This is a genomic window from Fuerstiella sp., assembly GCA_022447225.1.
Lineage (GTDB): Bacteria > Planctomycetota > Planctomycetia > Planctomycetales > Planctomycetaceae > S139-18.
Genome location: JAKVAZ010000010.1, coordinates 230,685 through 288,355, shown reverse-complemented (window position 1 = coordinate 288,355; position 57,671 = coordinate 230,685). Strand labels below are relative to the sequence as shown.

Here is a 57,671-nt window from a genome sequence, read left to right as displayed (position 1 = left end):
AATTCAATAATGACCGGAACCACAGACAGCAGATGGAATCACACCGATTGAAAACAAAGAGTGCGGTCAATTCCGGCATCACGTTTCAGCAGTGCGAGAGGCACACGGTTACAACAGCCGATCAATTTCTTTGAGTACCACCGAGGTGAGTTCCTTTTGCTTGATCTCATCCAGGCTTCCCTGCAGTTCTTCGACCGTTCGTTCCAAAAAAGCAATGACCGTGTTTCCTGAGTTTCGCTTCAACAGTACTTTGGCAGCGTCTTTGGATTTTGTATGAGTGATCAGGAAACGCAGGTCGTCTTCAGAAAGACTTTCTGCATTCTTCAGCGCCGCCTTGATCGCTGCACCGCGTGCCTTCGGGACGTGCTGCACGATCTCCTTGAGTTCGTCGATGTTCAGCTTGCGTGTAAACAAAGTCTTAATGGCGGCGGCAGAGAGTACGGGAACGAATCTTGCCAGATACAACAGATCCCTGTTGTTCGGTCCGGGACGACTGTTCGCCAGACGCTCCCAAAGCTCGCGCGCCTTTGCTTTGGTTTGCGGATCAATTTTCTCGGAAAGAATTACCGAAGCATCATCTGACACAAAAGCCCTTTCTGTCACGGAATTGATTACTCACATCGCAGATGCCGGACTCCAGGTTACAGAAGGAATGCTGCCGGATCTGACCTGTCGAATGAATTTCCGAAAGTTCCGGAAACCGGAATTCTCATAGAATTCAGCAGGTCGTCAACCATTATCAGTAATTGTTTGAACAGAGTGTGTCACGGCAGGATCGTTACCGGATGCCGGCCGGAACTGCGGCTCTCGCGGCAAATTGACGATACAGCTGCGAAATGGAACTTGTAGCGACAACCGGAATCGTGGAGACTGAATTTTAAAATGGTCACCACACTCTCAACTCGATGGTTTCATTCCAGTGTCAAAGTTCCGTCAGGATCCGTTGTGAACTTGGTGGCCGACAGGAAACCTGAGTACCGTAACGGCGCGCAGCGTTGTCATACATCATTTTTGTGCTGCGTAATATGTCTTTGCCTGACTGTCGAAACGACTCTGGCTCAAAAAATTGACTACGAGAACCAGATCAAACCTATTCTGGCCGAGCATTGTTTCAGCTGCCATGGAGCACTAAGACAGCAGTCGGGCCTTCGTCTGGACGCCTTTCAGCTGATCCGGCAGGGTGGTGATCGCGGGCCGGCCATCGAACCCGGCAGAAGCAGTCAGAGCCTGCTGATGGATGCAGTTCTGGGCACCGGCGATGTCGAACAAATGCCCCCGGAGGATCAGGGTTTACTGCTGACCGAAGAACAGGTGCTGCTGCTGAGGACCTGGATTGATCAGGGTGCTGAGGCATCGGACGAGCCGGTGCCGCCGGATCCGCGAAGTCACTGGGCGTATCAAGTGCCGGTCCGCCCTCCAGTGCCTGCCGTGAGCGATTCACTGTGGCAAAACAACCCCATCGACGCGTTCCTCGCCGCCACTTATGAACGCCAGGGACTTGTTCATGCGTCACCGGCCCATAGGGAAGTGTTGCTGCGACGTGTTTTCTTCAACTTGACTGGTCTGCCGCCAACACGTGAGGAGCTCCATGGATTTCTTACGGATTCCAGCGAGCAGGCCTGGGAGACAGTCGTGGATCGACTGTTGATGAACCCCCGTTACGGAGAACGCTGGGGAAGGCACTGGATGGACATCTGGCGATATACCGACTGGTCCGGCCTGGAAAACAAAATGCGTCACAGCCAGAAGCATATTTGGCGCTGGCGAGACTGGATCATTGAATCTCTCAACGAAGACAAGGGTTATGACTCCATGATTCTGGAAATGCTGGCAGGGGATGAACTGGATCCGGCTAATCCGGATACGGTTCGCGCTACCGGATTCCTCGCACGCAATTGGTATCGCTACAACCGCAATTTCTGGCTCAACGACATTATTGAACATACAGGCAAAGGCTTTCTGGGAATTACATTTAATTGTGCCCGCTGTCACGAACACAAATACGATCCGATATCCCATGAAGATTACTATCGCTTTCGTGCATTTTTTGAACCACACGAAGTACGGCTCGATCCGGTTGGACTGGAAACAGATCTGGAAAAAGACGGTTTACCGCGAGTCTACGATGCACAACCGGAGGCCATGACTTATCTGTTCGTCCGCGGTGAAGAAACGCGGCCGGACAGAGATCACCCCCACTCACCTGCTGTTCCGCCTGTACTTGGATCCATTGACGGATCAATTCAGTCGGTTCCCCTGCCGCTGGATGCGTATTTCCCCGCACTCAGATCGCAGTCTCGACAGGCAGTCATCGCTGCTGCAGATTTGGAAGTCAAAACAGCTGCTGGTCAGCTGGAAGAAACACAGTCTGTTGTGATGAAGATGCGTACCCGTCAGCGTGCACTCACAAGACAGGTTGAGTCGACTGCGGCGAAAAACATTTCGAAAAATTCCGACCAATTCTCTGACGGTAAAGTCATCACACTGGCCCATGCTGAACGGGAACTGACTGCTGCCCGGAAGAACCTGGAAATGAAGCAGGCGAGTCGAACCGCATTGCTGGCCGTTCTGTCAGCTGATTTAGCAACGTTCGTTGAGACATCCCGCTCCGGTTCAGAGCTCAACAGACTGAAACAGGATGCGCTGACTGCAAAACAAAAAACAGCGAGTCTTGAAGCTGAACTGGAATTGCTGATGGCAAAAAACGAAGTCGCAGCGGCGGTGGAACAGCACAATTCAAACGATGAAAACTTCCAAAACACGGTCAATGCTGCACGGGACAAAGTTAAGGCGGCCGCTGATAAACTAAAAGCTGTTCAGGCAGATTCCAGTTCTGCTGCATCCGAAGACATACACGCCGGAGTGATATATCCTTCAACTTCGACAGGTCGGCGACTGGCACTCGCCCGCTGGATCGTTCGCAACAACAACCCTCTCACGGCTCGAGTCGCGGTCAATCATATCTGGACCCGGCATTTTGGTACGCCTCTGGTTGACTCTATGTTTGACTTTGGATTGAGAACGAAGCGTCCGGTACATCATGAATTACTGGACTGGCTTGCCGTTGAGTTCATGGAACACAAGTGGAGCATGAAACACCTGCATCGGCTCATCCTTACTTCAAGAGCCTACCGCATGCAGTCCGGATCAACTGACTTGACACGTGGTAACACTGGAATCGATCCGGACAACCGTTTGTTGTGGAAGATGAATCCACGACGAATGGAAGGCGAATTAGTACGAGATACGCTGATCTGTCTGACAGGACAACTGGATGCAACAATGGGTGGACCGGACCTGCCGATTACTCCGGAAGACAACGGCAGACGCAGAACCATCTACTATCGATATTCCCGTGATTATCAGATCAAACTCCTGTCTGTATTCAATCCGGCCAGTGTCGAAGAGTGCTACCGCCGTCTGCACAGTATTGTCCCGCAGCAGGCGCTGGCGATGACCAACAGTAAAATTGTGCTGGAACGAGGACGACAGCTGGCGGCACTGGTATCTGCTGAAGTTGGCACCGAAAATTCCGATGAAGTCAACAGTGCTTTCATCGAATCTGCCTTTGAACGTACACTGGGACGGGGTGCAACGTCTGCCGAACGAACCGCCTGTGCCGAAGCTCTCAGAGAATTCGGGGATTCAGCGTCTGCCGACGGAATGTCGACAGATGCGGCACACCAGCGGGCTCGCGAGAACGTCGTCCATGTTCTTCTGAATCACAACGACTTCATCACAATCCGGTGATCACGCGATGCGGGAACGAAAAACTGACAGATTTACGAGGCAACAAACTGCTGTTGGCCGCCGTCAGTCTCTGACTGAAGGATTGAGCCTGGCAGGAGTCGCTCTGTCGGCCATGCTTCAGCGAGACGGGTTCGCCCGTTCAGCTGGTCATCCGGTTGCTGCAGCCGGAACTCCACAGTTTGCCCCCAGTGCAAAACGGGTCATCTGGCTTATGATGCGAGGAGGTGTCAGTCACTTCGAGAGCTTTGATCCCAAGCCGAAACTAGCCAGATACGCCGGAAAAACCATCAGTGAGACACCGTATGCCGATCAGATCATTCATTCACCGTTCAGTCGAAATGTTCGTGAGCAGCAGGCTAACAACGTCATCAAGACTGATCAGGCAAAGATCTGGCCAATGCAGGTCGGGTACCGTAAATGCGGCCGGAGTGGAGCCGAAGTCAGTGATTGGTGGCCTCATGTCCGACGTTATGTTGACGATATTGCCATCATCCGTTCAATGTGGACCACAGACAATAATCACGGTGCCCAGATGCAGTTCCTGTCCGGGCGTCACGTTCTGGATGGATGTTTTCCCACGATCGGATCCTGGATCCGATACGGACTCAGTTCACTGAATGACAACCTGCCGCAATTCATTTCAATCGGACCAACACTTCACCGCCAGTGTTTCGAGGGACTTGGTTCAGCTTATCTGGGCCCCGAGCATTCCGGCGTCCGGCTCAAAGTGGATTCAGAAGAACCACTTCCGTACGCAAGACCTGAACTCGACGTGACACCACAGGAACAGGCGATCGGTGCAAGGCTGCTGGGCAGGTTGAATCGGATGGTGCACGAACAGCAACCTGATGACATCGAACTGAGCGCCCGAATCAAGTCCTACGAACTGGCATTTCGAATGCAGAAAACCGTACCTGACCTGATGCGGTCCGGGCAGGAAACTCAGGCAACACAAAAGATGTATGGACTTGATCGGGACGTGACTCGTCCCTTTGGAGAACAACTGCTCGCAACTCGTCGCCTGATTGAACAGGGTGTTCGATTCGTTCAGGTATTTCACGGTGAGGGTTCCTCGGGATCTTGGGATGCACATCACAAACTCGTCGAGCAACATTCGAATACCAGTGAACAGGTCGATCAGCCGATCGCAGCATTACTTCAGGATCTGAAGCAGCGAGGTCTGCTAAGTGACACGGTCGTCGTATGGTGTACGGAATTTGGAAGAACGCCCGGCGTACAGGGTGCTGATGGCCGTGACCATCATAATTATGGGTTCTCAGTCTGGATGGCAGGTGGAGGAATCAAATCGGGAGTAATCCATGGCGCCACAGACGAACTCGGCTTCCATGCCGTTGAAAACCGTCACTACGTAACCGACATTCACGCGACCATCTACCGGTTGCTGGGGTTGAATCCTCGTGAACTGGACGTTCCCGGACGAAAACGACTTGAGATCGATTACGGACACCCGATCACTGACATCATCGCTTAAGAAGTGTGACCGGTCCTGTTGTCGTTGAGATGGGACTCCACATCTGCCAGATTCGGGCCGAATTCGCGACTCGACGGAGCAGACACGATCCGGACGACGCTTGATTTTTCTGCAGCGACCGTCATGGAGACGCCATGCGAACTCAGTCATTCTGCGAGCCCTGTCGGCCGCATGTTAAACTCTGACAGAATCGAAAGTGGATTTGATCCGCCTGTCAGGGAGAGATCGTCGCTGCAGCGAATAACGACATTATTGAAAAAAAGTTTGCAGGTCCGGCCGGGACGTCATGATCAGTTCGTGTAAGAATGTGTTTATGTTTTTATCACGTCGGTTTCTTCTTCCGGTCGTCGCTGGCTTGGGTGCAGCCTGCTCGGTTGCTCACGGGCAGAAGGAAGTATCGTCACCCTCCGAGCATCATGCTGCCTACGGGCAGGTGAAAGCCCTCCTCGCGGCAAAGTGCTGTTCCTGTCACGGCGTGCTCAAACAGCAGGCGGAGTTGCGACTCGATACGCGTAACCTCATGCTGAAAGGGGAAGTCATCGTTCCCGGGCAGGCGGCAGAAAGCCTGCTTATCGAACGTGTGGAGGATATGGGCGAAGACCGGATGCCACCTCCCGAAGACGGGGAAGCCCTGAAGCCCGCGGAAATCGCTCTCCTGCGCAGCTGGATAGACGCCGGGGCCAGAGCACCGACCGGGGAACCCGTTCCACAGAGCCCGAGCGAGCACTGGGCATTCCAAAGGCCGCGTCGCACGTCATTGCCAGGCAATGCGGGCAACCCCGTCGACATCATGCTGAATGACCGACAGGCGACACGGGGACTGAAGGCACAGCCACCCGCGGAACGCTCGATTCTCATTCGCCGACTGTACCTCGACCTCACGGGTCTGCCCCCCGTACCCGGGCAGCTCGATGATGCCCGACCGTGGGAGTCCATCGTGGACGAGCTCCTCGACAGCCCGCAGTACGGTGAACGCTGGGCCCGGCACTGGATGGACGTTTGGCGTTACTCGGACTGGTATGGCCTGGGCATGGAGGTGCGTGACAGTCAAAAGAACCTCTGGCGTTGGCGTGACTGGATCGTCACATCACTCAACGACAACAAAGGCTACGACAAAATGGTTCGCGAGATGCTCGCGGGTGACGAAATCGCTCCGAACGATCAAAAGGTCATTGCAGCCACCGGCTTTCTGGCAAGGAGCTACTACAAATTCAATCGCACAACCTGGCTTGACAACACGATTGAACACACAGGCAAAGCCTTCATGGGACTGACTCTGAACTGTGCCAAGTGTCACGATCACAAATACGACCCTATCAGCCATGTCGACTACTACAGATTTCGAGCTATTTTTGAGCCGCATCAGGTCCGCGTCGATGTCATGCCGGGAAAATTGGATCTGGTAAAAAATGGTATAACACGTGTTTATGACGGCAACCCTGCCGCCGCCACCTACCTGCACAGACGCGGCGAAGAAAGTCAGCCGGATAAGAGCAGGAATATCAGCGCGGGGCCTCCCTCCTTCCTGGCAGACGCGTGGGAGCCTCCCAGGCCGGTCGAGCTTCCACTGGAAGCCTGGCGCCCCGACATGCAACCATTTGCTCAGGAGGGTTTTATCACTCAGACGCTGACAAAGATCACCGCAGCGGAAGCCCGTCTGGAAAAGTTAAAATTCCAAAAGTCCGCTCAGGATACAAAACGGGCGAAAAGTAAAAATGAGAATTCCTTCAGCAAACCTGAAACGAGGACCAACGACAGAACGCCGGACAAAAAAGCAAAGGCACCCGTCGACGAGGTACCGGTGATCACGTCCGGTGACATCGAACTGGAAAAAGCCAAACTGAACCTGGCCAAAGCGGAATACGAGTTTGCAAAATCGCGTATCGATGCAGACAACGCTGTTTACAGAAAAACAGGAAAAGGCTCGGCGGAAACGGCCGGTCGCAGGCAGCTTGAAGTAAAGCTGGCCAGGGCAAACGTCGATCTGCTCGATTCGAAAAAAGATGCCGCCAAAGCTGCAGCGACGATCAGGAATCTGGAAGCAGATCTTAAAGCCGGAAAGTTCCCTGAGCACAAACCGTTGCCCCTTAGTCAGGTGTCTCCTGTCAGGACATCCAATAAAGACGCCCTGCCTTCTTCCGGAGGCTATCCAAAGACCAGCAGCGGTCGAAGAACGGCCCTGGCGAACTGGCTGACACACCGTGATCATCCCCTGACTGCGCGGGTGGCAGTCAACCACATCTGGATGCGACATTTCGGAACACCATTGGTCGAGACAATCAGTGATTTTGGTTTAAGGGCTCCCAAGCCACTGCATCAGGACGTGCTGGATTACCTGGCCGTTGAGTTCATTGAGTCCGGATGGGATATGAAGCACCTGCATCGCCTGATGCTCTTATCAAAAACCTGGCAGCGCAGCTCTTCCAATCTTGCGGCAGACAGGACGACTGTCTCTGCCGATCCTGGCAATCGGCATTACTGGCGCATGAACAGTCGGCGGATGGAAGCTCAGGTCGTTCGGGACAGCCTGCTTTATCTGTCGGGCACGCTTGATTTAACTCGGGGAGGTCCTCCGATCACCCCGTCTTCCGGTGCCCGGCGCCGCAGTCTCTATTTCTTTCATTCCAGAGACGGACGATCGAAGTTCCTGGCGACCTTCGACGACGCCGATGTGTTTGCCTGTTACCGGCGCAGTGAAAGCATTGTTCCGCAGCAGGCCCTGGCAATGATGAACAGTCAAACAGCAACCGCCGCAGTGAAACAGATCGCGGCAACATTCAAACAGGACATGAGTTCCGAAGCATTTGTTCGGGCTGCTTTTGAGAAGATTCTGGGCCGCCGGCCGGTAGCCGCTGAATTGGCTGAAAGTCTGGCATTCCTGAAAGAACAGAAAAAACGCGATCATTTCATTCATGTCATGATCAACCATAACGACTTCCTGGTGATTCGATGAACGACGACAGCGCATATTCGATTTCACGACGGAGTGTTCTACAGTCGGCCCCGGGCATGGGAGCCCTCGCAATCAACAGCATCGCGGCCGCTGAAAAACATGTCCGGCCAACGCCCCGCCCCCACTTCACACCCAGGGCAAAACGTGTGATCTGGCTGTTCATGCGCGGGGGTGTCAGTCATATGGAAAGCTTTGATCCCAAACCCGCGCTCAATAAATTTGCCGGAAACTCAATCGGTGAAACACCATACAAGAGTGTCCTGGACCCTTCAAAAATAAGAAAATTACGTATCCCCATCAAAGACGACGGCAACGGGCATACCCGTACAAAGATCTTCCCCATGCAGACCGGCTTTAAGAAGTATGGCCAGTCGGGAATTGAGATCAGTGACTGGTTTCCAAATATCGGAAGCTGTGCCGATGACATCGCCTTCATTCGCTCCATGTGGACCAGTGATAACAATCATGGTGCCCAGGTACAGTTTCACTCCGGCCGTCACTTTCTGGACCCGCGTGTTCCGACCATCGGTGCGTGGATCAACTACGGCCTGGGCTCACTAAGTGATAACCTGCCACAGTTCATTAACATCGGACCGCGCTTCTTCGACAGGAAGGACGGCCACTACCTCGGCCCGGCTTATGACGCGGTCAACCTTAAAATCGACGTCGGAAATCCTCTCGATTACGCGAGTCCGGGAAATGGCATGACGGCCGAAGATCAACTGAAGAATCTCAACTTGACCAACAGGCTCAATCGTCTTGCCGCCGAACAATACCCGCTCGATCCGGTCATCGAAGCCAGAATGAAGTCCTATGAACTGGCCTATCGCATGCAGTTCGCCGTTCCGGAAGTTTTGGACTTCAAACAGGAATCGAGTGAAACACAAAAACTCTACGGTCTGGATCAGCCGGAAACCAAAGACTTCGGACAGCAGTTGCTGGCAGCACGACGATTTTCTGAACGCGGCGTTCGTTTCATTCAGATCATGCATGGCGACGGCGCCGCAGGTGCATGGGACAATCATTCTAAGTTAAAGAAGGGTCACACGAAGCTGTCCGGACAGGTCGATCTGCCCACGGCCGGCTTACTGAAGGATTTGAAGCAGCGAGGTCTGCTCGAAGACACCATTGTTGTGTTCGCCACGGAATTCGGCCGCACTCCGGGGTCTCAGAGTACCGATGGCCGTGACCATCATTCGTTTGGCTTCAGTGTCTGGATGGCGGGTGGGGGCATCAGAGGTGGTGTGGCCCACGGAAGAACGGACGAACTGGGCTACCACGCGGTTGAGGATCCGCACTACGTCACGGACGTGCATGCCACCCTCCTGCACCAACTGGGCCTCGACCCCCACACCATGGAAGTTCCGGGCCACAAACGCCTCGAAAGGGACTTTGGGCAACCCATCTGGGACATCATCGCCTGAACCGAAAGGGCCATAAGAGCTGCGCTCAAACCTGCCTGGATGCACGACAGGGAACTCGCTTGGTTGGATACGGAGGCACCCATCGCCTACGTCTGCCACAACAGTATGGGCGTGATAACACACCGACTTTCCGTGTCCTCACACTGTCAGCCTGCATTCCTGTGATGCCGGATCGTTTCGACTGATGACTTCGGTTGGCGAGCCGGATTCGTCACGTACCAAAGTTGTTTGTAAATCAATTCTTAGCCCGACGGCCCGATCGCGTACAGATGATTCTCCCCTCGGATGTAGATCCGTCCCCCACTGATTGCGGGGGATGCAGAGCATCGTTCTCCCAGTCGGTTGGTCGTGATGATGTCCAACTCAGGTCCGGGTCGAATCACTGTCGTCAGACCTTTATCCGAAAGCACGTATACCTTCCCCTCAGCTGAAACCATCGAGGCACTGTGTCCGCCGCCAATTCGCTCCATCCACAGCCGTTTCCCATTTGCCGCCTCGAAGCAACTGCCGACACCTGCATCGGAAACCACCAGTAGCCAGGGACCTTCGATGATAGGTGAAGGTACATAAGCTGCACCACGCTTCGTCCGCCATTCAATATGAGTATCTGTCACATCACCGAGACCGTCCGGACGAATCGCCAGAATGTGCTTCTCGGGGTATCCGGCGGTCAGGTAAAGCATGCGATCATCAGAAACCACCGAAGCAACGAACTGTTCCGTTGGCCCCTGAATATTCCAGTGAGCCTGGCCGGTCGCAGGATCGTAGCTGAATACGGACAGACTGCCGCCAAGAACCATTTGGATTCGACCACCCAGCGTGCGAATAATGGGGGTGACGTAACTGCGGGTGTTGTTCGGTCGATCGGTTTTCCAGCGGATGTCACCAGTGAGTCGGTCCAGTGCGACAATGTAACCGTCACCGTCGTGGTCACCGTTGACAATGACAAGATCACCGTAAACGATCGGATTGCTTGAGAACCCGTGGGCACTCACGAATTCACCAGGTTTCACCTTCCACTGTTCATTGCCGTCGAAGTCATACGAGGCAACCACCATGACCCCGGGGGTGATCGGACGAGGTGTGCCGACATTTGGAGCCGGAACTGTCTGGCCATCAACTTCCAGAAAGACCACAAATACTGACTGTCCGTCCGTCGCCGGTGTGCTGGACGCCCGACTGTTGAGACGGTGCAGGGTTTCGAGGGGCGCTCTGATGACAGTCTGCTGCCAGATTGTGCGGCCCGTATCACAATCAAGGCACAGCAGGACTCGTTCCCCCGTGTCTTCAACACATGTTACGAGAAATATTCGCCCCTCCCAGACAATCGGCGATGCATGCCCTTTGCCAGGTACTTCAACCTTCCAGGCAACATTGTGACCGGATTCGCCATCCCAGCGAACTGGAACCCCGGTTTCACTGCTCGTACCGTCACCGCGCGGACCGCGCCACCCATTCCAGTTTTCGGCGAGGGTCACCGGAAGCCTCGTCATCAACAGGACCACCAAAAACACAAACATTTTTTTCATCATTGACTTTTCTCTGACGGGGACTGCATCGAGGTTACTCACCCTGAGAGTTGAAATGACGTATGACAGGCTAACTAAACAGCTTCTTCACGACACCCCTGCCGACATCAGTCAGACGAAAATCACGCATGTGGTAAGGCAGATCGGGTGTTCATGGTTGAGACCCGGCAGGCGGAGGATCGTTGCCTGCAGATCATGGAAATGGACCGAATCCTCACGGTATTTCGAAAGCTCAGGACCCGCGGAACGATCATTAATTTCAGCCGGCCGGCAGCGCAGAAGCAACGACCGCACGATCGACAATCAGCGTTTTCTCCAGAGGATCACTTACCTGACTGACCGGTTCAACGTACTCTCTGCTTTCAGAGGCACATTCTTCCGTGTCACATGTTTTGTGATCGTAGGCCGGCATACTGGACAACCACCATTCTTCAGCGTCCTTCCAGGTCCATTCCTGGTTCAGCGAACATTCTTCAAGGGCAACCAGTAAATCACGCGGGTTTTCGAATCGTTTTTCCGGCTTCTTTTCAAGACACTTCATAATTACGGACGCCAGATCCTTCGGAACCGACACATCTGTTACCGAAAAATCGGGAACGGTGGCAGTGGCATGCGCAACCACCAGCATTACAGGATTTTCATCCTGAAACGGGGGATGACCGGTCAACATAAACCAGGCAACAGCACCCAGCGAATAGATGTCCCCCCGACAGTCCGGCACAAGACCGGAGGCCTGTTCCGGACACATAAAGGCGGGTGAACCCTGAATTGTCGTCTGAACCCGCCGGAGCCCCACTCGTTGGCTCAATGCAGCCTGAACCAGACCGAAGTCGAGTAACTTGGCAACATCAAACATGTGACCTCGCTCCGAAAGGAATATGTTGCTGGGTTTGATATCCCGGTGAACCAGACCTTCACACCAGGCTTCGTGCAACGCTCCACAGATCTGCTTGAGTACATAGACAACCCGCCCCGCCGGCATACGGCCAAATTGTTTGACATACTGATCCAGATTCAGGCCCTCGAGAAACTCCATGGCATAAAAGAATCGCCCGTCCAGTGACGTACCATAGTCGTACACCTGCACGGTATTGGGATGTGTCAGTGCGGCAGTTGCCTTGACTTCCTGTTCAAATCTATCCCTCACCCGAGAATCACCCGCTTTGTCCGGGTGAATCAGCTTAACAGCACAAAGCCGCTTCAGCAGCCGATGTTCAGCCAGATACACATCCCCCATTCCACCGGAACCAAGTGGTGCTTTCAGAACGTATGCCCCCAATTCTTCGATATTAATGCTGCGATCGCGGATTCGCTCACTCACACCGGCACCCACTGCGGCACAACAGATAGCCGCAATCAGCGGGATTACGGATTCGACAGCAAACTGAAGCCGGAGGGCTCCGGAAAACTCCGGAAAGGCAGAAGTATGCAGAACCAGGCTGGCAGCCACCGTTGCCATCGGAACAGCAGCCAGAGCCGAAGCTATCAACAGTGACCGTCGGCTGGTATTGGGAATGATGACACCGTAAATCGTCACCAGTACCAGCGAAATTAAAATCGATTCACGAATCGTCAGTACATAATCATAAAACTGTCCTGACTGACTGGTCGCTTCGAGGTCGGCCAGCGTCAGACTGGCCAGAGCGGCAAAGCTGCAACCAAATACAAGTGCTTCGGTACGTCGCAATCCGGATTCTGTATGACCGTGCCGGGATTTGAACAACCATCGTGTCACACTCCAGCACAAAACCAGCAGAACACCGGCAATACCCATCCATATCGATGGCCAGACTCCTGCAATTAACTTCAGCAGCAGCAGGACAGTGAGCGTAACAACCATCATCCGGGAACTAAAACGCAGACGTTGCGCAAGAAATTTTTGCATGCGGTCGCGGCTGAGCGCATCCAGCTGCCGTTTGGCCGTTGGCCGTATATGCAGGCGGGCGGGTCGTCCGGGAACAGCGTTCTCGATTGCTGACAGACCTGAGTGCATCAGTGATCCGGTTTCCTCAATTTAGACTGGGCATCCCACCGGACAGCACCAGGTTGAACTTGACCGCACATGAGTCAGCGAATGGGAAATACATGCGGGGGAAACATAGCTCGTGTTCAGTCGCAACCGAAACAGTTGTCGCAGAACTCCACAATGAATCGAATCAGCATTTTCGACGCGAACGGAATTGAATAAACAAACCGGTGTTGCAACTTACAACGGTTGTTCAGGTGGTATGCCCGCAGCTGTCGTTATGGTCCGGATTTCGTGCGCAACCGGTCACAAACGGAGAGTAAATTCACCGGGGGTTCGATGTTTTGCAGCATCATCCACGCTCTGTGGTGCCGAGTTCACATACAAATTTTTTTCGATCGACCTTCCACATGCACCAGGCCATGTCAACATCAGTTCCTGGTGGACACGCCGTTCGTCTGGATACCAGACATACGATACAGGATTCGTTGTCAGACGCTGTTTGCCGCATCAACAGAGATATTCGCGTGCGATTCAAACGACAACGTGTTCATTTGGCAGGATCTGCCGGCAGGTGGCACGAAAAACAACTCACCCTCGGTCACTGCGTTCGGTCAGTCGTTCCGTTCTGATTCAAAACGACATCAACGCTGCCGCCTGAAATTGAAGAACCTCATTATTTCTGTTTACTTCCGAACTCACGGAAACTGATACTGCCGTCGAGCACCCGTGCCTTTATCAATCTGTCCCGTTGCGGATTCCCGGCAGAGAACAACACTCCGATGGCAGATCGCTGAACATCCGTTATCCGGATCCACCGTTTGAATGATTTCGGCAGCAGCGTGGACAAACCGACGTTTCATTCCGGCCTCAGGATACTGCAGGCCCGAACCGGCAACTTCTGCTGCTGAATACCGGTGAGCATCAGACCCGGACACAAAGTGAGCCAATCTGCCCGACAGGCGGCAGCAAAAAAACGGGAGAAAAACTGACCGCGCAGCAAAAACGGCTGCCAGAACCTGCCTGCCAGCCGTCTGTAAAATTTGGCGGTTATCGCCTTCTTTTCGCAGCTTTTTTCTTCGTCGCCTTCTTCTTGGCTACCTTCTTCTTGGCAACTTTCTTCTTGGCGACTTTCTTCTTGGCGACTTTCTTTTTAGCGGCCTTTTTCTTAGCTACTTTTTTCTTTGGCGCTTTCTTCTTGGCTACCTTCTTCTTGGCAACTTTTTTCTTGGCTGCCTTCTTCTTAGGTGCCTTTTTCTTCACCGCTTTGCGGACAGCTTTTTTCTTCGCCGCCTTTTTCTTGGTTGCTTTCTTCTTGGCCACAGAGAACCTCCTTAGAGTGTCATTGAGTGGCCGCCTGCCGCAAATACCGGGCTTCATAAATCAAACCGGGCAAGGAAGACCACGACTAAAAACCAGACCATCACACCTACCTGGTGATGGCAACACAAAATCCGTCTTGTCCTAATTCATCGTCGTGAAGTTTGCAGTGATGGCAAATCCGTCGCCACGATGTCTCAACGCAACAGACTCTGCGTGAATAACGGCGAAATCGTATTTAATAACTCAGAATGTGCAAGACTGTTACGCACCAATCATTGCGGATGTTACAGAACTTTTAAAATTATTCACACATTGATTTGACGCGCTTGCGCGACATTTTTTTGACATGGACCACACACAATGTCAAATCAACGTAAGAAATCTGCTGCGGCGTTTCACTCAATACCATCAACATCACGGGTGCGATGAACAACGTCGGTTACGCTGAGTGCGCACCAGTGAAGCACAAAAAAACAACGTGCGGACTTAACAACACAAAGTTCCGCAACCAGTTCGAACAACGCATGTGTCTCAAATATTTCGGAACGTTTTACCCGATAAAATCAAAGCGAGACCATAATTTCCTGCATGCACTGTATGCTCTCGCGCGTGATCTTTTCTGCCCCGGGTGCATAGTCAAACACTTCAACGGATACCCATCCGTCATACCCGGTATCGTGGAGCGCCTTGAGGATAGGAGTGAAATCAGTTTCCCCCATTCCGGGTCCCAGCAGGTTCGTATCATTGACGTGAAAGTGCCCGCAGATGTCTCGATACTGATAGATCAGTGACATCACTGTTTCCGATTCCGCTCCCAGCATCGCTTTCACATCCTGATGTAAACGAAATGACGGATGATCGATTTGCTCAATCAAATCGACCGCCTGAGCGCATGTGTTGACAAAATCGGTCTCTCTGCGTGTCAGCGGTTCCATACACAGCACCACATTGCTGGACTCGAATTCTGCGGCTGCCTGCCGGAACACATTCGCCGCTATTTCCGTCGCCTGCCTGGTACTCACCCCCGGCAGCAGGTTTCGTTGCTGTGGCGAACCAAAGACAAGTACATGCCCGCCTAATTTCGCACAAGTGCGAGCCAGCAGGCGGAGGTATTCGACTGTTGCCGCCTGGACACCCCGGTCGGGCGACGTCAGGTAAAACCCTTCTGTTTTCGCCAGTAACCAGTGGAGCCCGATAATGCTGAGTCCGTAATCCGCGGCAATTGATTTCATATCCGTCAGCTGACTGTCCGGAACAGATGACAGATCATCCGCTATGGAAAAAGGGGCTACTTCGATTCCCGTGTAGCCGGCATCGGCAATGATACGACACTGCTCCTGCCACGGAGTTGATTCGAACAGTTCCTGGCAAATGGCAAACTTCATAAGTAATTCTCAGCTCGAATAAGTCCGCGTCTGCGGAGTAATCATTTTCCGTCTCAGCGACTTGTCCTGTATACAGGGATGACACCCCGACCACGGCTCGGTACAGAGTACACAGTGATCAGCACACGCTGTACTGAGAACCATTCAGAGCTCCGGTTGTGCAGCCCGCAGCGTTCATATCGAATGCAATCAGTATGTTGATTGTTCAAGATCATTCACTCAACTCAATTACGCGGTTCGCATCATCTGCAAATTGAAAAACTTTGTTGCCCTTCAGCCGCGCAATGTGAATCTTCGACGTCATGCCCACCGTTTGGCAAACACAACGCCGGTCGATCCACTGCCGATTTGACCGGACAGAAGTGGTGACCTAAATGGTCGTGGACGGCTCTGCGTATTCCACCGGTACTGTCCTTACACGAATCATTGCAAATCGGGAAGCGTACTTTGAGTACTTCAATTGGGGCACAACAGCCGCCGGACGCCGGTCTTGATACACTGTTCAATCGAGTCAAACAGCTTCTTGGTGAACCGGGACCCGGTATGACATCGGGGCCGACCGGCCAGAGCATCTCCGAACGGTTCATGGAAACGGATGAATCACGTCGACCAGACTCTGCGCGGCCCGCCGCCGGCGTCTTTACACCAAAGCAGCCCGATTCGATTCGGGCCTCAGGACTCAGCGAATCAATGATTGAACGCCTGATCCTGAAGTACCTCTTCAACGTCGGCCAGAGGACTGTTCGAGGAATCGCCGGCCAGATCAAACTGCCCTTCAAAATCCTGGAGCCTTTGCTTCGGCAAATGCGAAGCGACAAACATATCGACCTGATTGGTACCACTGCCACCGGTGATTCTGAATACGCACTCACGGCAGACGGACGTGAACGGGGCAAACGATACATGGAGGAGTGTACGTACTTTGAATCTGCTCCCGTAACTCTCAAGTCTTATGTGGAAAGTGTTACCGCTCAAACCATTGAAGGCCAGGTGGTCACAGCAGGTGACCTGCAGCAGGCATTTGGTGGACTGATGATCAATACCGGAATGCTCGACAAACTTGGCCCGGCCATCAATTCAGGGCGCGGCATGTTTTTATTCGGCGAGCCAGGTAACGGTAAAACGAGTATTGCAGAACGGGTAGCCGATGCATTCGGGTCCACTGTCTGGGTGCCGCGGGCACTTGAAGTGGATGGTAACATCATGCGCATCTTTGACCTTTCCGTTCATGAAGAAGTCACAGAGGAGACCCAAAGCGGCCTGCTGGACTCGCTCGAAATCGACCGGCGCTGGGTAAAAATCAGGCGGCCCACGGTTATTGCGGGCGGTGAACTGACCATGGAAGAACTCGAAGTTACCAAGAACACTCAGTCCAACATCTGTGAATCCCCTCTGCAGATGAAGAGCAATTGCGGCACTCTGGTCATCGATGACTTCGGTCGACAAAAAATGCCGGTGGATGTCCTCCTGAACCGCTGGATCGTTCCACTGGAAAAACGATACGATTTTCTGAATCTGCCCAGTGGAAAAAAAATCCAGGTCCCCTTTGACCAGCTGATCATTTTCTCAACAAATCTGGAACCGAAAGATCTGGTTGATGGTGCGTTTCTACGCCGCATTCCCTACAAGATCGAAGTGCCGGATCCGTCCGAAGAAGAGTTTCGTCGACTGATGGGCGTTATGTGTCAGGCGATGGAAATCGAAGCCTGTGACGAGGCGTTCGAATATTTGATTGCCACCCACTACAGAGCCGCTGGACGTCCTTATCGCCTGTGCCAGCCACGTGACCTGCTGCTGCAGGTACGCAATTACTGTAATTTCCATCAACAACCGATTAAGCTCACACACGCCGCATTTGATTTCGCCGTCGAAACCTACTTCAGCATCATGTAGCTGCACGATGGATTTGACGTTGCCGCCGCAGGTTTGACTTTTCCCACAGTTCGACATTCTTCCCTGCGCGAACGAGTGAACCAGAACACGTTGGCTGAAAAGGTTTGACCGGCCCGGAGGCAAGAACAGGTGACGATTGCAAAAACTGCGCTGCACGCTGCCCGGACCGGCGGTGAGGTATTGATGAAATATTTTCGCCAGGGTGTATCGATGCGGCACAAAGGACCGGTTGACCTGGTCTCAGATGCTGACGTCGAATCGGAACATGCAATCGCTGACGTCATTCGGCAGACATACCCGGATCACCGTCTCCTGGGGGAAGAGGGACTTTCTGCCGGTACCTCTGCGGAACACTTGTGGGTGATTGACCCCCTGGACGGCACAACCAATTTCGCCCACGACATTCCTCACTTCGCCGTGTCACTGGGATACTACCACAACGGTGTGGCACAGCAGGCGGTAATCTTCAACCCGGCCCGCAATGATATTTATACAGCCGAACGGGGACGTGGGGCATTCCACAATGAGCGGCCACTGAGTGTATCTACCGCTGATTCAATGAATGAGGTTCTGATTGGCGTGGGGTTTTACTACGACCGTGGTTCAATGATGGAAGCAACACTGGCGGCCGTCAAGGATTGTTTTGGGCACCAGATTCGCGGAATTCGACGGATGGGTACGGCGTCACTGGATCTGGCTCAGGTCGCCTCTGGACAGTACGGAGCATTCTTCGAGTATCAACTATCTGCATGGGATTTCGCAGCCGGACGACTGTTAGTTGAAGAAGCCGGAGGTCACATCACTACCTGTCACGGCGCAGAACTACCCCTGGAAAAAACTTCAGTGCTGGCGTGCAGCAGACAGCTGCATGAAACTGTATGCGAAATCACTTCACGACATCATCCGTAGGTTCCATGCTGTTATTCGTGCCGTTCAAAGAGGAACATGTTGACGGCAGTTTCACATCGTAGATTCGCCACACTTTGTTTTCATAAACAGGCGTCTGGTCCGTCACAACATGCTCACGGGTGATCAGGTGTGTTATTTGCATGTTCCGCTGCATGCGGCGCAGATCAGACGGCTTCAGCGGCCGTTTCAGCTGAACGGGTCGCAGCGGGGCAAGTTTCCGGAGTCGCTTCCGCCATTCCAAAATCCCGGCACTGTCCTGCGGACAGTCTTTGAAGCATACAAACTCAGCACGTTGCGCGTGCCATTTAAACGTAACGGATTCACGAGGTGTCACGAACAGACTGTCTTCCGGTGTTTCGGCACGAACCCAGTCACAGGCCTCAATCCAGGCCGAATGCTCATCCGGCCGATAGAAATTCGGTGAGTCGCTTCGCAGTCTCCACGATATCCCCAGCACAACAAAGACAAACACGGTGGGTACAATCCACCGTACTGATGGTGCTGCTCTGAAGTTACGAATCCGCATCATCATTGCCGTCAAAATCAGCGACGCGGTCACGGGAAGCAAAGTATCGATGAGTCGAAACGGATAAAATTTCAGCAAAAATGCCCGCCATGACCACTCTGCTAAATGAAGAACGGGTCCCTGATGAAAACCAACGGCAAGCCCGACGGCGGCAATCAAAACAGCGGTAACCAACAGAAGCAGATGCTGACGCAGGACTGATTGTATACCGCTTTTATACAAACGCCGGCTGCAATAGCCGATCACCGTCAGCAGTGTGGCAGAATGAATCCATGAAGACGGTGGGAATTGCGACGGGTCAAGATGATGACCAAGTCGCATAAAAACCTGGATGCGGTCCGCAGCTGCTCGCTCCCAGTAATTCAGATCGGACCCGGACAGCATTCGGATGACGGGAATCAGTCCAGGTAAAGCGACAATCAGAGCAATGCCGTCCATTACCAACAGCCTTGAAAACCCGAACCCGGTCGACTTTAGCGGAATGCCAACATTCACCCACTGCCTGAGTGGAAAATAAAGCAGCATCAGTTCGCCTATTGATACTGCGATAAGCTGCCATGTACCTACGACCGGGTGCACAGCCACAGACAAACCCAGCAGGAAACCAGTCGTCACAAAACAACGTCTGTCGGTCCGTTTTCCGCTCTGCAGCCAGCAGGCTGTTCCTGCAAAGCCCAGGCCCCAGGCCGAAACCTTGCTTTCGAAACCTCCTAAAATCCACTCTCCGGACAGATTGCCGGTAAGTGAGACCAAGGCCAGGAGTGTCGCAGCAATCACTGTTCCGCTGCGGCTGAGGGAAAATGCGGCGCAAAGCGCTACCCACCCCCATGCCAGTACCGTGCCTGAAATTATGCGACCGGCTACCGCAACCTGTTCCAGAGAAAAGTGCTGGGTGAAATATCCGACAACGTTGAAGAAAACGGAATGCGCACTTGCTGACGTCAAAAAGAAGTCGTCGGCACAAAAGCCGGGATCCCAGGTCGCTTTCGCCTTGCAGAGATAGTGCGGTTCATTGACACCCGGAACGGGAACATGCAGCAGAGAAAAGGCTAAAAATATCGCCGCTACACACAGCACGGCCCGCGTGTCAGTGGGATTCATTCGCTGAACACTGTCAGACACGACGATCACCGACGAATGAGACCGTCGGATAAAAAACACCGAATCGCAACGTCACTTCTTTGCTTTAGCTCTGGCTGTTTTCTTCTTACTGCTGCCAGCTTTCTTTTTTTTGCCGGCAGCCGTGGTTTTTGATTTCCCGGCGCCAAATGCTTTATCCCAGTTCTTCCAGAATTCAGGTGTTGTTCCTGTGCGGACAATTGGACCACTCATGTATTCACTTTCTGATTTGCCGATATATTACGAATCCGTATTTCCAAACTCAGTCGATGCCTGCCGATGGATTTTCAGCCATACTGCTGAACAACTAACCAACCGGCGTCACTCGATATCCTGTGACAATTTCGTAACGTAAGTACATCATGTCTGTCACCAAATAATCAGATGCGGATTCTTGGCCCGATCACATTCGACGTCAAGCTATCCCTCATGAATCAACGTTCCACAGATCAGAGGATCGTCCTGCACCGTATGGGCCTGATGATCGGTATTACTCGATTCCGGCATCCGGCAGAATATGAAAAAACGTACGACTGCGCGGTCACGCAGCCGGTTGACCCTCATTCCACGCCGTCAGCTCAGTCCTCAATACCAGGTTTCTAAAATGACATCGTCACTGGTGGCCGGACTCGACATCGGCACCACAAGTATTTCGATCGTTGTCCTGAGTGAAACCGGAAAACAGGTTTCGGCAGTCAATCGACCTCATAAAGCCGGTCTGAAAGGACTCCCCCGCGGTTACGCAGAACAAAATCCGATGGTCCTGTGGAGGACAGTCGTCAATGCTCTGCAGCGGATCACCCAGGAACTGGCGGGTGGTTTAGTACGTGCCGTCGGATTGACCGGACAGATGCACAGTACACTGTTGTTGAGAGAAGATGGCGAACCGGCTGCGAACATCATCACCTGGCAGGATAAACGAGCCGCAGTCCGCGAACAAAGTGAATACAGCATTCTCGATAAAATGTTGTTGGGTATCACACCGGAGTCAATGGAACCTGCGGGCTGCAGTCTGGCTCCCGGATACATGGGCACAACCCTATTTGCGATGCAGCAACTGAATCAGCTACCGGTGAATTTTCATCGAGTGTCCTTTGTGGCCGACTGGATCGGAGGTCGACTCGCCGGTCAGCGTCCGGTGACGGATCGATCTCATGCCGCATCTTCCGGACTGTATGACCTGTGCAGAGACTGCTGGAGCGATGAACTCATGGCAGCAACCGCTACTCGTCCGGCATGGCTGCCCAGGGTCATGAATTCCGGCAGCGTCATCGGTCAGGTGAGTCCGGAAACCGCAAACGAGACCGGACTGCCGGCAGGAATTGCAGTCTGCAACGCAGTTGGGGACAACCAGGCAGCCGTTCTGAGTTCGCTTCCCCGCACTCCGGATTCATTATTGATCAATATTGGTACGGGAGGTCAGATCGTCTGGCGTATTCCTGATTTTCAGCGAGTGGAGGGAATGGATACTCGTTATCTGCCGTCAGGCCCCCGTGATAACAAACAGTCTGAACACGAATTCATGCTTGTAGGAGCAGGACTGTGCGGTGGCGATGAAATCGCCTGGATCAATCGCACGGTGCAGCAATGGTTGAGTGCTTTTGATGTGCATAAAACTGAAGAAGAAATATGGCTGGGACTGACTCAGCAACTCAGCGAGATGTCAGACGAACCACACAGATTGACATGTGAACCGTTCTTTTCCGGAACGCGACCTGAACCATCGCGCCGAGCCGTTTTTCGCAACGTCGCTGCGAACAATTTTACTCCGGCACACGTTGCCCGCAGCATTCTTAACGGCATCGTGGAATCCATGTTTCACGTCTACGAAACAGCAGCCCGCAACAGCCCCGACGTACTGAAGCGCATCGCCGTCTCGGGCAACGGCGCGCGTCAGAATCCACGACTCGTTCAGGCTGTGGAAGAACGGTTTCAAACAGCTACGAAGGTGGCGCCGTGTCGTGAAGAGGCCGCAACCGGTGCCGCAATGCTTGCCGGTGTCCATACGGACATCTGGCCTGATCTTCAAACGGCACAACAGAAAATTCACCGTGAGGCGTTAGCCCCGAAATCATCATGACGGCTTTTGCGTTTGCAATCGCAGCCCGATCTTTCGGTCTGTTAGCTGACAGGCGTCTTCCAATAGTCGGTTTGGCCCTCTGACCAGGCTGGCAAACCACGATATAATTCTGTCTGCCTCTGCTTTACGGAGGTGCCCATGTTAACTTTGACGAAATTTGAACAGTAAAAGATCAGACTCTACGTAGCACGACGGGCGCCCAGTTCCCGGTTTCAACAACAGACGTTAACCCCCTGGTCTTACACCAAACCTGTCACTTAAGGCCCTGAAGTCAAACTGTCACTCAGAAAACGGATTTGGCAGCCCGCATCTACGAACACCAGGTGGGGCGTTGTTTGTCGAACACCGCGAGGTCGACTTCCAGAGCTTAACCTTCCGCCTCTTCCGTGAAAAAGCCAGGACGGATGCAGGGAGATCCACGTCGGTGGATCTGGGGGAAACCACGCTTTACCCGCACCTTTGTTTTTATACTTGTCTTATTTCCTGTGTTGCAGGGATTCAGCCAGTTTCTCGAGGACATCACTCAGACGGACCAACTCTGCCTGCACATTCTTAAGTTGTTCCGAAGCATCTTGTTTTGTCAGCGGGGGGCTGGTCATCGCCTTGAACTCCGACCTGTCGATGAAGCCGTCGTCACTGGTATCGATTCTATCCATTGTTGCGTGCAGCCACGCGATGATTTTATCGATATCGAGCCTGCCGTCATTGTTCCGATCGAATTTATCAAAGACTCGCTGTTGGAAATGAGAGAGAAATTTCGTTCGCGCTTTGTGGCAGGCCTTCCTCATTTCCCTCCTGTTGACTGTGCCACTTGCATCCAGGTCGACATGTTTGAAGTGCTTACGAAATCTTTCAGGAACTTCCTCAATACTGATCTCACCATCTTTATTCGCATCCAAATGGGTCATCAGACGTCCGGAAAAATCACTTCGCCCACGTTTACCCCATGCCTTGCGCAGGTCGTGACGCTCTGACCCGGATCTGTCATCACCATCCTGGTGATGATTTTTGTGAATCCTGCTCCGTGCGTCCCAACGCTCTTTCCGCTTCCCAGCCCATGATTTTTTCATGGACCCACGTTCTTCTTCGTCCGGATTGTCCTCGTCCTCGGTGTCGTATTGTTTACGAATCTTGCTCCATCGGCTCCTGCGATCTTCCCATTTCCCCGCCCAGGCCTTTTTCATGGACCGGCGTTCTTCTTCGTTGAGGTTACCGTCGCCATCAGTGTCGTGTTCCTCCATCAGTTTTTCTCGCCACCGGGAGCGATGATGATCACCCTTTTCCCGTGCCTCAGCTGGCTCAACGGTCAACAGAATCACGTTGACCACAGCCAATAAAAAGATCGGTAGTCTCATAGCTGTTTTCCTGTCAGTTGACGTTGGTAATGTTTTGGTCATTTGCTCACGCGGAAAGACTGTCCGGAACCGTGGGAGGAACTCCAGCCGTTCAGTCTAACAAACTGTGGAGCATCACAGGATGATCGGAAACATAATTTTAGGCGTGCCAGGCGGATCTTGGTAATTTCCATTGCTTGCACCGGTGCAGAGTACCGAGTCGACAGCAAGTCGATTTTGGCCGCCTGTTCAGGAGAATTAAGCGTACAGTGCCCCCAGGAAATCATGTCGATTGTTGGCCGTCAACTGCAGTGATTCAGCGGGTAGGGAACACGTGTGATTGTTCAGGGTCAACGCCTAATCCGGAAAACAGGGGTTGCAATCTCGCAGGCCACCGCCGGATCACACACCCGGAGACGTATAGTTTGGGTATAGTGTTCAATATTGAATGAGCAAACAAACGCTAACAGCGGTTAAGAATCGGCGGACGTTGCCGCCCCCCCCGCAATCGCAGGGTCAATCTGTGCCCACAGGACACGAAACGGGAACTCGCAGCGTGATTCACAATATCCTGGCAGTGGATGTGGGAAACTCCCGCGTCAAATACGGCGTCTTTAAACGGGTTGATGACCAAGTCACGCCTGTTGCAATCTCGGCTGTGGAACTCCGAAAACAACCTGATGTGGCGACAAGGATGGCTGAATGGACTGATGATTACAAAATTGAGAGCTGTATTGCGGCTGGTTCGAATCCTCCCGTACTCAATCGTCTCATCGAAGACTGGCCGACACAGCTGCCGGTTGCCACATGCATCCGATCAACACAGTCAATTCCCGTCAGGCTCACCGTGGATCAGCCGGACGCAGTGGGCCTGGATCGGGTTCTCAATGCTCTGGCTGCCTCAAAACTGTATCCTGGAAAAAAACTCATCATTGTTGATTCCGGAACCGCAACAACCATCGATCTGATTTCAGCGGAGGGGGATTTCTGTGGGGGCTCGATTTTTCCTGGTCTGCGTCTTTCCGCATACGCATTGCATGATTACACAGCCAGGCTCCCGGTGATTGACATGGACGCTCAACCTGCCGCTGTCCCAAAATTGCCTGGAAAAAACACGATAGAAGCGATGCGAGCCGGTCTGTATTGGGGGCAACTGGGAGCAATCCGCGAAATCACTGATCGCCTGTGCGAAGGTACCCTCGATTCCACCACTCTTGTGTTGACCGGTGGCGGTAGTCGTATGCTGAGCTCACATTTTCCTCGTGCCCGGTGTGTTGAAGCTCTCGCTCTGCATGGTCTGGTGTTACTTACCCAATAGTTCGAACCGGTTTCCCTGCCCGACATCTGACAATCACCGGTTCAGATTTCAGGGAATTCACGTCAAAACATTAAATCATGGCAAAATTGTCGCACGGACAATCCTAGGATGCCGGACTGTACACCTGCAGCGGGACGAATCCGCTGTTTTCATTATGACAACATAAGAATGCTGGAGGATTTGATGAGGCGATTTCTGGTCGCTGGTAACTGGAAAATGAACACAGATCAGGTGACTGGCATGGCTCTGGCTGGCGCTCTGTCGACGGCTGTGCCGGAATCAGATAATGCAGTGGAAGTACTCGTGTGCCCGCCTTTCCCATATCTGTCCGGGATTGGGACAGCAACCGCGGGAAGTGGTGTCCAGTTGGGTGCCCAGGATGTGTATTTCGAACCATCGGGAGCATTTACCGGAGAAGTTTCGGTTTCAATGCTAAAGGATATCGGCTGCAGTCACGTGATTCTGGGGCACAGTGAACGTCGTCACGTAATGGGAGAATCCGATGAACTGATTAACCGTAAGGTCCGAGCCGGCATCAAAGGTGGGTTGCACGTAATTCTGTGCGTCGGTGAATTACTCAACGAACGTGAAGCCGGTCAAACCGAATCGGTGCTCGATCGTCAGTTGAGCGGTGGTCTCACCGGAGTTTCCCAGGCAGAAGCCATCGACCTTGTGATTGCCTATGAACCTGTGTGGGCCATTGGAACGGGGGTCACAGCGTCTCCCGACCAGGCAGAATCTGCCCATGCCCATATTCGCAAATGGGTGACGGACCGCTACAATTCCGACTTCGCCGACAAGGTACGCATTCTATACGGTGGCAGTGTCAAGCCGGACAATGCCCAAACATTGATGCAGCAGCCCAACGTGGACGGTGCCCTGGTTGGCGGAGCCAGTCTGAAGGCAGATGACTTTGTCCCCATTATTGGTGCGGCAAAGACTCTGGCATCAGCCTGATCGCCTGCCTGTCAGCAATATTTTGTGTCCGATCTGCGGCAAACGATTAAATAAGTCAAGTATGGTTTTCGCCGACTTGCCTCGTGAAACTACCGCAAAAACTGGAGTGTTAGCATCATGTCATCACCATTCGTCGTTGGGACGTTGTCATTTCTGCTGCTCCTCACGAGTCTGTTCATGATCCTGCTTGTTCTTATTCAACGTGGGCGAGGAGGGGGACTGGCCGGCGCATTCGGTGGACAAGGTGGACAAAGTGCTTTTGGAACGCGTGCCGGTGATGTCTTCACCAAAATCACAGTGGTTGTGGCCATCATCTTCATACTCCTGGCATCGCTGCTTGGAAGATCCATGCGTGCCGCTCAGGAAAACGCGGACAGTGAAATCGGCACGAGTTTCACCGGGGGAGCACAAACTGAAACTGATGAATCAAATTCGGAAGATGGCTCTGCACCGCCTTCTATGGAAGCCGCAGACTTTGACACTGATGAAACATCGACTGACGATGGAAACTCCTCTGCTAACGACAGTGACGAAACCCCGGCAATAACATCTGATGGCGAGGCTGCGACAGAATCAGACGATTTTCCGAATGTAGAAGCGGACAATGTCGCTCCGGACGCAGAACCAACCGGGTCCGAGGAATCGGGTACATCACCATCTTCGGACTCGGACATTGAGCCCGCGGATTCCTCCAGCGAAGATACTGATTCAGAATGATGCCCGTACCAACGTGTTTCCTCTAATCATTGGATGTGCTGTTCGTCGGGTTGTTTTAATTTATCTGCAATAAAGGTCGATAACTTGCTGCTGAGCATGACAGGATTTGGTATTTCGACAGTGGAGACGGATGTAATTTCTGTCAGCGTTGAACTTCGCTCTGTCAACAATCGATATCTTAAATTGAATATACGGCTGCCGGATGTATTAAATCGCTTCGAGAGTCAGATTGAGAAACAGGTCCGCAGCCAGATTGCACGCGGCACAGTGCAGCTTTCGGTACGTGTCCGTTTCCCCAGAAACGCTGGCGGATACGTGATTGATGCCAAAGCCGTTCAAGACTACCAAAGACAGCTTGAATCACTGTCGCAGGATTACAATGCTGCCCGGCCCCCTGAACTCAGTGATCTACTGACATTGCCGGGAGTGGTCAGAGAATCAGAACCACTGCCCGAAGTCATCGAATCGTTTTGGCTGCCACTGGAACAGGCGGTTTCAGAGTCGCTCGAGCAGTTCCACGTTTTTCGTCAGACCGAAGGTCAACAAATGTACGAAGACCTGAATCTGCAGCACCGGCTGATTTCGGAACAGGTCGACAAAACAGCAAAACTTGCCCCGGACGTGGTCACCGAATATCGAACGAAACTGCTGGAACGTCTTGTCACGAGTGTGTCCGAATCGGGTGTGGCCGTTTCAGAATCTGATGTCATTCGCGAGGTCGCCATTTACGCTGATCGGTGTGACATTAACGAAGAAATCACACGTCTCAGATCGCATCTGCAGCAGTTCACGGTTTTCCTGAGCAGCAAAGCCTCAACAGGTCGGAAACTGGAATTTCTCGGTCAGGAGTTGTTCCGGGAAATCAATACCATCGGTTCAAAAGCCAATAATGTGGCTATTGCCCACAACGTCGTGGAAATGAAAGCGGCTCTGGAACGCATTCGAGAAATTTTGCAGAATGTAGAGTAATTGCAGTTGGACAGTATTCGAGGCAGCTGTCCAAACGTAGAGACAATTAGAAACGATGGAGCTTTCCAGTTCAGTATCCGCGAAACATCCGTCAGACAGCCGATTTTCGATAAGCAGCGGTTAGGCGTGCGCTTATGTCTAACTCCGATGAAAATTTGAGTTCCGGTCCGATCGTCGTCCTGTCCGGCCCGAGTGGCAGCGGCAAGACAACCGTCGTTGAAAGACTGGTAACAGAATCCCCCGTCCCACTGACCAAATCGGTGTCTGCCACCACCCGCCCGGCACGAACGGGAGAAATTCACGGTGAAGCCTACTATTTCCTCAAAGACGCGGAATTCCGAAAAAAACTGGATCGACATGACTTCCTGGAGCATGCAGAAGTGTTCGCATCCGGTTATTTGTATGGGACACTGAGATCCGAGCTGCATCGTGCCTGGACGGAATCTGCCTGGGCATTCCTGGAAATTGATGTCCAGGGTGCCATGAAGGTAATGCAGCAATACCCTCAGGCTGTTACTATCTTCCTGAAGACACCCTCGACGGAAGAATTCGAACGCCGCCTGCGGGCGCGGGGAACGGAGACGGAAGACGTCATTCAAAAGCGTCTGGCCACTTCCGTGCGGGAACTTGAATACTCCAGTCGATACAGACATGTCGTGGTTAACGACGAACTTGATCGTGCTGTTCGTGAGATTTGCGAAATCCTGAAGGCAGAGGAGATCCAATTGCATGCTGGATGACTTCCGAGAAGACGATATTGTTCGCAAGGTTGGTGGTCGGTTCAAACTGTCCACACTGGTCCAAAAACGTATGGTGGCGCTCAACCGTGGTGCGCAGGCACTGGTTGATCTGCCAACCCGCGATCTGATGGAAATCGTGGTTGCCGAAGTGAAAGATGACAAGATTTATCTGGACACTTCAGGTCGGGTTCAGGCAGTCGCAGATGAGTCTGAAACAGTTGATGCTCTCGAAGCGTTGCTGGCGGAAGACGACGGAGGCCCCGGTGTCGATGATCTTGCGGACTGACCTACCCGTATTCCAGGGATGAACAAAGCAGTGATGCGGTTTCGGATGATGAAAGGCCTGTATTCCCAAAACGTCTATGTCCCAATCACTCAATGACTGCGAGATTCTTCTGGGCGTAACCGGCGGTGTTGCTGCGTGGAAGGCAGCGGAACTGTGCAGTCTGCTTGTTCAGCAGGGAGCCGGCGTTTCGGTGATCCTGACGGATTCCGCTCAAAAATTCATCGGCCGGACAACATTCGAAGCTTTGACCGCACGACCGGTCAGCTTAGGTCAGTTCCAACCCACTGAACATTTTCGCGGAGAGCATATTGGACTTGCTCAGCGTGCAGATCTGATCGTCGTGGCACCTGCAACTGCAGCTTCGATTGCCCGAATGGCCCACGGGTTGGCAGACGATCTGCTGACAACCACTCTTCTCGCATCCACAGCGCCGGTGCTGGTTGCACCGGCAATGAATTGCGACATGTGGTCCAAACCGTCCGTCCGGAGAAACGTGGCGCAGCTTCGGGATGATGGATACGAGATCATCGATCCGGAAAGCGGATGGCTGAGCTGTGGGCAAACTGGTATGGGCCGGATGGCCTCACCGGAAACCATCGTGACCCGAATTACCCGGCACATATAGTTTTTGCTGGTTCAGATACCCTGGATCACTGTCCTGCATTCCAAAACACGAAGTGGTTGATGGCAGAATTAAGATGAGGTTCAGAAGCTCACCTCTTTTTTGCAATACCGCCACGCATTCGCATGATTCCGTTTGAGCCGCCAATTCAATTCCGGTCCCTGGTGTTGACACCCGATAATAGAACATCATGCGTATTTTGATCACAGCCGGTCCAACACGAGAGTATGTCGATGACGTTAGATTCCTGTCCAACGCCAGCAGTGGAAGGATGGGATATGCAGTCGCAGAAGCATCACTCGAACGCGGTCACGACGTTGTACTGGTGACGGGTCCTGTCGAACTTTCAGCACCACCTGATGCGGAAGTTCACCGGATTGAAACAACCGATCAACTGAGGATAAAGTGTCTGGAACTGTTTCCACTATGCGACGGTGTGATTGCCACTGCAGCAGTATGCGATTATCGCCCGGCAAAACGTGTCGTCGGAAAAATAACGAAAACCGGACAACCCATCGTACTGGAACTGGTGGAAACTTCGGACGTTCTGGCGGAACTGGGAACCTGTAAGGCACATCGATGGGTAGTCGGCTTTGCTCTGGAGTCACAGGACCCGCGAACAAATGCCATGAGAAAGCTTCGGATGAAGCACTGCGACTGCATCGTGCTCAACGATACCGCTGCAATTTCGTCACTGGCCAACCACGTGGAGGTCCTGTCCCCGGATGCTGAGATAATTGCGGAATTCCAGGGAGCAAAAACAAGCGTTGCCGCAAAGCTCATTGAATTTGTGGAATCATCGATTGCGGTACGTCACAGTGACTGACTACAGGCTGTGTGGCGAATACCCAACCGAACAGACCCACCGCAAAGGGCCACGATGAGCCTGTGGTTCCACTGGTTTCGATTATGCGACTGTACAGGCAGAGTCAGTCGGGTCTGCGGACCGTCTGCTTAGTAGAGCCCGGCCCAGTTCCAGTAAGGAATTCTAAAGTAGTGATTCAAGCCTCGACGCCGCTGGTTGTAGCGGGAAGGCAGCAAATATGTTCGCGCCTGTGCCCGCGGCCGAACAACAGGCACCGTACTGTGTCGGAGGATTGTCTGGTGTCTTGCATTACCGGTGATTATCTCCATCGTTGAATCATGCCGGTACGATGGATTAGATTTGAATTCGGTACGATTGAAGGGGATGGATTCATAGATGCGTCGGTAGTCCGCGCCCGAAAATCGCGTCCCGACCGGCACGGATGCGTCCGTAATCGGTCTGACAGTATGATCCGCGGGCATGATACTCGGTGAGTTGGCCGAGTTAGCTATGTTCTCCTGCAGCGTCACTCCATAAGATCCCGGTGAAATTTCAATATTCCAGTCATCACCAGCCTGGAATGTTTCTGCCTGAACATGTTCACCCGTCAAACTGCATGCAGCAGCTGCGACCGACGCGGCAAGGCACATCCTGAATCGAACGGTCATATGCTCCCCCTTTGGAACTCCTCGGCCGCCAGACGCAGCAAAACGGGTTCGACGGCAACACTCCGTCGCGGGTCGCTGTGCCGAACACCACAGCTAAATCCCCACAGGCAAGCATGAAGCCGGCGTGAACCCTGTGTCAATTACGGAAGATGCAAACGGATCCAATTGAGTGCCGGCTGACGCATCGGGTAAATCGTGTGGATTATTCGGTTTGCGCGGGCTTGTGTCCGATGTAGACCGCGGCGATTCCACCGGTCAGTGATTTCCAGGAGGTCTGTTCCAGTCCAGCTTCCTCCATGATCGCAGCCAGATCGTTTCCACCTGGGAATTCCGAAACAGACTGAGGCAGATACTCGTAGGCTGCCTGTCGATTTCGGACCAGCAACTGGCCCAGCTTTGGAAGAACGTTGCGAAAGTACCATTGATAAAGGCGACTGAGCACTCGATTGTTGGGCATGGAGAATTCCAGCACGACAACGCGACCTCCCGGGCGGCAAACACGGGCCATTTCCTGCAGTCCTCCAATCGTACTGGCCACATTTCTCAGTCCAAATGCCACCGACACGATTTGAAACTGATTATCTTGAAACGGCAGCGAAAGCGTGTCAGCTTCAAGAAATCGAACATTACGACCATCTCGTTTCTCTTCGGCCAGTTGCAGCATCCGATGGGTAAAATCGGTGGCCAATACGGGCGTGTTTGCTCCTGCTGCCTTGCGCCATGCAAAAGCCAGATCACCGGTACCTGTACACACATCCAGGATGGGCGCGACACCAGTCGGGCTGGCAAACTTAACTGTTTGCGAGCGCCAGTAGATGTCCGTTCCAGCGGACAGGAAATGATTCATCAGGTCGTAGCGACCGGCGATCTCACCAAACATCTGACGAATACGCACGCCAGACTTATCAACGGGCATTGTGTGGCCTCCCGGGCCGGACTCGCAGTCAACCGCTGCTCAGGCGGCTGTACATTCAGAGCACAGATTCATTCTGACGTGGATTTCCCGGAATCGGCTGAATTGATCGACTGGGACGATTCACAGTGACTGAGTGCCAATAAACAGTAGGCAGTTACGAGATGAGGGTCGCCTTCTTCCCATCGATGGGCTCTCGGATTGATCCAGCTGCCGTTGGGATTTTGCAGATCACTCAGCCGCTCGGTCAATTCCGTGCGCCAGTCATGCTTCCGGCCCTCAGCGTCGATGAATTCGTCGTTGCCGAAAGCTGACATCGTCTTGGCAAAGGTATGGAAATAATAGTAGAGGCCCTGGTCTCCCATTCCTGGATTCTGTTCGAGTGTGTAGTGTCGGCTAATCCACTCAGTCGCGGCCAAAATTCGAGGATCATCAGGCTGCAGCCCGGCATAAATAAGGCTTTTGACACCAGCGTAAGTCATGCTTCCATAGGAACGCAGACCTCCATTTTCTTCTGTCCCCGATTTTGAATCACCACCTGCGGCCGGAGTGTAATAGAAACCACCATCGTTGATCAGTGCTCCAAATGCGGTTTCATTGTGTTCGGATTCAAGATTCTGACAACGTGAAATGAACTGTATCACTCGCTGCATTTCCGGATCATAATCTTTAAGTCCGGCCGTCCTGAGTGCTTCAACCAGAAACTCTGAATTACACAGGTCGGGCCGCTGATGTTTACCATAACCCGCACCACCCCACGCCGGATCCGATGATTCGATCCCCTCACCCTCATCCCACTGCAATCCTGCAAGGAAACGACGCGCCCGGTGGAGGATGCCGTCATAGCGTCCACCGGTATTGGCAGCAGAAAATGCCATCAGAGCAATACATGTCTCATAGTTCCGGTGAAGACTGTCCGGGGAATGAATGCCACCGGTAGGCCGGACATTCGATTCCATTTGCTGCAGTGCGATGAGGATCACAGGATCGTCCACATCCAGGCCAGCTGCAAGCAGTGCGCGGGTCACCAGCCCCGTGACTCCCAAGGAAGTTGGATGAGTCCATGACCCGTCGTTGTTCTGGCGAGCCTTTAGAAACGCCACCGCCGGGCGCCTCAGTTCGTCAATCGTCTGACCGGATGTGATCAGACAGGTAGTGAAAAGAGCCATGAATGCAGTGAGACTCACAACGAATCGAATCATGTGATGAGCTCCGACAGATCAGGAAAAGATACGATGGTCAACGGACAAAGGTCTGCCAAATCAGATGCGGCAAAGGATAGACCGCTGCGGCTCGAAGTCGTTATGGTACCATCAGGCAAAGCTCTCGCCATCAATCTGTATGGCGGGTTGTAACATTTGAGGATTCGTATGATGACAGACCCTGAGTCTCTGCCGCTGGTCCCGGACGATGCCTGTTCCCCCGTGCCGGTATTTAATTGTCAGATTATTCTCAATACCAGTGAATCCGGCCAGCAGATTGTTGGTCGAGTTGCCAATCTCGGCGGCATTTCTGTTTCCGGAAACACGGAACGAGAAGTACTCAGGCGAATTGCGCAGATTTTTCGGGATCAGGTTCAGACGCTTACTGAAGAGAAAATGCCAATCCCCTGGATTGCCCCCCCGGAAAAAGCAAGACCGGGCGAGACAGAACGGTTCGTACCCATTCATCTGTAGCGAGATTCGCAACGCATTTCTGACTGGGACAGATGTGGACAGCAAACCAACTTGGATTCGGCTGTTAAGTTATCTGCAACTTAAAGTAACCGTCAGGTCGGCTGATTGCAGGAAAATACCTGCGCGGTAGAATTTGGGTTACGGTAACCCTTTCGGGATGTAGCTCAGCCTGGTAGAGCGCTGCGTTCGGGACGCAGAGGTCGCAGGTTCAACTCCTGTCATCCCGACTCTGCACAAACACCGTTTCGCGAAACGGTTGCGACGGCGAAGTCACTCACTGATTGACGCAAAGTTTTAACAGTGAAAAAAACAGAGCACACTGGACTTACTGACATATGTGTCAGGACGTTGTACGCCACAGACGTGGTAACTCCCCCAAAAGCTGCCTGATCAGGCTCTGGCCTCTATTCCGGAACCAGGCGTGCTTCGCCGGTCACTGACCGATCAACACACGCGGTCATATCAATGCCGGAGCGCTTGCCTGTGCCTAAAAAGATACCGCCACCCACGGCTATTTTTTAATTAACCAGATCTCAGCCACCTGTGTCCCGCGACCTTCAACAAGTCTCCATTTCAACTCAAGTTGGCCATCGGCGGTAGCTTCCCTGGGGATGTCGTATTCCACGGGCCAAAGAGGATACTGAGGACGCAATGGTCCGTGAATCTTGTGTACATCATCCGCGACCAGATCAATCGTGGCATGAAACCGTCCAAATTCCACAACCTTGATTTTGTACTCAGCCCGCTTGTCCAGTCCGTCATAGCGCACGATGAGGGGTGCTCCATGAAGACTTTGGGAATGATGGAGCCACGTATGTCGATAGCGATTATCAACTTCCAGTGTCATGTTGTTCATCCAGCGGTAATGCCCCTCGGTGATGCGGTCAATACGGCTGGGATTTTCGTCATACGTGGCCAGCATATCCAAATGGGACTGTTTATCAGGATTTCCGAGGTCGTCATAGAATCCTCCTGGCCCCGCATCTTCCCAGTTCACAAGCATGTGAATTCGTTGCTGCCGATCTTTTACACTGTCCATCGCCAGAATTTCATCGAACTGGTTTTCCAGCCATGGTCGGTCGTTCAACGGTTGGTCGAGCTTATCCAGTAGTGCTCCGCGTTCCGCGTTTCGCGTGAAGTAGGGTGACTTGATACTAAACTGCCATCCAATGCTGTTGAACATGTCGTCCGCCAGTTCCGCCATCTCCTGACGCATGGCGGGACCGAACTTTTCTGCATCGACTCTGGCAAACTCTTTTCTTGCGGCTGCAACGGCTTTCGCTGATCCCACTTTCGGTGCCTTCGCCAGGGCCGCATAGGCTGCTTCTTCGTACTTCATCTCCTGAATACAACGATTGCGGGTATACTCGTCAAAAATCGCTCGCATCAAATAATTCTGATATCGCCAGCTCCTGCGGACTTTTGGACTGACCTTTTCTCCGATGGATCGCCATTTGGCCAGGGTGACGGGAATGCCGTCATTCTCGATGAAATTGCCGGTCAGGTTCTCCTGCAGCATCCACAGACCTTCAGCAACTTCCTCACCCATGTCTTCGCCAAAAAACAGACGGCCATAATCCACGACGATTTCATGGAGATCTGCATCCGGATCCCAGCCCAGAGCACTCCAGACCACCTTATTCAGGTCATCATGGATCCCGTCGGAATAGGTTCCAAAACCGCTCGCATACTCATCGAAGGCATTATGAACTTTTTGATTGTGCCCTGGCCGCGGATTGATTCCTTCGCGTCCCAGTGACTGTGCCATCTTGCCGTCCCAGTGAGGGACCGGAAACATAGCTCTCAAGTTGTGTGTAATGTCCGGGTAACGGCGAATCTCGTATTGTTTCGGCAGCCATTCTCTGGCGTCCATGATGCTGTGTTTGGTTCCTGGTCCATACACATATCCCCCAAGCCACTTTGGCTGCTCTTCGCGAAAATACGAAAACATCCAGTCGGTCGCTTCCGGCTTCATCTTCTGGTTGGACACAAAGACACCAGCGTCCGGGAACCGCTTGTGCAACATTTCCGCCATCCCTTCCAGAGCCGGCATCAGAACTCTGGGATGGTTATTCCCTGGATCACCGCCTGGAACAAACAGATGATCGATCCGGGGCATTTCGTTGAAGAATCGTTCGCGATATCCCAATTCAGTGTCATATCGCTGCTGATCATCTCTCAGGATTGGCACGGGATACCAGAGAAACACCTCCCAGTCATATTCATCCATCATTCGTGACAGTCTGATATTCATATCCCACTGGGATTCTGCCATCAATACGCTGTCTTTCTCACCTGGGGGCTGTTCCTGAATCAGCTCGGCACCGTTGCAGCCAAATATTGCCATTTCTCTCAGGTATTGTTCATACGTTTCGACGGTCCACAGGTCATAACTTGTGGCCGTCTTTCGGTACCCCATCTGATGGACCCGCATCGCGTGTTTTGGTGAAGTCGATACCATTGTCTTTTTCGGCAGCGAGATTTCACCATCACGCATGGTCATCAACCGGAGCAGCCGACCAACTCCAAACAACACACCTCGTGGCTTTCGACCGACGATGAAGATATCCGTTCCATTCACACCCAGGGCAAATCCCTCTGCAGCATCAGGAACCACTAATCCTTCCGGAAGTTCAATACCCTCAGGGATGGTGTCACCAGTGCAAAGCACAATGCGCGCTGCCCCCTCGAAGTGGTCCCGGATATACCATCGAATTCCGGTCCGGTCGTAGACTTCGTCACTCAGAAAATCAGCCGCTTTTCCGACTGTTCCTCCCACGGGAGAAACCAGCACCGTGGTTCTCAGATCCATGTTTGATTCTGCATAGCTGAGGGCGCCGCACAAAGACATGTGCATCGCAACTGCTGCCCAAATAAGACGTTTAAGGAACATCAAGATTACCTTTTTCTGAATTCGTTGAATGAAAGGCAGGGATCAGCACTTGACGACACCTCGGAATCCGTGTCGTTGTAAAAGTCAATTGCGGGAGTTGTTCCCAGGGCGAAAATCCGGTTTTCAGGTCAACCGGCTGCACTACGTTCCTTTCCTGCGTCTCTCCGTAATCCGCAACAAACCATGCAGGTCAAGGACGTCATGTAGATCACAAAAATGGCATTCATGGTATTGGGACCACCCCATTTATCCCACGGCCAGCTACTAAAGTCTGACCACCGCCACCACGGACAACCCCAGAACATAAAATTCAGATAGAAAAACAGCCATCCCATAATCAGCAGAGCAGTTCCGGTGAAGGCAGAGTCCGTCGTTTTTGTTTTATGCTTATTGTAGAAGTACCAGGTGGAATAAAGTGCGATCCCCACCGGGATAATGAAATAGATCAGCCAGCCAGCGATCAATGACACATGGGGATCGTTATCCAAAAGCGGAAGATTGATCGTAGCCTGGTCGTTGTAAACACGCTCCCTGGTCCCGTCCTCGAGGTGAATCTGCTTATAGAGTCGGGCCTGCAGTGTTCTGCCTGCAATCGTCTGCAGGACCACCGGGAACATGATGAAGTAATGGCTGAACCTGCCGCCAACGATCAGAACAAAGGGGATGAATGCCATCACCAGCCCCTGTTCGTACAACGCGTCATTGTAGTGATCGGTGTGTGCGACGAAGTAGAACTCAAAATAGAAAAGACATGCCACATGGATAGCCAGTAATAAAGCTTCCACAGGCACTGCCATATATGACCGCGGCGTATCACCTGAGACCAGTCCACCGATCTTTTTGCGATTGAACCAGACCCCAAGACCAATGAGTCCGCCCATCACGGTCCCGAACGTGGTCTCCATCGTGTTCCACCAGTTCATGGACAAGTGACCAATGATCCATTTCAGAGTCTCATTTTCCTGAAGCACGGGACGAAATACGGCAACACATTCAGGGTCGGTGTTCCATTGGTACCAGGACTGCACAGACTGCCCGGCGGGGAACCCAATTGCTCCGGCGATGACACCCCACATCGCCAGGTTGCGGGCCAGCTTATCGTCACACCACCAGCCCACATAGATGAACACCACCAACAACGCCAAAAGCTGACCTCCCCAGTTTTCCCACCGAGGCCTGATTGTTTCGTATGGCTCCCAGTCCCAGTGGTCAGAAAAATACAGATATGGCAAAGCCTTCTCACTGGCCTCCTCCAGGTTACCTTTGCCTCCTGCAAACCGATTGGCATGCACCATTTCTGTGCCGTCTTTCCCATATGTGAATTCCGCGTCCACTTCGTAAGGTCGGAACGGATAGTTGATCGTGTTGATGCCCATGAAATAAGCACCGAGCGCTGCCAGCATCAGTGCAATCATGTTTCGCGACGTGTAAACACGACCACTCAGGCCCATCCCCAGAAACGTACCGAAGAAACCGATCCAGATTCCACCTTTGATCGCCAGTCCCAGCATGCCCCACCGCCATGCTTCCGCATTACCACGCAGCGGCGTATCGTGAGTCAGTCCGACTGTTTCACCGTAGGTCATCGAGCCACCGATACCCATCGCGACGATGGCCAGAGCAACTGTCCGGCTAAGCTGGTCGATCGGCATCCTGCGGCAAAGAATGAAACAGACGGTGAGGCTGACGAGCACGCCCGCAATCATGGCGCCGGTCTCGTGACCGTACTGACCTCGAATCCCCCAGGCCATGCCGCCCGCCATTGCCGCGAACAGAACGGGTTTACAAAACCAGACTCCATCACCATACGTCTGTTGTTGGTTCATCAATGTCCCAGTACAAAGAGTCACATTGTGAATAACGCCAACCAAAGACCGGAAATTCGGTTCGCGCGTCCCACCGATTCTTCATCCGGATCCCGTCGTCTCACGGCCCATCTCATTCGTCAACAGGGAAACCAGGAATTTCGTCAGCAACGGCCTGCAACTCCTGATGTGACCCGGTAGTCAAACCTTCCACGCAGTCCGGGAACACCCGGAAACAGGATTCTGGAACTTCCCTGCGAACACAACCAACGATTCACAGGTCTGCTGCTGTACCGAAGTCATCCTGAGTGCCAAACGACAGATTTGTTCACATCATTATCCATGGTTTACAGGAATAATTCCACTGCCCGGTTTACAGCTGTCCCAGATCCACCAATCTAATCAAGAACCCTGTTCTGCAGGAAAGCCGTCGCAACTGAATACAGGGCTGGATTCCCGGAGAACACGCCGACCACACAATGGTCCTGTGCAGCGATTCACGAAACGGGTCTGGATCCCAGGAGACTTCCTGTTGCATGATCATCAGATCCTGGTCTTCACCGAGTCAGTCGGTGCGACCAGCGTAGGTACAGATCATCAGAAATCATGTGAACCCTGCTCGGTCAGTCACAGTCTCCGTGGGGAAAGTTGAGCCGAAAAGCATCAACATCCGCGAGAATCAACGGTCTCAGAGTTTCGGTATCTTCACAGGCCCGACCAACCGTCGCCCCAATGCGGATCTGCGGAATTTTGCGGACTGAAACACTGGATGCCGACATTTGCTCGTGCCGGCAGAATGATCGAAACATCTTTGAAATAGTTTCTAACGAAGTAGTCACACAAACGATTCAAGTGACTGTATGGAAACGCGACCACATTCGACTGGCCGGACCTGACTTTAAATCTGCAGGAACGGCCGGCAGCACTAAGAACTCGCAGGAGGAGGGGGCGGGGGAGAAGCCTGGAACGAGGTCGACAACTGCGGCACATTTCCAGCCGGTTGCCACCCGGTCATGCCGTCTGACCAGACCAACGTCTCCGCAGTGATCTCACCCGATGACATTCCGGCTCCCATTTGCTGTATGGAAAACGGTCCGCGAGTCTGGCCATCCACAGCAACATGCCAGAGAGCTGCAGCCGGAGGAAGAGGAGGAGCCATTCCCGGAGCAGTGCCTGACATACCTGGCTGCATCATCCGTCCGGCCATCGCAAACCCAAGGCCCAGCCCCATACCTTCGGCAGCACCACCACCCGAAGGGTTTTCAGCAGCAGCCGTCATAGCCTGTCCCATTTGGTACTGCTGGAACTGATTCATGTCACCAATCACTCCCATGCTCGTTCGTGTATCCAGTGCTTTTTCCACTGCCTCCGGCAGAGAAATATTGACGACGAACAGTTGAGGAATCTCCAGACCGTATTCGTCATCGACCTTTTCCTGAACGGCCTGGCGGAGTGTTTCACCGAATTCCTGATACTTACTTGCCAGGTCCAGCGCAGCAATATTAGAGGATCCAATCTGTTCTGCGAACGTACTGATAATCATGGACCTCAGCAATTCGGTGACTTCGTCCGTGTCAACAGCGCTATCGGTTCCAACAAGTTCTTTAAGGAGTGCACGTGCATCAACGGCCTTCAGTGCATAGGTTCCAAATGCGCGAATTCGAATCGGTCCAAATTCAGGATCTCGCAGCATGATGGGGTTGGGCGTGCCCCATTTGAGATCCGTGATTTGTCTGGTACTGACAAAGTAGACCTCTGCCTTAAAAGGGCTGTCAAAACCATACTTCCAGCCGGCCAGCGTACTCAGAATCGGCAGGTTGTCTGTTATAAGTTCGTAGTGCCCCGGTTCGAAGACATCGGCAATTTCGCCACGATGTACAAAAACCGCGATCTGTCCTGGACGAACAATCAGCTGCGCTCCATTCTTAATCTGGTTGTTATATCGGGGAAATCTCCAGACCAGTGTATGCCGGGAATCGTCTACCCATTCGACGATATCAATCAATTCAGCGCGAAGTTTGTCAAACAGTCCCATCGATGATCTCCTCGATCGAATCAGGAATTCTCCCCGGCCAAGTGTAGTTTAGCCGGATGTACATATGGTGCTATGTGGATCAATCGGAGCAGACTTTCGCCACAGCCCGGCTAACGCACGATCTTGAGAACCGGATCAAAAAACTTTCACCGCGTGAACAGCTGACAGCACAACCAGATCTTCCTGCTATTGAAAAACTTCTGCCCCGTAACCATTGTTTTCCGGCTCCATGAACCCGGAAAAATTTTTTCAGCCTGCGAACGTCCACTCATTTCACACACACCGATCTGGTCTTTTCAGTCATGCTGATGTTTTGGTGGCAGCGTTTCTACCTCGGATGGACGGTTGTCTTTAACCGGCCGACCTCTCCACCAGGATGCTAAAATGGAACCCGATATATTCATCCACGGACCAAAGATCGCCGATGCCAGTGCGGCATTGCTGCTCTTAAGTACATTAACTGCCAGTCCTGACGCCATGCCACCATTTTGCAGCCCCACCTCAATTGCCACGGTTCGGCGAGTCGTTTCATCCAGACCGGTGAAGTATGCACACCAGTATCCGAGAAGATATCCAATGGCATTGTGTGCTACAGCCACGACAATCAGCAGCAATCCAACGCTCATCAGCTGCTCACGGGAGATAGACGTAATAATCGCAATGATGTAGCAGATTGAGACCATGGCAATCAGCGACAGCGTCCGTTCCATCTTTGGTCCAAGAAGCGAATAACGAGTCAACAGCTTGTTGGCAATCAGGCCCAAAACGATTGGTGCAATAATCATTTTCAGGATTGCCACCAACATGGTTGTGAATTCGATCTCGATGTACTGGCCAGCCAGCAGTTTCATCGCCAGCGGGGTCAGAACCGGAGACACCAGTGTGGAGCATGCCGTCATGGTCACGGAAAGTGCAACATCACCACGAGAAAGATAAACCATGACGTTGGATGCCACACCACCCGGGCAGGAACCGATCAATACGACGCCGGCTGCAACCTCGGGCGGAAACCCGAACACCATAGCAAGACCGGCACCTGTAAGCGGCATAATGGTGAACTGAAGCAGCATGCCGATACCCACCGCACGTGGAACTGTCAGCACCCGGGTAAAATCCGCAACACACAGTGTTGCCCCCATCCCGAACATAATGATCTGAATCAGCGGGACGATGAGAGTTTTCTGATCGAACGTGCCCCATTTTTGAAACAGTTCGGGACGGAACATCGCCGCAGCAACCAGCGTCATGACCCACAGGCTGAAGGCGAATCCCCGGAACTTGGCGTGCCGATTCGCGGCAATCGCCAGACATCCCATACCGCCGACAACCCAGGCGGCCAGCAGGAAATCCTGCTTGCCGCCGTCAAATACGATCTGCAACCCCGCGCCGGCGAATAACATCGCACTGGCGCCCAGGAATAATTTTGGCAGTGACTTCGATGTCGACATTGTATTCGCACGGTCCTCACAGCGACTGAACTTGAAATCCTGTGCACACAGCGATTCGTTTTCGGTACAACAGGCACGAAACGCCGGTGCATGACTTTATCAGAGCAAACACGCCCGCAGGCGATTGACGTCTGTCTTATTGATCAATTGAGGCAAAGTGATACGGTCCGAATCAATAACGCTGCGAGAATTCGGAAGACTCCCCATCAATTACCCCTTTGACAAAAAGGGTCGGTTGACAGCCAAGGGAGCCCGCTGTCTGACTTGATCCGGATTTAAAATCTCTCTGAACGTTTGTGCCTTTTCCTGTTCGCTATCCGCAACCCTGCAAGGAAAGGATGAGCCATCGGCGAGTCCCTTCATCGTGCAGAGTTTTCTATTTGCTCCACGGAAAACGATAGGATGGCGGATTTGAGAATCGTTCCAGCCCGATGTGCAGGCGACATACAGCAGCGGGTGCAAGCCTTACAGTGACGTGAGGCCCGTTGACGGTATTGAACTGAAATGGATAGTTTTCAAGCTGACGAATCCGGGAAATGTTGTGTTCACGGAACATTCCCGCCTGAATCAGCACCTCTTTTTCTTCTGTCGCACTGAGGTTCACCAGATTGAGTCGGACTCCGTCAGGCGTCAGACGATCCACCATGGCAGCAACCTGAGACGGCAACCCCGATCGCTGCTGATCCGGATCAAAATATCGAAGACTCGAATGAAGCAGTCCACCATGATAAACATGGTTCGGAGCTCCGTGCATCAATTGCACCAGACCTTCCAGAATGACCGGATTGAGTTTCTGCCAGTGATGCACGTCCTGCTCATCGGGCGTTGTTTCATCTCTGCGAATCCTGCTTAGCCGCGACAGCGTTTCTTCGTAACAACCATTCAGAATCTGCAGTGGGTAATCATCATTTCGTCCGAGGACAAATGCGACCCAGGAACCTGTGTGATTCGAATCCCCTTTGCCCTTGCTGTAGTTGAGTTGATCGAATTCGGAAAGATCTGCCAGCCGTTGCAGGCGATCCCAGTCTTCATCTTCACGAGAAATAAACCACAGCTGGAACAGGTGCCTGACATCCATCCGGCCGAACGCATGCCATCCGCTGCTTCCGTGCCGGTGAGGTACCAGCAACTTACCGTTTTCCTTTCGGCCCAGGCTGGTCACCAGGTCAATCACCGACCTGGGCAATTCCAGAAAGGCCGGATCGCCACTGATGATGTAGGCATTGGTACCGCCAATAACGGTTGATTCGACCTGATTGTAAAGACCATGCGGCCAGTTCCATCCGTAGTATCCGGACCACCACTTGCCGTCATTGTATTCTCCAATTTCACCGGAAAGTCCGATGTTGTCAGGCAGGATACCATTGTTGTCACGAACACGCTGGAGCCAGGCGCTAACATATTCCAGGATCCAGTCCCTGTATCGCTCCTCGCCTGTCGACATATAGGCATGGAGCATCAGGCTGGTCGATGTCAGATTCAGAGGAACGTCCCCGCGCATCATCCGCTGATTGATGGTGTCCAGAATGTTCCGGAACAGCACGTCATCATTCCAGGCATCACCCGACGTCACGTTCGGTATGTCATCGAACGGCAGTGGATACTTGGCAAGAATCGGTCGATGAGTGACCCAGTCCTCCGCCGTATTTACAAAACGAGGGCCACGACTGCCATTGATCGGAGAACGAATCAGTTTGCGTAACGGATCATAATTCGGAGCGTCCGGGTTGTCTCCAAGGTACAGCGACGCAAACCTGACCGTCCGCTGGCGAAACGCCTGATTTGTCGGATCAGAGAGACCAAAGAAATAGAAGTTGGTGTAGGACTCACCATGATGCATCCAGTCGTAGTTCGCATCGAACTCGTCGTGAATCTGTCCATACTGAGTAAACTGTCGTGTGACGCCCTCCCACAGATCGCGTGACAGCCGATCAATCGAAGGTGGTCCACCGATCGCATAGTACAGTGGAAAATTGTAAAAACTCTCGTATCCGTCATCTGATCCGTCAAAGCCTGGCCATTCCTTTCGCCACTTGAGCGTGTGATCGTCATTTGTGTACCTGTTGACAAACTCCAGCGCTGCCGGTTCCAGTTGCTCTATCACATGCTGCTGCAACAAGGCCCATTCCGGGGGCAACGCTGTCGTTTTCATGGAGATGACAGGGATTTCGGTCTGAGCGATAGAACACGGCATAGAAACACAGAACAACAATAATCCTGCCGCAGCAACTCTCACGCGCCCCGTCACTTTCATACTCTTCGTCATGGGTCCCCCTCTTCAGCAGCTGTCGAATTCTCGTCGGCGAATGATGCTAACGTCGGGGGTGTACGTGATTCAAGCAGCAAGTTTTACGTATCACGAGTGGCGTTCACTGCGGTAACCGCATAGTCGGTCCAAACAACGGCAGCAGTTACTGCCTGTCACCCCGGGCCAGAATCCGGACCGCTGTGGTACTGGAACATGGTCTGAATCATGAAAGCCTGATCAGGAGACGCGCTGCCGGGCTATGTTCTGACAACCCGACGACTTACTCTGCATCCTCAGCACACTCAAGCGAGAATATTCGCAGATAACTCACGAGTGAATGACCTGCGCCAAAACTCATGATGAAGAATTTTTTACGAGGAAATTCAGTCGTGGTCGAAGGTCGTTCACAAAGGCCCGTTGCCTGCTACGTCCTTCGTCCGGCCGAACTTCGGATGTTCTGATCAGCCATTCACCGTTGTTCGGAATCCAGTCACGAATTCCGTCAAGCGCCAGCTTCGTTGCCTCCAGACGCTCTTCCATATTATGAGTGAAACCCACAAATGCCGGCAATTCGTTCCGGGCAAGTACGACGTACACGCAGGGACCGGGAGGACAGCGGATTATGTCGAGAGACTCTGCCTGATCGAGTGGACTGTCACCTGCCGACGTACTGCCCCACTGGTCAACCGATTTACGCAGCTTCATCGCGACCCAACGGTACTCAAATGACGTTCGGCCTGGACAGACAGCCCGGCAGTATCGATCGAATCGCATTGCGGCTTCCGGATCACATAAAACATCATCCAGACTCCGATAACCCTCATCCAGCATTCTTCTCAGACCCATCTCACACGCAAATTCAAATGCGTCTGCATTCTTCCAGTCCATGCGGTCCCTCGAACCACCCTGTCTTTTGAGCTCAGGATAGTTTCCGCTTCGGCGCAGGTTCATCAGAACGCGGCACCAGTCTGCGGGTCTGCCTGGAATCTGTCTCGTGCTGCAGTTGTCAATGAATTCCGCATTCAAAAACGGATCAGCCACCATGCGATCAATGGTTGGACTTCCCTTCAATTTCACAAATGCATCGATCAGCGTCGTCTCGTCGATTCCCTGAGGTCGCCGGAGATTCTTTTGACGATCGATTGTTGTTCGTGGTGCACTTGTTGTTGGCTCTTCACCGCCATTCAGCGGGTCACCTGTCCGAACTTCATCTAACCGATCACAGGAGAACTGCCCGTAATCCTCCGACAACTCTACACCAAGCCAGTGTCGTCCCAGCTTCTTCGCAGTCACCAGCGTACTGCCGGTTCCGGAAAACGGATCGATGACGATCTCCTCAGGATCTGAACAGGCACGAACAATTCGTCCCAGCAACTGCTCCGGAAGCTGGCAACCATGAAACTGAGCGCGTTCCTTAAATGTGCCCGCAATTCGAGGCACGTACATAGTGTCATGATCGGGCAGGAATCCGCCGTCGCCAATGTCCTGTGGCCGCAGTACCCAGGTATTGTCGGGAACTCGGCCCACGCTGTTGGCTCGCTTATCGTTGTAAACAAGCTGCCGGGCAGACGGAACGCGGATCTCATCAGCGTTAAATGTGAAACGTTTCGGATCCTTCACGAAATACAGGAGGTGCGTGTGCGATCGTGTGAACTTCGTAGTGCAGTGAACGCCGAATGTGTAATACCAGATCACCCAGTTGCGCATATGCAGCCCGCAACTTTCGGCAACACGTTTCACCTCTGCCGCATACTCATCGCCGATGGCAATCCAGAACGTGCCGTCGGGTTTTAGCGAACGAACCGTCGCCAAAATCCAGGCTCTGGTCCACTCCAGATACTCGTCATCTTCCAGTCGGTCAACGTAAACGTCATATTTGTAACCAATATTGTATGGCGGATCTGCAATCGCCAAATCTGCCCAGCCCGCGTCCAAGCTGTTCAGCGTCTGAATACAGTCACCCAAAATAAGCCGGTCTGTCTTCACAAAGCACGCCTTCCTTCCGACGACATCATCACGCTGAAACTCCTGGTGAAGACAGATCGTCCGACCATGGATGATCACCACGCCCGATATTGTGCCAGGCAGACATAATCAGGCAATCGTCCAAAATATGTTCACCGTTTACAGTGCACCCGTGTGTGTCAAAATAAGCCTGTCTCAACCTGCCATCCAGCCCTGAGACGTTGTCGGAGAACACCTTCAGTCCCTGCGACCTGCCTCAATCGTGAACAGCATCCCGCTGCCCGGAGATTTTATAATTCGTGTCCGGAAACACATCATAGCGTGGGGGTCATCGTCAAGATCAAACGACCAACCGGAGCGAAGCAACTTACCGAGTCCATTCCGCCGCTCAACAGTCACCAATTTTTTTACGAATCAGTGAAAGACCCAGCGAACCCTGGATAAAACTTCCGACTACACAACATCGTCGAAGGTCATCGTGCAACAGTGCAAAACTCAAAACAGCCGCCGCCGGTAACCCGGGTGGCGGCTGTTTTAGTAATCAATCAACATGAACAAAGTGCGGGCCACCAGCAGGTAACTCGTACACTGAGCAAAGTCGCAAGAACTAACCTTCCAACTCCCCCTCCCGACCGCAGCCGGGCACTGATCGTTCAAATCGAGGCCGACGGGACTCGAACCCGCAACCACCGGATCGACAGTCCGGTACTCTAACCAATTGAGCTACGGCCCCAGGTGCTTAACAGCACAGGTTTGCTGACGTCCGCATGAGGACAGATTTGGTACAACGACACCGGTCCGTCTCGTCTGAATTCACAGTTGACAACACGGCGAATAATGTCGCACAGTTGCCACTGTTCGACCGTCAACAGGCTGCGGAGTTTAAAAGGCAAAACACCGAAACACAAGTCTGTCGGAGTCAGCACTGACTTTCCTTCCGTTTCCCTGGTCTCCTTTTTTAAACGTACCCAAAAGTTCCGGTTCCGCAGTGTTTTGAGAAATTTTCCCGGAGTCGGCAGTTGGCTCCAGACACAACATCTCAGACGTTGTGTTGCAGATGATCGATGAATCCCGCCAGGACCTTCAGTGTGCATCCTGAACCAGTTTAAACTGCCGGATTTGGCCATGAAAGCATTCGGTGTCCGGAGACTGACCACACTACTCCCGGCGGGTTTTGTGGAACTCGTTCCAATTGCAGACGGAGGCACGACACTTACCGTCGGATCCACCTGATGAGCCGATTTCTGCTTCTCCAGGACACTTAAACGTTCCGGAATTAAAAAAATTTCTCCGCGGTAGTGGTATGCACTTGAATCGGCCATTTGAGTGGATACCGTCCGCGTCTTCTCACGAACAAAGGAATCACAAAGAATGACTGGGTACACCGTTCATACCGGGGCCTCAAAAAAATTCGTTACCGGCTGGGATAAAATTTTCTCTGACGGAAAGCCCACGACAGGAAAGAAAACATCCTCCAGGACGACTTCGCGAAAGAAGAAGGCGGCAAAGAAAAAATCCACCAAAAAGAAGCAGGCTGCTGCCGGGTCTTCCGTTAAGAAACATTCGGGAACGAAGAAACAGGTTGCCAAAAAGAAAACAGCTACAAAAACTTCAGTGTCTGGTAAGTCAACCACGGTTCGCAAATCGGCAACAAACCGAAAAACGAAGAAAGCGTCCACAAAAAACAGACGACGTTCTTAGTTCTGTCGAACCGTATTGCAGTTGACAGTGCCGCCGCAGATGACGTCCGCCGCAGCGCAGGCGATGGTCAACCTCCTGCAGACAGAGTATCACCCTCGCATCTCGTTGTATGACAACCGGTGCTAACAGACGCACTGGACGCGCCCGACAGACTTCTGACCGGCATGGATCGACACATGTTGGCCTGTCTCAGTCATGCGGCAGAACGTAAATCAGATTTGATCGAAACATCACCATTCAAAATGGTAACCGCAGAGGGACCACGGTTTGCTCCAAAGGTGATGAAAAGATTCCCGCCAAGTTCATCAGGTTCGCTGAACAACTCTCTTTCTGTGTTGCTGAAACACTGCCCGTATGGCGGCATCGAGTGTCAAAGTGATTTTCTCACACAAAAGTCATAATCCCCGGGTGGCTTCGGGTTATACGTTCAACTTCAACACGGAAGTCAACCTGTTCATTTTCTGAAAAACATCACTGTCGGTTCACAAATCCCGGTTTGGCACTGACAACATTGTACAGAACGTGAAAACTGAACCCGGACAGACTTTTGAATTCATAAACGGAACCCGGATTCTGTTCGCATGATGCATGGCCGTTTCTCGTGGAGACAACTAACCGATGCGCAAATTCTGCAGATGACACGATCCGGTTCGGACCAGAAGATCACAGTCGGACTTACAAAACATTCTCTTTCCGTACCTACATCAATCGGAAATTCCGGGCGACACCTTTGGCCGGCTTAAGTGTTCAGACTGACATCAGCGTGTCATTGTCGGGGAGGTATGGGCCAACAACCGGCAGAACGGCGGTGTTTCCCATAACCTGAACGGTGGAGTCCGGACATGAGACAACGAATCAGGAGTTCTGTATGTGTACCTGTGGCCCTGTTCGTCCTCAGTTCAACTGCACTGTGCCAGACAGGCGGCGCACGATTCGACCGAAAAATACCCAAGGTCGGTGAGCCGTTACCAAACATCACGATCCTTGACGCTGACGGAAATGACTTTTACCTGCGCGGTTTAAAAGACAACTACACCGTACTGGTATTTGGTTGCCTGACCTGACCTCCGTTCCTTCGCAAGGTTTCCGGTCTGGAGACCGTTTATCGTGATTTTGCCCCAAAAGGAGTTCGCTTCTACTTTATCTATAAAGCACTCGCCCACCCGGAGACTAACGATTACGTCCGGCCGTTCACGACAGAAGAGCGCCTGATGCATGTCAAAGAGGCTCAAAATCGCCTGGGGTCAGGCTTCACCTGGTTGTGCGACACCATGGACAACGTGGCCAAGCACCAATTTGGCGACGCACCCAATTCAGAGTTTGTTATCGCCCCCGAAGGACGCATTGTTCGCAGCAGATCCTGGAGCGATCCTGACCAACTGCGGAAAGATCTGACAGAACTGGTTGGCCCGGTCAGAAAACCAACCAGGGAATCTGAACTCAATTTGCCGCAAATCATCACCGGTCGCAACGTCAGTCAGGGGGTCGTACCGAGAATCCGGCGGCCCGGCCGTATGCAGGCCGTAACTGTAAAAGCAGAAGTTGATTCTTCAAAGGATCCTTTTTATGCCAAGCTTCGGGCGGAAGCCGATTTCGATCTGCTGCGTTCCGGCAGCGGTCAAATGTATCTTGGGTTTCTGATCGATCCACTGTATCACGTACACTGGAACAATTTGTCGAAACCTCTGCGTGTAGCGGTCACCGCAACCAAAAACTCGCACGTGGAACCTTCGATTCTTAAGGGTCCGAAGGTCCATGTGGAATCAGACAGTGATCCTCGTGAATTCCTGATCACCGTCGAAAATGCACAACGCGGTACGGAAATACAACTGGATGTGTTTTATTACGCCTGTGATGACGACCAGACGTGGTGCAAAGCCATTCGACAGTCGTACACCATCAGTCTGGAAACTGACCCGGATGCGGGACGAATTCAGAAAAACCGAAGTGGTCTCCGCAGACGATCGGGAACACGTGGTTCATTGATGTCGATAGGCAGAGTAACCCGTATTGACGTCAGGGCGGAAACAATCACCCTCCGAATGCCCGCTGGTAATTCGCAGAAGTATCGTGTGACCAACAACACATCAATTGTGCGGAATGGTCGCCGCAGTCCGTTGAAGGCAATTCGAAAGGGCGAGATGGTCCGCTATGAATCAGAGCCAACAGACACCGAACCGACAATTGTCCGCATGATGACTCGCAGCACACGATGAGACAGTTGTTGTGATAATGAACTTCAGGGAACAGAATCGACAATGGACGCCGATTGGCACGGGCAACGGAAGACGCCGGATTTTTTGGGAAACCGCCTTACACGAGCCAGTCCTGAACGACGTCTCCGCCGACATCGGTCAGCCGAAAATCGCGACCCTGGAAGCGATGAGTGAGCTTTAAATGATCCAGTCCAAACTGGTGCAGCATTGTAGCGTGTAGATCGTTGACATGGACTCTGTTTTCGGTGGCGTGCCAGCCGATATCATCCGACGCTCCGTAAACCTGACCTCCCTGAATTCCACCACCCGCCATCAGCATGCTGAACGAATACGGATGATGATCCCTCCCTGTACCAACATCCCGCTTACCCTTACGGTTTTCGCCTAACGGCGTGCGACCAAATTCGGATCCCCACACGACCATTGTGGAATCCAGCATACCTCGCTGCTTGAGGTCACTGATCAGTGCTGCAATGGGCTGGTCAACGCAGCCCGCGTTGTACGGAAGCTCTTTGGGAATGTTGGTATGATGGTCCCATGAAGCGTAGATAATGTTGATAAAACGGACGCCGCGTTCGACCATGCGGCGTGCCAGCAGACAGTTTCGAGCAAAGCTCTGATAAGTATTCCCCTGTTTACCACGAGCTTTCACTATTTTCTGTTCAGGACGATCCACACCGTAGGCATCAATCGTGGCTTTGGATTCACCCGCAAGGTCGATCAGCTCCGGTGCCGCTGTCTGCATACGATACGCCAGTTCATAGGAAGCGATTCTCGCTGCAATCTCCGGATCCCGAACCTCAGCAAAGCGTCGTTCATTGACAGCCCGCAGTGCATCGATGCCCTTTCTTTGCAGCTGAGACGGAATACCGGCAGGGCTGGACAGGTTGAGAATCGGCTCTCCCTGATTGCGAAACAGCACTCCCGCATATGAAGAGGGCAGGAATCCTGACTGCCAAAGCGTGGCACCGCCGGAAGATCCTCTGCCGCTGTTCAGCACGACATATCCTGGCAGGTTCTGCGATTCGCTGCCGAGACCGTAAGTCAGCCAGGAACCCATCGACGGCAGTCCGAATGTACCTCGGCCACACTGCATCATCAGCTGGCCTGGATGGTGATTGAATTCATCTGTATGCAGCGAACGAATCAGCAGCAGGTCATCCGCGACGGATCCAACATGCGGAAGCAGTTCGCTCAGTGACATTCCACATTCACCATGCCGATGAAATCGATAAGGGGATCCCTGTAACAGTGCGGTCTTTTTTTTGATGAACGCAAAACGAACTTTCTCAAGAAATGAATCCGGCAACGGTTGCGCGTGCCGCTTTCGCAACACGGGTTTGTCGTCGAACAAATCGATTTGTGACGGTGCGCCGGCCATGAAGATAAAAATGCAGGCTTTGGCTTTCGCATCGAAATGAGGCTCCGCCGGAGCCAGAGGATTCCCATCCTCCGCCGCAGTGGCAGCCGGCATCAGACCATCCTGCGACAGCATGGATCCCAGTGCAGCCATCCCCAGACCGCTTGCCGTCGTATTAAGAAATTCGCGACGGGTTCTGTCCGCGTATTTCGCAAGATCGGATTGTTGTTGCATCTTCATAATTATTTTGTCGGTTACGTATGAAACATGCTGCAGAAAAATCGAAGGCTGCAGGCCGGGCAACGAACAACGTCTGCCAGATCAGTCTCTGACAATGAATTCGTCCAGGTTCAAAATCATTCTTACAGTGGCTACCCAGGCCGCATTTTCTTCAGGTTCAAGCTGTTTAACCGGATGCTTTTCTGTCAACAACTTCGCATCATCCAGGTGAACGCGATAATACTCACGAGACGTCGACAGAAATTCTGCAAATCGATCCAGTTCGGGATCTTCCGGTATACGTGCGATGCATAATCTCATGGCCCGCATCAGCTGCTTTCGGTCGCCGTCACCCGCCTCCTCGAAAATTCGTCGAACAAGCGCCTGAGCGGCCTCGGCGTAAACTTCATTGTTCAGAGTGATCAGGGCCTGCAGGGGCGTATTGCTGGATTCACGCTGCAGGCGGCTTGTGTTTGAATCCGGACAGTCGAAACTGATTAAAGTCGGATGCGGGGCCGTTCGTTTGAAAAATGTATACATCCCGCGGCGATGGCCGTCGTTACCTTCACTGGTTTTCCATTTGAACCTGTTGGCGTAACTCAGCTCTGCCACTCCGGACGGCAGTGGCGGAAAGACGCTGGGACCACCAATTTGAGGACTCAGCAGACCACTCACCGCAAGATGCAGATCACGAACAACTTCGGCTTCCACTCGAAACCGGTTTTGCTGTGCAAGCAACCGGTTTGCAGGATCGATGTTGCGGAGTTCCTCTCGATAATGAGAGGATTGCCGCCATGTGGAACTCATCAATATCGTTCTGATCAGCGTCTTGCGACTCCAGTTCATATCGCGTGAAAAATGCCATGCCAGCCAGTCAAGCAGTTGGGGATGCGTTGGCAGCTCACCACGAACTCCAAAGTCATTTTGCGACGGTACAATGCCGCGACCGAACAGATGCGACCAGATCTGATTGACCGTCACTCGAGCCGTCAGCGGATGGTTGGGACTGACAAGCCACCGGGCCAGATCCAGTCGATCAGCGGAATCATCAGATTTTCGAGGCTGAAGCGAATGGCTGCCACTGATAACCGACAACGTGTTTGCCGTCACATCGTCTCCGGGCTGAAGGAAGTCCCCTCGATGAAGGGTTTTTGTTACACGTGCTGCCGGGGCGATCACACGGACCGGCAACAGAGGAGCCTTTGGCGTTTGGGTTTTCAACTCTGCAATTGCATCAGCAACCCGCACGGTAACCGGAGAAATCAGTGCAACATGTGCTGCAATGACCTTCCGCTGCTGCTCTGTTCTGGCTGCTGATTCTTGCCGGACGGCGTCGGCAACCGCTCTCGGCAAAGCACGAACGGGGTTGAATTCCGAGACCGTGCTGACTCGAAGACGACCGATCACGTGCTGATCGCCATATTGCTGATCCAGTACGACCTGCAGATACTTCGCACCGTCGGTCCGAACCGGCTGCACGGTGTACGCGGTGATCTGGTGAGCACTGCCGATTTGCGGAAAGACTGCCCACCCGGACTTCTCTGCGGAGGAAACTGAAGACTCTGCTGAAAATCCATCCTGAGAAAAGTCAGAATCGGCCGTTGCGAACTGCAGCTCTGTCCGACTGTTGAAGTCTTTCTCTGAACTAATGTACGCCCGCAGCTGACTCAGCACAAAATTTCCGTCGGAAGCGCTGCCAGGTCCTGTTCCCGGGAGCGAATCATGAACCAGAGTTTCTACCCGAATCCCGGTAACCGGTTCCACCGGAAGTTCAAATACAAGCGTATACCTGTCTTTGTCCGGTACCTGTCCGGATGCCAGCAGGGAACCGTCTTCCTGCAGCACCAGTTTTGTACTGCCGGAAGTTTTTGCATCCACCAGATTCAGATGGTTACGGGTTGGTGTTTGCGACAATTCCATTTTGATTCGGGCGGATATGTCGTCAGTCCATTTCGCGATTTGCGGTTTCAGAGATGCTTTTGCATGTTCATACTGTGCGGTTAATGCTGACATTTCATGGTCGTGCGCTGCCTTGTCTCGACGATATTTCGCCATGTCAGAATGGCTGCGGCCAACATCAATGCTGGATTCGTCGGCATTGTTGAAAAACGCGAACAGCTCATAATATTCTCGCTGTGTGATTTGATCGTACTTGTGTGTATGGCAGCGTGCACAGGTCATTGTCAGGGCCATCCAGACTGTACTGGTGGTTTCTGTGCGGTCGAATGTTGCTTCGATACGAAACTGTTCCTGGTCGGTTCCGCCTTCAGTGTTGGTCAGTGTCTGCCGGTGAAACGCAGTGGCCAGTTTCTGCATCGCAGTCGCGTCCGGCAGAAGGTCACCGGCAAGCTGCTCAATGGTAAACTGATCAAACGGCATGTCTCGATTGATGGCTTCGATCACCCAGTCGCGATAGCGCCACGCGTTGGGTCGGGAGCGATCTTTTTCATAACCGTCTGAATCAGCATATCGGGCTTTATCCAGCCAGTGTCGTCCCCAGCGTTCACCAAAATGGTCGGATTCCAGCAGCCGGTCTACCAATGCCTCCCATGCGTCTGACGATTCATCTGTCACAAAAGCATCAACTTCCTCCGGTGTTGGCGGAAGGCCAACCAGGTCGTAAAACAATCGTCTGATCAAAGTCGCCGGTTTCGCTTCAGGTGACGGCGTCACTCCGTTCGCTTCCAGTCGGGCCAGCACGAACTGGTCAACGGGATTGCGAATCCAGTCGGGATGCGTCACCTGGGGAGGCACTGTCCGTTTGACCGGTTGATAGGCCCAGTGCTGTTCATAACCGGCTCCATCCTGAATCCACCGACGGAGCTTTTCAATGTCGTCGTCAGACAGTGGATCACCCTCAGGCGGCATCCGTTCCGACGCATCGGCTGCTGTGACTCGACGCAGCAACTCACTCGATTCCAGGTTTCCGGGAATCACGGCACGTGACCCTGACTCAAGCTCTGCCCGGGCCTGTTCAGCGACATCCAGCCGCAGGCCCCCCTCTGCCATGTTGGGACCGTGGCAAACGATGCAGTGCTTTGCAAGCAGTGGTTGAATGTCACGACTGAACGTGGGAGATTCACTGGCAACACTCAGCGTATGATGCTGCACGCATAACGCAAATGTCAGAGCCATTAAGTGGTTTAAACAACCGGTCCTGTGCATGTGTCATTCCACAGTTCAGTGATTCAGTATTCTTTGTGTCGCCAGCCAGTGAATCGCATGGTCCGGCCAGGACGAAATCTGCGAACCGTCAACGTGCCGCAGACCGTAGCCGTGTCCACCGTTGACATAGATGTGCAATTCGGCCGGAATCTGAAGTTTCCGAAGTCCTGCATAATACAATGCTGCACCAACCGAGGACGATCGGTCGTCGTCGGTGTGGGCCAGAAACACGGGCGGAGACAGTTCAGTGACTTTGACTCCCGAAACCAGTTCATCATTCAGCACATCGTAGATTTTCCAGGGATAAACCAGAATCGCAAAGTCCGGCCAAAACGAAACGTCATCAACGGCATCAATACGTTTGTAAGACCGCTTCATCGGTCTGCTGAGCAGTCGGGCAGCAACCTGTCCTCCGGCCGAAAACGCAACCAGACCGATGCGATCCTCTTTCAGTCCCCATGATTCAGCATCAGCACGAACACGCGACAGAGTTCGTTGTGCATCCTGCAGCGGCTCAACCCATGCCGGACCTGAAGAATCGTCTTTTGTTCGGTAACTCAGTACGAATGCTGACACGCCGTGCCGGTTCAGCCAGTCAGCAGCTTCCGTTCCTTCCTTGTCGGGAACGACTTTCCCAAATCCTCCTCCGGGAAGGATGATGGCCGCCGAACCATTCGGATCATCCGCCAGGTGAACCGTGAATGTCGGTCGGGTAATTTTGACAACTCGGGTAACAGGTGGCTGCTCAGCGGGTCGAAACGGCAGAATCTCGCCGATATTGCGCGTTGTTTCACCCGGAGCCAGCTCCGGCCACACATCCACAGGGTCAGCACCGAAACCTGCGGGCAGAACGGGTATCACCAACAGCAGAGCGACAATTCGACCCATACTACTCACCGTGATCATAAAACAACCAGGAGACGCGGCCGGACGTTGACTGAACTGAAAACGACGGGTTATTGCCCCCGCAGCACAATGTCGTCGAACTCGTTCAGATCATCGAAGGAACCAATTCCAATGCGTCCCTTTCCAAATGTAGGGTCGTTGACCTGCATGTGAGGCTTCTGCATATCGTCGAAGTAAACAGCAATTGTCCCGCTCTTTGTGGAACGTACCAGTTTCACCTGATGCCATTCGTCGTTCCATGGTGTGGGTTTTTCGTTTTTGGTCAGTGGCCTGCGCGGGGCATCATTCACAATCATGATCTGTCCGCTGGCCGGATCCGGTCTGGCGCCAAGGTGCGCGTAGTAGAAATGAGTCTTATCCTGCCAGCCAAAAAAGATACAGCAGTCACGATGATCGCCCGTGTCTTTGGTACTTCGAACTCTGAATGTTAATTCAAAATCTGAAACAGTTACGTCTTTGATCAGAGCGACATGACGCGGACTTCGAACTGCGGGCTTGTACTCACTTTTGCGTGCCGTAATCTCAATCGTCTTATTATTGTTGCGACTGCTCACCTTCCATGTTTTTGGATCCAGAATTTCCCAGCGATCACTCCCCTGCTCAAAGTTTTCCGAAAACACCACAGGAAGTTCTTTGGATGCAGCGCAGGGCACTGTTTGAAATGCAAATATGATCGTCAGGGTGATCACACGAGCTGAACGTTTCAGCAACATACGAATAGTTCCGTTATCTGGGTTGTTGAATGGTCTGTTGATATGCACCAAATACACAGCCAGGAAACCTGGACACCAGGTTACATCATCCGACGCACGTGTGCTGTCCGAATCGGCTGATACAGTCGACGAAAACACGCCGCTCAATCTGAACGATCGGGTTTCACCAGACGCCGAACAGGCACCGATATCATCACTCAGATGTCTGACACTGTACAACTTCAGATTATGTTCGGAATCACAGCACAGTGAAACAGGTTCGACTCAATAAAATTCGATCAGTCCGTTTTCGTATTTTCGTACAGAAGCCTCACAACCCGACAGACAAGCAGCAGGGACCGATTGGGAGGGGAGGACAGCCAACATGGCCACGCATGACTGGAATCGGACTTGTGTTGAACCGTTAGACTTGTCCTGATAGCTTGAGGATCTCGCGCAGTGGTAAATTGTTGAGTTAACCTACAGGGGACTCACACGGAAATGCAATGCATTCCTGGACGAAAGACGACAGCACATAACGGGCTGACGCGACGTAAACTGCTGACGGTTGGCGGCCTCTCCCTGTTCGGCGGACTGACGCAGACAAATCTTCTTCGCGCGGAACAATCCCGGAATTTATCAGGGGGTTCAGCACGATCTGTGGTTCTGCTGAATTTGTTCGGCGGACCGCCGCACATGGACATGTTCGATCTTAAGCCGGATGCACCGGACAATGTGCGCGGAGAGTTTAAGCCCATTGCGACCTCTGTTCCTGGCTTACGAATATCCGAGCTACTGCCCAAAACGGCCGGACTGATGGACCGGGCAACACTCATCCGCACTTACTCTCACAAATACAACAGTCACAATCCGTACAATGTGCTGACAGGTTTTGACGGCGGGAAGGACAGCGATAATTATTTCGCCAAAGTGACGGATCATCCGGGTATTGGATCGATCTGTCAGTATCTCGACATCGGTGCGAAGGATGTGCCTCAATACGTCATGATGCCGGCATCTCCAGGCTATACACAGGCGCTTCGTCGAGCAGGACCATATGGCGGCTATCTTGGCAGTCAGTACGACCCGCTGTTCACTGTTTGCGATCCGCAAATCGCCCGCGAACCAAAGCATGACTACGATGCGGTCGTTCCGATGGGCCACCCCACACTGCCCTCACTTGACGCACAGCCTGGGATCACGGCCAGTCGATTTTCCGGCCGAGGTTCACTGCTGAAACAGCTGGACACGGACCTGGCGCGGCTGGAGAACAGTGGTGCGATTTCACGCCTCGACGAGTTCAGGCAGCAGGCCTTTAATCTGCTGAGTTCCTCCGCAACGCGCAAGGCGTTTGATATCACGGACGAATCAGATTCAATGCGCGACCATTATGGCCGGAATCTTTGGGGGTCAAGTCTGCTGGTCGCCCGTCGTCTGGTAGAAGCCGGGTCAACCTTTATCACGGTCCACTGGGAATCTAAAGGTAAGAACCACTGGGATCTGCACGGTAACTGTTTTGAAATGCTGAAAATCCAGTGTCCGAATCTGGATCAGTTAATTGCTGCCTTTGTGACGGACCTCGAACAGCGGAATTTGCTGGACTCAACCCTGTTCGTGGTCATGGGTGAAATGGGACGCACTCCGACCATTAACAAAGCGGCGGG

At 52.8% G+C, this 57,671-nt stretch carries 41 protein-coding genes and 2 tRNA genes (1 of these 43 only partly in view); 21 read left to right on the top strand and 22 right to left on the bottom strand.

The window, feature by feature from the left end; translation table 11 throughout:
- Positions 1 to 108 precede the first annotated feature (108 nt).
- Positions 109 to 585, bottom strand: coding sequence for a hypothetical protein (locus MK110_13190; protein ID MCH2212252.1), 477 nt, complete (start codon positions 583 to 585; stop codon positions 109 to 111).
- 297 nt (positions 586 to 882) lie between these two features.
- On the opposite strand from MK110_13190, the gene MK110_13185 reads away from it, so the two are divergent.
- The 4 genes from MK110_13185 to MK110_13170 all read left to right on the top strand — a co-directional run bounded on the left by MK110_13185 (position 883) and on the right by MK110_13170 (position 9,619).
- Entirely contained in the window at positions 883 to 3,750 is a 2,868-nt protein-coding gene (locus tag MK110_13185; protein ID MCH2212251.1) for a DUF1553 domain-containing protein, read from the top strand.
- A 7-nt stretch (positions 3,751 to 3,757) separates the two neighbouring features.
- A complete protein-coding gene (locus MK110_13180; protein MCH2212250.1) occupies positions 3,758 to 5,242 on the top strand; it encodes a DUF1501 domain-containing protein in 1,485 nt (494 codons plus the stop codon).
- A 313-nt stretch (positions 5,243 to 5,555) separates the two neighbouring features.
- The gene (locus MK110_13175) at positions 5,556 to 8,195 is read left to right on the top strand and encodes a PSD1 and planctomycete cytochrome C domain-containing protein (GenBank protein MCH2212249.1); all 2,640 of its coding nucleotides are present in this window, start codon (positions 5,556 to 5,558) and stop codon (positions 8,193 to 8,195) included.
- Positions 8,192 to 9,619 (top strand): DUF1501 domain-containing protein, encoded by a 1,428-nt coding sequence (locus MK110_13170; GenBank protein ID MCH2212248.1) that lies wholly within the window; start codon positions 8,192 to 8,194, stop codon positions 9,617 to 9,619. Before MK110_13175 ends, MK110_13170 begins: the two co-directional genes overlap by 4 nt.
- A 242-nt stretch (positions 9,620 to 9,861) precedes the next feature.
- Here the strand turns inward: MK110_13170 and MK110_13165 are convergent, their stop codons facing one another.
- The 4 genes from MK110_13165 to MK110_13150 all read right to left on the bottom strand — a co-directional run bounded on the left by MK110_13165 (position 9,862) and on the right by MK110_13150 (position 15,822).
- A complete protein-coding gene (locus MK110_13165) occupies positions 9,862 to 11,148 on the bottom strand; it encodes a PQQ-like beta-propeller repeat protein (protein ID MCH2212247.1) in 1,287 nt (428 codons plus the stop codon).
- A gap of 259 nt (positions 11,149 to 11,407) precedes the next feature.
- Entirely contained in the window at positions 11,408 to 13,141 is a 1,734-nt protein-coding gene (locus MK110_13160) for a serine/threonine protein kinase (protein ID MCH2212246.1), read from the bottom strand.
- Positions 13,142 to 14,164: 1,023 nt separating this feature from the next.
- Positions 14,165 to 14,437 carry a hypothetical protein gene (locus MK110_13155; GenBank protein ID MCH2212245.1) on the bottom strand — a complete coding sequence of 91 codons (273 nt, stop codon included), beginning with the start codon at positions 14,435 to 14,437 and terminating at the stop codon, positions 14,165 to 14,167.
- Between the two features lie 563 nt (positions 14,438 to 15,000).
- On the bottom strand, positions 15,001 to 15,822 hold the full coding sequence (locus MK110_13150) for a sugar phosphate isomerase/epimerase (GenBank protein ID MCH2212244.1): 822 nt from the start codon (positions 15,820 to 15,822) through the stop codon (positions 15,001 to 15,003).
- 447 nt (positions 15,823 to 16,269) lie between these two features.
- Here MK110_13150 and MK110_13145 point away from each other — a divergent pair, with 447 nt between their 5' ends.
- Both MK110_13145 and MK110_13140 read left to right on the top strand, forming a co-directional pair.
- Entirely contained in the window at positions 16,270 to 17,715 is a 1,446-nt protein-coding gene (locus MK110_13145) for an AAA family ATPase (protein ID MCH2212243.1), read from the top strand.
- A gap of 129 nt (positions 17,716 to 17,844) precedes the next feature.
- Positions 17,845 to 18,624 carry an inositol monophosphatase gene (locus MK110_13140; GenBank protein ID MCH2212242.1) on the top strand — a complete coding sequence of 260 codons (780 nt, stop codon included), beginning with the start codon at positions 17,845 to 17,847 and terminating at the stop codon, positions 18,622 to 18,624.
- On the opposite strand, the gene MK110_13135 is transcribed toward MK110_13140, so the two are convergent.
- Positions 18,602 to 20,272, bottom strand: coding sequence for a hypothetical protein (locus MK110_13135; GenBank protein ID MCH2212241.1), 1,671 nt, complete (start codon positions 20,270 to 20,272; stop codon positions 18,602 to 18,604). The two genes, MK110_13140 and MK110_13135, sit on opposite strands and share 23 nt — an antisense overlap.
- Before the next feature lie 51 nt (positions 20,273 to 20,323).
- Positions 20,324 to 20,482 (bottom strand): hypothetical protein, encoded by a 159-nt coding sequence (locus MK110_13130; protein ID MCH2212240.1) that lies wholly within the window; start codon positions 20,480 to 20,482, stop codon positions 20,324 to 20,326.
- Between the two features lie 391 nt (positions 20,483 to 20,873).
- Here MK110_13130 and MK110_13125 point away from each other — a divergent pair, with 391 nt between their 5' ends.
- On the top strand, positions 20,874 to 22,349 hold the full coding sequence (locus tag MK110_13125; GenBank protein ID MCH2212239.1) for a hypothetical protein: 1,476 nt from the start codon (positions 20,874 to 20,876) through the stop codon (positions 22,347 to 22,349).
- A 476-nt stretch (positions 22,350 to 22,825) separates the two neighbouring features.
- Here MK110_13125 and MK110_13120 read toward each other — a convergent pair whose 3' ends face one another.
- Positions 22,826 to 23,704 (bottom strand): EF-hand domain-containing protein, encoded by an 879-nt coding sequence (locus MK110_13120; protein ID MCH2212238.1) that lies wholly within the window; start codon positions 23,702 to 23,704, stop codon positions 22,826 to 22,828.
- A 535-nt stretch (positions 23,705 to 24,239) separates the two neighbouring features.
- Between MK110_13120 and MK110_13115 the strand changes: the two genes are divergently transcribed.
- The 8 genes from MK110_13115 to MK110_13080 all read left to right on the top strand — a co-directional run bounded on the left by MK110_13115 (position 24,240) and on the right by MK110_13080 (position 30,118).
- Positions 24,240 to 25,001 (top strand): type III pantothenate kinase, encoded by a 762-nt coding sequence (locus MK110_13115; protein MCH2212237.1) that lies wholly within the window; start codon positions 24,240 to 24,242, stop codon positions 24,999 to 25,001.
- A 183-nt stretch (positions 25,002 to 25,184) separates the two neighbouring features.
- Positions 25,185 to 25,958: a triose-phosphate isomerase gene (gene tpiA, locus MK110_13110; protein MCH2212236.1), complete on the top strand. Its 774-nt coding sequence runs from the start codon at positions 25,185 to 25,187 to the stop codon at positions 25,956 to 25,958.
- Positions 25,959 to 26,075: 117 nt separating this feature from the next.
- On the top strand, positions 26,076 to 26,675 hold the full coding sequence (gene secG, locus MK110_13105) for a preprotein translocase subunit SecG (GenBank protein MCH2212235.1): 600 nt from the start codon (positions 26,076 to 26,078) through the stop codon (positions 26,673 to 26,675).
- Positions 26,676 to 26,759: 84 nt separating this feature from the next.
- On the top strand, positions 26,760 to 27,644 hold the full coding sequence (locus MK110_13100; protein ID MCH2212234.1) for a YicC family protein: 885 nt from the start codon (positions 26,760 to 26,762) through the stop codon (positions 27,642 to 27,644).
- Positions 27,645 to 27,778: 134 nt separating this feature from the next.
- Complete coding sequence (gmk, locus tag MK110_13095) at positions 27,779 to 28,384, top strand: guanylate kinase (GenBank protein MCH2212233.1); 606 nt, start codon at positions 27,779 to 27,781, stop codon at positions 28,382 to 28,384.
- A complete protein-coding gene (locus MK110_13090; protein ID MCH2212232.1) occupies positions 28,374 to 28,670 on the top strand; it encodes a DNA-directed RNA polymerase subunit omega in 297 nt (98 codons plus the stop codon). The genes gmk and MK110_13090 overlap by 11 nt, the downstream gene beginning before the upstream one ends.
- Positions 28,671 to 28,746: 76 nt before the next feature.
- Entirely contained in the window at positions 28,747 to 29,295 is a 549-nt protein-coding gene (locus MK110_13085) for a phosphopantothenoylcysteine decarboxylase (protein MCH2212231.1), read from the top strand.
- A gap of 187 nt (positions 29,296 to 29,482) precedes the next feature.
- Positions 29,483 to 30,118 (top strand): phosphopantothenoylcysteine decarboxylase, encoded by a 636-nt coding sequence (locus MK110_13080; protein MCH2212230.1) that lies wholly within the window; start codon positions 29,483 to 29,485, stop codon positions 30,116 to 30,118.
- 128 nt (positions 30,119 to 30,246) lie between these two features.
- On the opposite strand, the gene MK110_13075 is transcribed toward MK110_13080, so the two are convergent.
- From MK110_13075 to MK110_13065, 3 genes are all read right to left on the bottom strand, one after another.
- The gene (locus tag MK110_13075) at positions 30,247 to 30,765 is read right to left on the bottom strand and encodes a hypothetical protein (GenBank protein MCH2212229.1); all 519 of its coding nucleotides are present in this window, start codon (positions 30,763 to 30,765) and stop codon (positions 30,247 to 30,249) included.
- Positions 30,766 to 30,967: 202 nt separating this feature from the next.
- Complete coding sequence (gene ubiE, locus MK110_13070; GenBank protein ID MCH2212228.1) at positions 30,968 to 31,681, bottom strand: bifunctional demethylmenaquinone methyltransferase/2-methoxy-6-polyprenyl-1,4-benzoquinol methylase UbiE; 714 nt, start codon at positions 31,679 to 31,681, stop codon at positions 30,968 to 30,970.
- Between the two features lie 68 nt (positions 31,682 to 31,749).
- Positions 31,750 to 32,880 carry a hypothetical protein gene (locus MK110_13065; protein ID MCH2212227.1) on the bottom strand — a complete coding sequence of 377 codons (1,131 nt, stop codon included), beginning with the start codon at positions 32,878 to 32,880 and terminating at the stop codon, positions 31,750 to 31,752.
- A gap of 171 nt (positions 32,881 to 33,051) precedes the next feature.
- Between MK110_13065 and MK110_13060 the strand changes: the two genes are divergently transcribed.
- Together MK110_13060 and MK110_13055 are read left to right on the top strand one after the other, a co-directional pair.
- Positions 33,052 to 33,354 carry a hypothetical protein gene (locus MK110_13060; GenBank protein ID MCH2212226.1) on the top strand — a complete coding sequence of 101 codons (303 nt, stop codon included), beginning with the start codon at positions 33,052 to 33,054 and terminating at the stop codon, positions 33,352 to 33,354.
- A gap of 153 nt (positions 33,355 to 33,507) precedes the next feature.
- Positions 33,508 to 33,581, top strand: a tRNA-Pro gene (locus tag MK110_13055).
- A 284-nt stretch (positions 33,582 to 33,865) separates the two neighbouring features.
- Here the strand turns inward: MK110_13055 and MK110_13050 are convergent.
- From MK110_13050 to MK110_13020, 7 genes are all read right to left on the bottom strand, one after another.
- Entirely contained in the window at positions 33,866 to 36,247 is a 2,382-nt protein-coding gene (locus MK110_13050; GenBank protein MCH2212225.1) for a hypothetical protein, read from the bottom strand.
- Positions 36,248 to 36,375: 128 nt separating this feature from the next.
- Positions 36,376 to 38,073 (bottom strand): hypothetical protein, encoded by a 1,698-nt coding sequence (locus MK110_13045; protein ID MCH2212224.1) that lies wholly within the window; start codon positions 38,071 to 38,073, stop codon positions 36,376 to 36,378.
- A 904-nt stretch (positions 38,074 to 38,977) separates the two neighbouring features.
- Complete coding sequence (locus tag MK110_13040) at positions 38,978 to 40,087, bottom strand: SPFH domain-containing protein (protein MCH2212223.1); 1,110 nt, start codon at positions 40,085 to 40,087, stop codon at positions 38,978 to 38,980.
- A 296-nt stretch (positions 40,088 to 40,383) separates the two neighbouring features.
- A complete protein-coding gene (locus MK110_13035) occupies positions 40,384 to 41,535 on the bottom strand; it encodes a bile acid:sodium symporter family protein (GenBank protein ID MCH2212222.1) in 1,152 nt (383 codons plus the stop codon).
- Between the two features lie 376 nt (positions 41,536 to 41,911).
- Positions 41,912 to 43,801: a hypothetical protein gene (locus MK110_13030; GenBank protein MCH2212221.1), complete on the bottom strand. Its 1,890-nt coding sequence runs from the start codon at positions 43,799 to 43,801 to the stop codon at positions 41,912 to 41,914.
- A 336-nt stretch (positions 43,802 to 44,137) separates the two neighbouring features.
- Positions 44,138 to 45,769, bottom strand: a complete 1,632-nt coding sequence (locus MK110_13025) for a site-specific DNA-methyltransferase (GenBank protein ID MCH2212220.1) — start codon at positions 45,767 to 45,769, stop codon at positions 44,138 to 44,140.
- Positions 45,770 to 46,407: 638 nt separating this feature from the next.
- Positions 46,408 to 46,481: transfer RNA gene (locus MK110_13020), tRNA-Asp, on the bottom strand.
- A gap of 638 nt (positions 46,482 to 47,119) precedes the next feature.
- On the opposite strand from MK110_13020, the gene MK110_13015 reads away from it, so the two are divergent.
- From MK110_13015 to MK110_13005, 3 genes are all read left to right on the top strand, one after another.
- Positions 47,120 to 47,449, top strand: a complete 330-nt coding sequence (locus MK110_13015; GenBank protein ID MCH2212219.1) for an RNA polymerase subunit sigma — start codon at positions 47,120 to 47,122, stop codon at positions 47,447 to 47,449.
- 842 nt (positions 47,450 to 48,291) lie between these two features.
- Positions 48,292 to 48,513 (top strand): peroxiredoxin family protein, encoded by a 222-nt coding sequence (locus MK110_13010; protein MCH2212218.1) that lies wholly within the window; start codon positions 48,292 to 48,294, stop codon positions 48,511 to 48,513.
- A gap of 147 nt (positions 48,514 to 48,660) precedes the next feature.
- Positions 48,661 to 49,665, top strand: coding sequence for a hypothetical protein (locus tag MK110_13005; protein MCH2212217.1), 1,005 nt, complete (start codon positions 48,661 to 48,663; stop codon positions 49,663 to 49,665).
- A 97-nt stretch (positions 49,666 to 49,762) separates the two neighbouring features.
- Here MK110_13005 and MK110_13000 read toward each other — a convergent pair whose 3' ends face one another.
- The 4 genes from MK110_13000 to MK110_12985 form a co-directional block, all read right to left on the bottom strand.
- A complete protein-coding gene (locus tag MK110_13000) occupies positions 49,763 to 51,259 on the bottom strand; it encodes a DUF1501 domain-containing protein (GenBank protein ID MCH2212216.1) in 1,497 nt (498 codons plus the stop codon).
- 87 nt (positions 51,260 to 51,346) lie between these two features.
- Entirely contained in the window at positions 51,347 to 54,379 is a 3,033-nt protein-coding gene (locus tag MK110_12995; protein ID MCH2212215.1) for a PSD1 and planctomycete cytochrome C domain-containing protein, read from the bottom strand.
- Between the two features lie 45 nt (positions 54,380 to 54,424).
- A complete protein-coding gene (locus MK110_12990; GenBank protein MCH2212214.1) occupies positions 54,425 to 55,297 on the bottom strand; it encodes an alpha/beta hydrolase in 873 nt (290 codons plus the stop codon).
- Between the two features lie 68 nt (positions 55,298 to 55,365).
- On the bottom strand, positions 55,366 to 56,028 hold the full coding sequence (locus MK110_12985; GenBank protein ID MCH2212213.1) for a hypothetical protein: 663 nt from the start codon (positions 56,026 to 56,028) through the stop codon (positions 55,366 to 55,368).
- Positions 56,029 to 56,508: 480 nt separating this feature from the next.
- Here MK110_12985 and MK110_12980 point away from each other — a divergent pair, with 480 nt between their 5' ends.
- Positions 56,509 to 57,671 carry the 5' portion of a DUF1501 domain-containing protein gene (locus MK110_12980; GenBank protein MCH2212212.1) on the top strand. Its footprint extends 247 nt past the window's final position, so the window shows 1,163 of its 1,410 coding nt (coding positions 1-1,163); the start codon lies at positions 56,509 to 56,511; its stop codon lies beyond the right edge, outside the window.

What these genes read in the sequence shown, in the direction of transcription:
- MK110_13185 (MCH2212251.1), top strand. Translation starts at nt 883, where the DNA reads ATGGTCACCACACTCTCAACTCGATGGTTTCATTCCAGTGTCAAAGTT.
- MK110_13180 (MCH2212250.1), top strand. Translation starts at nt 3,758, where the DNA reads ATGCGGGAACGAAAAACTGACAGATTTACGAGGCAACAAACTGCTGTT.
- MK110_13175 (MCH2212249.1), top strand. Translation starts at nt 5,556, where the DNA reads ATGTTTTTATCACGTCGGTTTCTTCTTCCGGTCGTCGCTGGCTTGGGT.
- MK110_13170 (MCH2212248.1), top strand. Translation starts at nt 8,192, where the DNA reads ATGAACGACGACAGCGCATATTCGATTTCACGACGGAGTGTTCTACAG.
- MK110_13165 (MCH2212247.1), bottom strand. Translation starts at nt 11,148, where the DNA reads ATGAAAAAAATGTTTGTGTTTTTGGTGGTCCTGTTGATGACGAGGCTT.
- MK110_13160 (MCH2212246.1), bottom strand. Translation starts at nt 13,141, where the DNA reads ATGCACTCAGGTCTGTCAGCAATCGAGAACGCTGTTCCCGGACGACCC.
- MK110_13150 (MCH2212244.1), bottom strand. Translation starts at nt 15,822, where the DNA reads ATGAAGTTTGCCATTTGCCAGGAACTGTTCGAATCAACTCCGTGGCAG.
- MK110_13130 (MCH2212240.1), bottom strand. Translation starts at nt 20,482, where the DNA reads ATGAGTGGTCCAATTGTCCGCACAGGAACAACACCTGAATTCTGGAAG.
- MK110_13125 (MCH2212239.1), top strand. Translation starts at nt 20,874, where the DNA reads ATGACATCGTCACTGGTGGCCGGACTCGACATCGGCACCACAAGTATT.
- MK110_13120 (MCH2212238.1), bottom strand. Translation starts at nt 23,704, where the DNA reads ATGAGACTACCGATCTTTTTATTGGCTGTGGTCAACGTGATTCTGTTG.
- tpiA (MCH2212236.1), top strand. Translation starts at nt 25,185, where the DNA reads ATGAGGCGATTTCTGGTCGCTGGTAACTGGAAAATGAACACAGATCAG.
- secG (MCH2212235.1), top strand. Translation starts at nt 26,076, where the DNA reads ATGTCATCACCATTCGTCGTTGGGACGTTGTCATTTCTGCTGCTCCTC.
- gmk (MCH2212233.1), top strand. Translation starts at nt 27,779, where the DNA reads ATGTCTAACTCCGATGAAAATTTGAGTTCCGGTCCGATCGTCGTCCTG.
- MK110_13090 (MCH2212232.1), top strand. Translation starts at nt 28,374, where the DNA reads ATGCTGGATGACTTCCGAGAAGACGATATTGTTCGCAAGGTTGGTGGT.
- MK110_13085 (MCH2212231.1), top strand. Translation starts at nt 28,747, where the DNA reads ATGTCCCAATCACTCAATGACTGCGAGATTCTTCTGGGCGTAACCGGC.
- MK110_13080 (MCH2212230.1), top strand. Translation starts at nt 29,483, where the DNA reads ATGCGTATTTTGATCACAGCCGGTCCAACACGAGAGTATGTCGATGAC.
- MK110_13075 (MCH2212229.1), bottom strand. Translation starts at nt 30,765, where the DNA reads ATGACCGTTCGATTCAGGATGTGCCTTGCCGCGTCGGTCGCAGCTGCT.
- ubiE (MCH2212228.1), bottom strand. Translation starts at nt 31,681, where the DNA reads ATGCCCGTTGATAAGTCTGGCGTGCGTATTCGTCAGATGTTTGGTGAG.
- MK110_13065 (MCH2212227.1), bottom strand. Translation starts at nt 32,880, where the DNA reads ATGATTCGATTCGTTGTGAGTCTCACTGCATTCATGGCTCTTTTCACT.
- MK110_13060 (MCH2212226.1), top strand. Translation starts at nt 33,052, where the DNA reads ATGACAGACCCTGAGTCTCTGCCGCTGGTCCCGGACGATGCCTGTTCC.
- MK110_13050 (MCH2212225.1), bottom strand. Translation starts at nt 36,247, where the DNA reads ATGTTCCTTAAACGTCTTATTTGGGCAGCAGTTGCGATGCACATGTCT.
- MK110_13045 (MCH2212224.1), bottom strand. Translation starts at nt 38,073, where the DNA reads ATGAACCAACAACAGACGTATGGTGATGGAGTCTGGTTTTGTAAACCC.
- MK110_13040 (MCH2212223.1), bottom strand. Translation starts at nt 40,087, where the DNA reads ATGGGACTGTTTGACAAACTTCGCGCTGAATTGATTGATATCGTCGAA.
- MK110_13035 (MCH2212222.1), bottom strand. Translation starts at nt 41,535, where the DNA reads ATGTCGACATCGAAGTCACTGCCAAAATTATTCCTGGGCGCCAGTGCG.
- MK110_13030 (MCH2212221.1), bottom strand. Translation starts at nt 43,801, where the DNA reads ATGACGAAGAGTATGAAAGTGACGGGGCGCGTGAGAGTTGCTGCGGCA.
- MK110_13015 (MCH2212219.1), top strand. Translation starts at nt 47,120, where the DNA reads ATGACTGGGTACACCGTTCATACCGGGGCCTCAAAAAAATTCGTTACC.
- MK110_13010 (MCH2212218.1), top strand. Translation starts at nt 48,292, where the DNA reads ATGAGACAACGAATCAGGAGTTCTGTATGTGTACCTGTGGCCCTGTTC.
- MK110_13005 (MCH2212217.1), top strand. Translation starts at nt 48,661, where the DNA reads ATGCATGTCAAAGAGGCTCAAAATCGCCTGGGGTCAGGCTTCACCTGG.
- MK110_13000 (MCH2212216.1), bottom strand. Translation starts at nt 51,259, where the DNA reads ATGCAACAACAATCCGATCTTGCGAAATACGCGGACAGAACCCGTCGC.
- MK110_12995 (MCH2212215.1), bottom strand. Translation starts at nt 54,379, where the DNA reads ATGGCTCTGACATTTGCGTTATGCGTGCAGCATCATACGCTGAGTGTT.
- MK110_12990 (MCH2212214.1), bottom strand. Translation starts at nt 55,297, where the DNA reads ATGGGTCGAATTGTCGCTCTGCTGTTGGTGATACCCGTTCTGCCCGCA.
- MK110_12985 (MCH2212213.1), bottom strand. Translation starts at nt 56,028, where the DNA reads ATGTTGCTGAAACGTTCAGCTCGTGTGATCACCCTGACGATCATATTT.